General features: G+C 32.1%; 73 protein-coding genes, 1 tRNA gene and 1 other annotated feature (1 of these 75 cut by a window edge). Of the genes, 3 read left to right on the top strand and 71 right to left on the bottom strand.

Going from position 1 to position 57,343, the window contains the following annotated elements:
- The 57 genes from HCG70_RS00370 to HCG70_RS00090 all read right to left on the bottom strand — a co-directional run.
- Positions 1-306 carry the start of an energy-coupling factor transporter ATPase gene (locus HCG70_RS00370; RefSeq protein WP_042401473.1) on the bottom strand. The gene continues 537 nt to the left of window position 1, outside the view, so the window shows 306 of its 843 coding nt (coding positions 1-306); the start codon lies at positions 304-306; its stop codon lies off the left edge, out of view.
- A gap of 217 nt (positions 307-523) precedes the next feature.
- Complete coding sequence (gene rplQ / locus HCG70_RS00365) at positions 524-865, bottom strand: 50S ribosomal protein L17 (RefSeq protein WP_042401475.1); 342 nt, start codon at positions 863-865, stop codon at positions 524-526.
- Positions 866-877: 12 nt separating this feature from the next.
- Positions 878-1,825 carry a DNA-directed RNA polymerase subunit alpha gene (locus HCG70_RS00360; RefSeq protein WP_042401477.1) on the bottom strand — a complete coding sequence of 316 codons (948 nt, stop codon included), beginning with the start codon at positions 1,823-1,825 and terminating at the stop codon, positions 878-880.
- Between the two features lie 102 nt (positions 1,826-1,927).
- The gene (gene rpsD / locus HCG70_RS00355; RefSeq protein ID WP_042401480.1) at positions 1,928-2,548 is read right to left on the bottom strand and encodes a 30S ribosomal protein S4; all 621 of its coding nucleotides are present in this window, start codon (positions 2,546-2,548) and stop codon (positions 1,928-1,930) included.
- A 31-nt stretch (positions 2,549-2,579) separates the two neighbouring features.
- Positions 2,580-2,975, bottom strand: a complete 396-nt coding sequence (gene rpsK, locus HCG70_RS00350; protein WP_005212098.1) for a 30S ribosomal protein S11 — start codon at positions 2,973-2,975, stop codon at positions 2,580-2,582.
- A gap of 15 nt (positions 2,976-2,990) precedes the next feature.
- Complete coding sequence (gene rpsM / locus HCG70_RS00345) at positions 2,991-3,359, bottom strand: 30S ribosomal protein S13 (RefSeq protein WP_042401482.1); 369 nt, start codon at positions 3,357-3,359, stop codon at positions 2,991-2,993.
- 216 nt (positions 3,360-3,575) lie between these two features.
- Entirely contained in the window at positions 3,576-3,689 is a 114-nt protein-coding gene (gene rpmJ / locus HCG70_RS00340) for a 50S ribosomal protein L36 (protein WP_003448032.1), read from the bottom strand.
- A gap of 41 nt (positions 3,690-3,730) precedes the next feature.
- Positions 3,731-3,949: a translation initiation factor IF-1 gene (gene infA, locus HCG70_RS00335; RefSeq protein ID WP_005212092.1), complete on the bottom strand. Its 219-nt coding sequence runs from the start codon at positions 3,947-3,949 to the stop codon at positions 3,731-3,733.
- A 7-nt stretch (positions 3,950-3,956) separates the two neighbouring features.
- Entirely contained in the window at positions 3,957-4,238 is a 282-nt protein-coding gene (locus HCG70_RS00330) for a KOW domain-containing RNA-binding protein (RefSeq protein ID WP_042401491.1), read from the bottom strand.
- An 83-nt stretch (positions 4,239-4,321) separates the two neighbouring features.
- On the bottom strand, positions 4,322-5,071 hold the full coding sequence (gene map / locus HCG70_RS00325) for a type I methionyl aminopeptidase (RefSeq protein ID WP_042401494.1): 750 nt from the start codon (positions 5,069-5,071) through the stop codon (positions 4,322-4,324).
- Positions 5,071-5,721, bottom strand: coding sequence for an adenylate kinase (locus HCG70_RS00320; protein WP_042401497.1), 651 nt, complete (start codon positions 5,719-5,721; stop codon positions 5,071-5,073). The genes map and HCG70_RS00320 overlap by 1 nt, the downstream gene beginning before the upstream one ends.
- A 22-nt stretch (positions 5,722-5,743) precedes the next feature.
- A complete protein-coding gene (gene secY / locus HCG70_RS00315) occupies positions 5,744-7,021 on the bottom strand; it encodes a preprotein translocase subunit SecY (RefSeq protein WP_195953332.1) in 1,278 nt (425 codons plus the stop codon).
- 1 nt (position 7,022) lies between these two features.
- The gene (gene rplO / locus HCG70_RS00310) at positions 7,023-7,463 is read right to left on the bottom strand and encodes a 50S ribosomal protein L15 (RefSeq protein ID WP_042401505.1); all 441 of its coding nucleotides are present in this window, start codon (positions 7,461-7,463) and stop codon (positions 7,023-7,025) included.
- 21 nt (positions 7,464-7,484) lie between these two features.
- Positions 7,485-7,664, bottom strand: a complete 180-nt coding sequence (rpmD, locus tag HCG70_RS00305; protein ID WP_005212077.1) for a 50S ribosomal protein L30 — start codon at positions 7,662-7,664, stop codon at positions 7,485-7,487.
- A gap of 12 nt (positions 7,665-7,676) precedes the next feature.
- Entirely contained in the window at positions 7,677-8,174 is a 498-nt protein-coding gene (gene rpsE / locus HCG70_RS00300; RefSeq protein WP_042401509.1) for a 30S ribosomal protein S5, read from the bottom strand.
- Positions 8,175-8,194: 20 nt separating this feature from the next.
- Positions 8,195-8,557, bottom strand: a complete 363-nt coding sequence (gene rplR / locus HCG70_RS00295; protein WP_042401512.1) for a 50S ribosomal protein L18 — start codon at positions 8,555-8,557, stop codon at positions 8,195-8,197.
- Between the two features lie 19 nt (positions 8,558-8,576).
- Positions 8,577-9,119 carry a 50S ribosomal protein L6 gene (gene rplF, locus HCG70_RS00290; protein WP_042401515.1) on the bottom strand — a complete coding sequence of 181 codons (543 nt, stop codon included), beginning with the start codon at positions 9,117-9,119 and terminating at the stop codon, positions 8,577-8,579.
- A gap of 64 nt (positions 9,120-9,183) precedes the next feature.
- Positions 9,184-9,582, bottom strand: coding sequence for a 30S ribosomal protein S8 (gene rpsH / locus HCG70_RS00285; RefSeq protein ID WP_005212071.1), 399 nt, complete (start codon positions 9,580-9,582; stop codon positions 9,184-9,186).
- A 28-nt stretch (positions 9,583-9,610) separates the two neighbouring features.
- Entirely contained in the window at positions 9,611-9,796 is a 186-nt protein-coding gene (locus tag HCG70_RS00280; protein WP_005212070.1) for a type Z 30S ribosomal protein S14, read from the bottom strand.
- Between the two features lie 15 nt (positions 9,797-9,811).
- Positions 9,812-10,354, bottom strand: coding sequence for a 50S ribosomal protein L5 (rplE, locus tag HCG70_RS00275; RefSeq protein ID WP_042401520.1), 543 nt, complete (start codon positions 10,352-10,354; stop codon positions 9,812-9,814).
- Positions 10,355-10,376: 22 nt separating this feature from the next.
- Positions 10,377-10,691: a 50S ribosomal protein L24 gene (gene rplX / locus HCG70_RS00270; protein ID WP_042401522.1), complete on the bottom strand. Its 315-nt coding sequence runs from the start codon at positions 10,689-10,691 to the stop codon at positions 10,377-10,379.
- A gap of 17 nt (positions 10,692-10,708) precedes the next feature.
- Positions 10,709-11,077 carry a 50S ribosomal protein L14 gene (gene rplN / locus HCG70_RS00265; RefSeq protein ID WP_005212064.1) on the bottom strand — a complete coding sequence of 123 codons (369 nt, stop codon included), beginning with the start codon at positions 11,075-11,077 and terminating at the stop codon, positions 10,709-10,711.
- A gap of 32 nt (positions 11,078-11,109) precedes the next feature.
- On the bottom strand, positions 11,110-11,364 hold the full coding sequence (gene rpsQ, locus HCG70_RS00260; RefSeq protein WP_005212062.1) for a 30S ribosomal protein S17: 255 nt from the start codon (positions 11,362-11,364) through the stop codon (positions 11,110-11,112).
- A gap of 22 nt (positions 11,365-11,386) precedes the next feature.
- On the bottom strand, positions 11,387-11,599 hold the full coding sequence (gene rpmC, locus HCG70_RS00255; RefSeq protein WP_005212060.1) for a 50S ribosomal protein L29: 213 nt from the start codon (positions 11,597-11,599) through the stop codon (positions 11,387-11,389).
- On the bottom strand, positions 11,599-12,033 hold the full coding sequence (rplP, locus tag HCG70_RS00250; RefSeq protein WP_040419026.1) for a 50S ribosomal protein L16: 435 nt from the start codon (positions 12,031-12,033) through the stop codon (positions 11,599-11,601). The genes rpmC and rplP overlap by 1 nt, the downstream gene beginning before the upstream one ends.
- 18 nt (positions 12,034-12,051) lie before the next feature.
- Positions 12,052-12,720: a 30S ribosomal protein S3 gene (gene rpsC, locus HCG70_RS00245; RefSeq protein WP_042401527.1), complete on the bottom strand. Its 669-nt coding sequence runs from the start codon at positions 12,718-12,720 to the stop codon at positions 12,052-12,054.
- Between the two features lie 20 nt (positions 12,721-12,740).
- Entirely contained in the window at positions 12,741-13,076 is a 336-nt protein-coding gene (rplV, locus tag HCG70_RS00240) for a 50S ribosomal protein L22 (protein WP_005212053.1), read from the bottom strand.
- 21 nt (positions 13,077-13,097) lie between these two features.
- Positions 13,098-13,382, bottom strand: coding sequence for a 30S ribosomal protein S19 (gene rpsS / locus HCG70_RS00235; protein WP_005212052.1), 285 nt, complete (start codon positions 13,380-13,382; stop codon positions 13,098-13,100).
- A 64-nt stretch (positions 13,383-13,446) separates the two neighbouring features.
- Positions 13,447-14,280, bottom strand: a complete 834-nt coding sequence (gene rplB, locus HCG70_RS00230) for a 50S ribosomal protein L2 (protein WP_042401531.1) — start codon at positions 14,278-14,280, stop codon at positions 13,447-13,449.
- Positions 14,281-14,338: 58 nt separating this feature from the next.
- Positions 14,339-14,635: a 50S ribosomal protein L23 gene (gene rplW, locus HCG70_RS00225; protein ID WP_042401534.1), complete on the bottom strand. Its 297-nt coding sequence runs from the start codon at positions 14,633-14,635 to the stop codon at positions 14,339-14,341.
- Positions 14,635-15,255 carry a 50S ribosomal protein L4 gene (gene rplD, locus HCG70_RS00220; protein WP_042401537.1) on the bottom strand — a complete coding sequence of 207 codons (621 nt, stop codon included), beginning with the start codon at positions 15,253-15,255 and terminating at the stop codon, positions 14,635-14,637. Before rplD ends, rplW begins: the two co-directional genes overlap by 1 nt.
- A gap of 24 nt (positions 15,256-15,279) precedes the next feature.
- Positions 15,280-15,909, bottom strand: coding sequence for a 50S ribosomal protein L3 (gene rplC / locus HCG70_RS00215; protein WP_042401540.1), 630 nt, complete (start codon positions 15,907-15,909; stop codon positions 15,280-15,282).
- A gap of 79 nt (positions 15,910-15,988) precedes the next feature.
- On the bottom strand, positions 15,989-16,297 hold the full coding sequence (gene rpsJ, locus HCG70_RS00210; protein ID WP_021876938.1) for a 30S ribosomal protein S10: 309 nt from the start codon (positions 16,295-16,297) through the stop codon (positions 15,989-15,991).
- A gap of 718 nt (positions 16,298-17,015) precedes the next feature.
- Positions 17,016-18,209 (bottom strand): elongation factor Tu, encoded by a 1,194-nt coding sequence (gene tuf / locus HCG70_RS00205; protein ID WP_055277280.1) that lies wholly within the window; start codon positions 18,207-18,209, stop codon positions 17,016-17,018.
- A gap of 166 nt (positions 18,210-18,375) precedes the next feature.
- The gene (gene fusA / locus HCG70_RS00200; RefSeq protein WP_042402308.1) at positions 18,376-20,442 is read right to left on the bottom strand and encodes an elongation factor G; all 2,067 of its coding nucleotides are present in this window, start codon (positions 20,440-20,442) and stop codon (positions 18,376-18,378) included.
- A gap of 77 nt (positions 20,443-20,519) precedes the next feature.
- Complete coding sequence (rpsG, locus tag HCG70_RS00195) at positions 20,520-20,990, bottom strand: 30S ribosomal protein S7 (protein WP_005212828.1); 471 nt, start codon at positions 20,988-20,990, stop codon at positions 20,520-20,522.
- A gap of 154 nt (positions 20,991-21,144) precedes the next feature.
- Positions 21,145-21,522: a 30S ribosomal protein S12 gene (gene rpsL, locus HCG70_RS00190; RefSeq protein WP_042402301.1), complete on the bottom strand. Its 378-nt coding sequence runs from the start codon at positions 21,520-21,522 to the stop codon at positions 21,145-21,147.
- Positions 21,523-21,577: 55 nt separating this feature from the next.
- Positions 21,578-21,817, bottom strand: a complete 240-nt coding sequence (locus tag HCG70_RS00185) for a ribosomal L7Ae/L30e/S12e/Gadd45 family protein (RefSeq protein ID WP_042402297.1) — start codon at positions 21,815-21,817, stop codon at positions 21,578-21,580.
- 150 nt (positions 21,818-21,967) lie between these two features.
- Positions 21,968-25,504 carry a DNA-directed RNA polymerase subunit beta' gene (rpoC, locus tag HCG70_RS00180; RefSeq protein WP_042402296.1) on the bottom strand — a complete coding sequence of 1,179 codons (3,537 nt, stop codon included), beginning with the start codon at positions 25,502-25,504 and terminating at the stop codon, positions 21,968-21,970.
- Positions 25,505-25,525: 21 nt separating this feature from the next.
- Positions 25,526-29,233: a DNA-directed RNA polymerase subunit beta gene (rpoB, locus tag HCG70_RS00175; protein WP_055277880.1), complete on the bottom strand. Its 3,708-nt coding sequence runs from the start codon at positions 29,231-29,233 to the stop codon at positions 25,526-25,528.
- 330 nt (positions 29,234-29,563) lie between these two features.
- Positions 29,564-29,929 carry a 50S ribosomal protein L7/L12 gene (rplL, locus tag HCG70_RS00170; RefSeq protein ID WP_042402292.1) on the bottom strand — a complete coding sequence of 122 codons (366 nt, stop codon included), beginning with the start codon at positions 29,927-29,929 and terminating at the stop codon, positions 29,564-29,566.
- A gap of 33 nt (positions 29,930-29,962) precedes the next feature.
- Positions 29,963-30,466 carry a 50S ribosomal protein L10 gene (gene rplJ / locus HCG70_RS00165; protein ID WP_042402315.1) on the bottom strand — a complete coding sequence of 168 codons (504 nt, stop codon included), beginning with the start codon at positions 30,464-30,466 and terminating at the stop codon, positions 29,963-29,965.
- Between the two features lie 36 nt (positions 30,467-30,502).
- Positions 30,503-30,634: a sequence feature (ribosomal protein L10 leader region), on the bottom strand.
- Between the two features lie 45 nt (positions 30,635-30,679).
- Positions 30,680-31,369 (bottom strand): 50S ribosomal protein L1, encoded by a 690-nt coding sequence (rplA, locus tag HCG70_RS00160; protein WP_042402291.1) that lies wholly within the window; start codon positions 31,367-31,369, stop codon positions 30,680-30,682.
- 59 nt (positions 31,370-31,428) lie between these two features.
- Complete coding sequence (rplK, locus tag HCG70_RS00155) at positions 31,429-31,854, bottom strand: 50S ribosomal protein L11 (RefSeq protein ID WP_042402288.1); 426 nt, start codon at positions 31,852-31,854, stop codon at positions 31,429-31,431.
- 81 nt (positions 31,855-31,935) lie between these two features.
- Positions 31,936-32,457: a transcription termination/antitermination protein NusG gene (gene nusG / locus HCG70_RS00150; RefSeq protein WP_042402312.1), complete on the bottom strand. Its 522-nt coding sequence runs from the start codon at positions 32,455-32,457 to the stop codon at positions 31,936-31,938.
- Between the two features lie 38 nt (positions 32,458-32,495).
- Positions 32,496-32,726, bottom strand: coding sequence for a preprotein translocase subunit SecE (gene secE, locus HCG70_RS00145; RefSeq protein WP_042402286.1), 231 nt, complete (start codon positions 32,724-32,726; stop codon positions 32,496-32,498).
- Between the two features lie 50 nt (positions 32,727-32,776).
- Entirely contained in the window at positions 32,777-32,926 is a 150-nt protein-coding gene (rpmG, locus tag HCG70_RS00140) for a 50S ribosomal protein L33 (protein ID WP_042402281.1), read from the bottom strand.
- A gap of 174 nt (positions 32,927-33,100) precedes the next feature.
- Positions 33,101-34,294: an elongation factor Tu gene (gene tuf / locus HCG70_RS00135; RefSeq protein WP_055277280.1), complete on the bottom strand. Its 1,194-nt coding sequence runs from the start codon at positions 34,292-34,294 to the stop codon at positions 33,101-33,103.
- A gap of 65 nt (positions 34,295-34,359) precedes the next feature.
- Positions 34,360-34,435, bottom strand: a tRNA-Thr gene (locus HCG70_RS00130).
- Between the two features lie 81 nt (positions 34,436-34,516).
- Positions 34,517-35,161 carry an RNA polymerase sporulation sigma factor SigH gene (gene sigH, locus HCG70_RS00125; RefSeq protein WP_082423941.1) on the bottom strand — a complete coding sequence of 215 codons (645 nt, stop codon included), beginning with the start codon at positions 35,159-35,161 and terminating at the stop codon, positions 34,517-34,519.
- A 34-nt stretch (positions 35,162-35,195) separates the two neighbouring features.
- Entirely contained in the window at positions 35,196-35,705 is a 510-nt protein-coding gene (locus HCG70_RS00120; RefSeq protein WP_042401911.1) for an NYN domain-containing protein, read from the bottom strand.
- Positions 35,706-35,728: 23 nt separating this feature from the next.
- Positions 35,729-36,631 (bottom strand): 23S rRNA (guanosine(2251)-2'-O)-methyltransferase RlmB, encoded by a 903-nt coding sequence (gene rlmB, locus HCG70_RS00115; protein WP_042401909.1) that lies wholly within the window; start codon positions 36,629-36,631, stop codon positions 35,729-35,731.
- A 17-nt stretch (positions 36,632-36,648) separates the two neighbouring features.
- Positions 36,649-37,062, bottom strand: coding sequence for a Mini-ribonuclease 3 (locus tag HCG70_RS00110; protein ID WP_221697331.1), 414 nt, complete (start codon positions 37,060-37,062; stop codon positions 36,649-36,651).
- A gap of 173 nt (positions 37,063-37,235) precedes the next feature.
- Complete coding sequence (cysS, locus tag HCG70_RS00105; RefSeq protein ID WP_042401906.1) at positions 37,236-38,636, bottom strand: cysteine--tRNA ligase; 1,401 nt, start codon at positions 38,634-38,636, stop codon at positions 37,236-37,238.
- Between the two features lie 33 nt (positions 38,637-38,669).
- The gene (locus HCG70_RS00100) at positions 38,670-40,379 is read right to left on the bottom strand and encodes a proline--tRNA ligase (RefSeq protein WP_042401904.1); all 1,710 of its coding nucleotides are present in this window, start codon (positions 40,377-40,379) and stop codon (positions 38,670-38,672) included.
- 454 nt (positions 40,380-40,833) lie between these two features.
- Entirely contained in the window at positions 40,834-41,508 is a 675-nt protein-coding gene (gene ispD / locus HCG70_RS00095) for a 2-C-methyl-D-erythritol 4-phosphate cytidylyltransferase (protein ID WP_221697329.1), read from the bottom strand.
- 12 nt (positions 41,509-41,520) lie between these two features.
- The gene (locus HCG70_RS00090; RefSeq protein ID WP_055277287.1) at positions 41,521-42,636 is read right to left on the bottom strand and encodes a PIN/TRAM domain-containing protein; all 1,116 of its coding nucleotides are present in this window, start codon (positions 42,634-42,636) and stop codon (positions 41,521-41,523) included.
- A gap of 257 nt (positions 42,637-42,893) precedes the next feature.
- Here HCG70_RS00090 and HCG70_RS00085 point away from each other — a divergent pair, with 257 nt between their 5' ends.
- Positions 42,894-43,292, top strand: coding sequence for a hypothetical protein (locus HCG70_RS00085; protein WP_042401898.1), 399 nt, complete (start codon positions 42,894-42,896; stop codon positions 43,290-43,292).
- Between the two features lie 70 nt (positions 43,293-43,362).
- On the opposite strand, the gene disA is transcribed toward HCG70_RS00085, so the two are convergent.
- From disA to HCG70_RS00065, 4 genes are all read right to left on the bottom strand, one after another.
- The gene (gene disA / locus HCG70_RS00080) at positions 43,363-44,427 is read right to left on the bottom strand and encodes a DNA integrity scanning diadenylate cyclase DisA (protein ID WP_042401894.1); all 1,065 of its coding nucleotides are present in this window, start codon (positions 44,425-44,427) and stop codon (positions 43,363-43,365) included.
- 222 nt (positions 44,428-44,649) lie between these two features.
- Complete coding sequence (radA, locus tag HCG70_RS00075; RefSeq protein ID WP_042401892.1) at positions 44,650-46,041, bottom strand: DNA repair protein RadA; 1,392 nt, start codon at positions 46,039-46,041, stop codon at positions 44,650-44,652.
- A 115-nt stretch (positions 46,042-46,156) separates the two neighbouring features.
- The gene (gene nagB / locus HCG70_RS00070) at positions 46,157-46,888 is read right to left on the bottom strand and encodes a glucosamine-6-phosphate deaminase (RefSeq protein WP_055277291.1); all 732 of its coding nucleotides are present in this window, start codon (positions 46,886-46,888) and stop codon (positions 46,157-46,159) included.
- Entirely contained in the window at positions 46,885-47,607 is a 723-nt protein-coding gene (locus HCG70_RS00065) for a GntR family transcriptional regulator (RefSeq protein ID WP_042401888.1), read from the bottom strand. The genes nagB and HCG70_RS00065 overlap by 4 nt, the downstream gene beginning before the upstream one ends.
- A gap of 138 nt (positions 47,608-47,745) precedes the next feature.
- Here HCG70_RS00065 and HCG70_RS00060 point away from each other — a divergent pair, with 138 nt between their 5' ends.
- Entirely contained in the window at positions 47,746-47,907 is a 162-nt protein-coding gene (locus HCG70_RS00060; protein WP_172676176.1) for a hypothetical protein, read from the top strand.
- Between the two features lie 83 nt (positions 47,908-47,990).
- On the opposite strand, the gene HCG70_RS00055 is transcribed toward HCG70_RS00060, so the two are convergent.
- From HCG70_RS00055 to HCG70_RS00010, 10 genes are all read right to left on the bottom strand, one after another.
- Positions 47,991-50,429, bottom strand: a complete 2,439-nt coding sequence (locus HCG70_RS00055) for an ATP-dependent Clp protease ATP-binding subunit (RefSeq protein WP_042401884.1) — start codon at positions 50,427-50,429, stop codon at positions 47,991-47,993.
- A gap of 110 nt (positions 50,430-50,539) precedes the next feature.
- Positions 50,540-50,995, bottom strand: a complete 456-nt coding sequence (locus HCG70_RS00050) for a CtsR family transcriptional regulator (protein ID WP_042401882.1) — start codon at positions 50,993-50,995, stop codon at positions 50,540-50,542.
- 255 nt (positions 50,996-51,250) lie between these two features.
- Positions 51,251-51,421 carry a DUF362 domain-containing protein gene (locus HCG70_RS00045; RefSeq protein WP_042401880.1) on the bottom strand — a complete coding sequence of 57 codons (171 nt, stop codon included), beginning with the start codon at positions 51,419-51,421 and terminating at the stop codon, positions 51,251-51,253.
- A gap of 106 nt (positions 51,422-51,527) precedes the next feature.
- The gene (locus HCG70_RS00040) at positions 51,528-51,731 is read right to left on the bottom strand and encodes a heavy-metal-associated domain-containing protein (protein ID WP_042401875.1); all 204 of its coding nucleotides are present in this window, start codon (positions 51,729-51,731) and stop codon (positions 51,528-51,530) included.
- Positions 51,732-51,743: 12 nt separating this feature from the next.
- Complete coding sequence (locus HCG70_RS00035; protein WP_042401872.1) at positions 51,744-52,649, bottom strand: stage 0 sporulation family protein; 906 nt, start codon at positions 52,647-52,649, stop codon at positions 51,744-51,746.
- Between the two features lie 2 nt (positions 52,650-52,651).
- Positions 52,652-53,584: a DNA polymerase III subunit delta' gene (locus HCG70_RS00030; protein ID WP_042401866.1), complete on the bottom strand. Its 933-nt coding sequence runs from the start codon at positions 53,582-53,584 to the stop codon at positions 52,652-52,654.
- A gap of 24 nt (positions 53,585-53,608) precedes the next feature.
- Positions 53,609-53,944, bottom strand: coding sequence for a cyclic-di-AMP receptor (locus HCG70_RS00025; protein WP_042401863.1), 336 nt, complete (start codon positions 53,942-53,944; stop codon positions 53,609-53,611).
- 242 nt (positions 53,945-54,186) lie between these two features.
- Complete coding sequence (locus HCG70_RS00020) at positions 54,187-54,864, bottom strand: deoxynucleoside kinase (protein ID WP_042401861.1); 678 nt, start codon at positions 54,862-54,864, stop codon at positions 54,187-54,189.
- A gap of 38 nt (positions 54,865-54,902) precedes the next feature.
- Positions 54,903-55,121 (bottom strand): sigma factor G inhibitor Gin, encoded by a 219-nt coding sequence (locus HCG70_RS00015; protein ID WP_042401857.1) that lies wholly within the window; start codon positions 55,119-55,121, stop codon positions 54,903-54,905.
- Between the two features lie 279 nt (positions 55,122-55,400).
- Positions 55,401-55,886: a hypothetical protein gene (locus HCG70_RS00010; RefSeq protein WP_042401854.1), complete on the bottom strand. Its 486-nt coding sequence runs from the start codon at positions 55,884-55,886 to the stop codon at positions 55,401-55,403.
- A 295-nt stretch (positions 55,887-56,181) separates the two neighbouring features.
- Here HCG70_RS00010 and HCG70_RS00005 point away from each other — a divergent pair, with 295 nt between their 5' ends.
- On the top strand, positions 56,182-57,126 hold the full coding sequence (locus HCG70_RS00005; protein WP_042401852.1) for a magnesium transporter CorA family protein: 945 nt from the start codon (positions 56,182-56,184) through the stop codon (positions 57,124-57,126).
- The last annotated feature ends 217 nt before the right edge of the window (positions 57,127-57,343 follow it).

Genomic DNA, 57,343 nt, shown 5'->3' with positions numbered 1-57,343 from the left:
AATTGTTGCAACTAACTGATTATCTGGATTTTGGAATACCATTCCTGCACTTGATCTAATATCCCATACATTATTTTCATCAGTTGTATCTAATCCATTTACAATAACAGTTCCTTCAGTAGGTATTAATAAGGCATTCATATGTTTTGCAACAGTAGATTTTCCTGATCCATTATGCCCTAAAACAACTAAAAATTCACCTTTATTTACATCTAAATTTAATCCATCTATAGCTAACTTTTCTATTCCTTCTTCACCTGTAGAATATTTATAAACTACGTTTTTACATTCTATCATTTTCTGCATATGTATCCCTCCTTTAGAAACATCATATTTTATATAACTAAATTACATAAATTTCATATAAATTTCCATAATTTAATTATATAGAAGCTTTAATTAATTACAAGTATTTGATTTAATATAATCTCTCCATTATCTTATGACAAAATCAACATATTTAATTAATATTTTTTTATATGAAAAAATGGGGATTAAGTAAAACTTAATCCCCAGAGTGAAATTATACTAATTCAAGTATAACAACTTCAGCTCCGTCTCCTCTTCTAGGACCTTTTTTGATCATTCTAGTGTATCCGCCGTTTCTTTCAGCGTACTTTGGAGCGATTTCATCAAATAATGTTTTAACAACATCTTCTTCTAAAACGTAAGCTAAAACTTGTCTTCTAGCGTGAAGATCTCCTCTTTTTGCAAGAGTAATCATCTTTTCAGCTATAGATCTAGCTTCTTTAGCTCTAGTTTCAGTAGTTTCAATTCTACCATGCTTTAAGAAGCTAGTAACAAGACTTCTTAACATAGCTCTTCTTTGGTCTGTAGAAAGACCTAACTTACGATAACCTGCCATGGATTTACCTCCCTACTCGTCGCTTAGTTTTAAGGCTAAACCTAATTCCTTAAGCTTTCTTTCAACTTCTTCTAAAGATTTCTTTCCTAGATTTCTTACTTTCATCATGTCGTCCATTGATTTACCAGCAAGCTCTTGTACTGTATTGATACCAGCTCTCTTTAAGCAGTTATAAGATCTAACTGAAAGATCTAGTTCTTCAACAGTCATTTCTAGTACTTTTTCTTTCTTATCTTCTTCTTTTTCAATCATTATTTCAACATCATTAGTTGCAACACCTAATGACATGAATAACTTAAAGTGCTCTATTAAAATCTTAGCAGATAAGCTTATAGCTTCATCTATTTTAATAGTACCATTAGTCCAAATTTCTAGTGTTAATTTATCATAATCAGTGATTTGACCAACTCTAGTATTATCTACTGTAAAGTTTACTCTCTTAACAGGAGTATAAATAGAGTCAATAGCTATTGATGAAAGTGGTAGTGCATCACTCTTATTTTTATTTTGAGTAACATATCCTCTACCTCTGTTAACTGTTAATTCCATGTACAGTCTTCCATTTTCATCAAGTGTAGCAATGTGTAAATCTTTATTGATTACTTCAACACTTCCATCAGTCTTGATATCTGCACCTGTAACAACTCCTGGTCCCTTAGCATCTATATAGATAGTTTGTGGACCTTCGCCTTCCATTGTTAATGCTAAACATTTGATGTTAAGAATTAATTCAGTAACATCCTCTTTAACACCTTGTACAGTAGAGAATTCATGAAGTACTCCATCAATCTTAATTGATGTAGTAGCTACACCTGGAAGAGAAGATAAAAGAATTCTTCTCATTGCATTTCCAAGTGTAATACCATATCCTCTTTCTAATGGTTCAACTACATATTTACCATATGTACCATCTTCATTTGACTCTATACATTCAATTATTGGCTTTTCTATTTCTAACATGTATAAACCCTCCTTATATATAAAATGGCAACCTTTTTACGAGGGCAACTGATTCCATTAAATAATCTAAAATAATATCTTAATATAAAATATATTAAACTATTATTTGCTGTATAATTCGACAATTAGAGTTTCATTAACTGGTACGTCAATGTCTTCTCTAGCTGGTACAGCAACAACTTTACCTTCATAGTTTTCAACGTTAGCTTCTAACCATTTTGGTAATGTCTTTGGATTTTCAGCAAAAGTCTTGAACTTTTCAGTTCCTCTGCTCTTTTCACAAACAGATACTACATCGTTAACTGATACTCTGTATGATGGAATATCAACTTTCTTACCATTTACTAAGAAATGTCCGTGAGTAACTAATTGTCTAGCTTCGTTTCTAGAAGCACCGTATCCTAATCTGTAAACAACGTTATCTAATCTCATTTCTAGTAACATTAATAAGTTTTCACCAGTGATTCCCTTCATGTGGTCAGCCTTTTCATAGTAATGTCTGAATTGACCTTCTAAAACACCGTATATTCTTCTAGCTTTTTGCTTTTCTCTTAATTGTACTCCGTAGTTAGATAACTTCTTCTTAGCTGCTCCATGTTGTCCTGGTGCATAGCTTCTTCTTACGAAAGCACATTTATCTGTATAACATCTATCTCCCTTAAGGAATAGCTTTTGACCTTCTCTTCTACATAATCTACATGTAGCTCCAGTATATCTTGCCATTCGTTACACCTCCTGTTGAATTTAAATATAATTAGACTCTTCTTCTCTTCGGTGGTCTACATCCGTTGTGTGGAATTGGAGTAACATCTTTAATTAAAGTTACTTCTAATCCTGCAGCTTGTAATGATCTTATAGCTGCTTCTCTACCAGCACCTGGTCCTTTTACGTATACTTCTATACTCTTTAAACCGTGTTCCATAGCTGCTTTAGCTGCTGTTTCTGCTGCCATTTGAGATGCAAATGGTGTGCTCTTTCTTGAACCTCTGAAACCTAGAGCTCCAGCACTTGACCATGATAAAGCATTTCCAGCCGCATCAGTTAAAGTAACTATTGAGTTATTGAAAGTTGATTGGATGTGTGCAGCACCATGCTCAACATTCTTTCTTTCTTTTCTTCTTCTAGTAGTCTTTTTGACTTTTTGAGCCATCGAAATCCCTCCTCACTACTTCTTCTTATTTGCGATAGTCTTCTTAGGACCTTTTCTAGTTCTAGCGTTAGTCTTAGTTTTTTGTCCTCTAACTGGAAGACCTTTTCTATGTCTAATACCTCTGTAACAACCTATTTCAACTAATCTCTTAATATTTAAAGCAACATCTCTTCTTAAGTCACCTTCAACCATTAAGTTCTTGTTTACATAGTTTCTGATTTCATTTACTTCATCCTCAGTAAGATCCTTGATTCTAGTATCTGGATTGATTCCAGTAGTAGCTAATATCTTTTGAGAAGTAGATAAACCAACTCCGTATATATATGTTAGACCTATTTCAACTCTTTTTTCCTTTGGTAGGTCAACGCCTGCTATTCTTGCCATTTGAACTTACACCTCCTGTTTATTGAAATGCAATTTTTTATTTTTGCTTTTGATAAATTTATATTAAAATCTTAGGTCGATAGGTTAATTTAACCTATCGTCAGCCGTACCTAAAATCAATAAGCTGATTTAAACGCCTATATAATAATATTGAAATTTCAAATAAAAGTCAATATATTAATAATTGTAAATTATTCTGCCTAATATTAAATCATATTAGCCTTGTTTTTGCTTGTGCTTAGGATTTTCACAGATTACCATTACTCTTCCTTTTCTTCTAATAATCTTGCACTTTTCGCAAATAGGCTTAACTGATGGTCTTACTTTCATCGCTAACCCTCCTTGTGTAATTTATGGTAAATACTTTTACCTTATTTTGCTCTCCAAGTAATTCTTCCTCTTGTTAGGTCATATGGAGAAAGTTCTATAGTAACCTTATCTCCTGGAAGAATTCTTATGAAGTTCATTCTTAATTTTCCTGATATATGAGCTAAAATTTTATGACCACTTTCTAACTCAACTTGAAACATTGCATTTGGTAAAGCCTCTAAGACTACACCTTGCATTTCTATTACATCATCTTTTGACATAAGGTAATCAACCCTCCTTAACAATGCCTTTTAGTTTTAGAAATCTCTTAATTTTTAAATCAGTACCTTTTTTCTTTAATATAACTGATGCTTTAATCTCATCATCTACATTCTCTAAAACAATAAAATGTTTTATGCTTTTTTTCTTAGGCATCTGAATTGTCTTATTACTTCCATTACTAAGAAGGTAATAAGTATCATCAACTTTATCAACAATAACGTAATAATGATTCTTATCTCTTCCGCATTTTGAAAGAACAATTTTCCCAATTAAGTCATTGTTTTGCAAATCACTTTCACCTCGATGATTACCTTAGCCATAAATCTACAAGCCACCTTTTGGTATCATGCGAATTTATAACTAAGCAACACTTATTTAATCAGTGTTAATATCTCTGGTCCATCTGGTAAAATTACAACAGTGTTTTCATAGTGAGCCGAAAGGCTCTTATCTGCTGAGACTACTGTCCAATCATCACCTAAAGTAGCTACTCTATATGTTCCCATATTAACCATAGGTTCTATAGCTAGAGCCATACCAGCAACTAATTTTGGACCTCGGCCTGGTCTTCCGAAGTTAGGAACTTCTGGATCCTCATGGACACTCTTTCCTATTCCGTGACCTACAAATTCTCTTACAACAGAGAAACCTGAAGCCTCAACGTAGCGTTGTATTTCATGTGAAATATCAGTTAGTCTATTTCCTATTTTAGCAAATTCCAAACCCTTAAAAAAGGATTCTTCAGTAACTTTAATAAGTTTTTTTGCTTCATCTGAAATATTACCTACAGCAAAAGTTCTTGCTGCATCACCATGGAACCCATTAATATGTGCACCACAGTCAACACTAATAATATCTCCCTCTTTTAATACATACCCTCCTGGTATTCCATGAACTACTTGCTCATTAACAGATATACATAGTGAAGCAGGAAATCCATAGAGCCCTTTAAATGAAGGTGTCGCCCCATGCTTAGTTATAAATTCTTCTGCTATCCTATCTAATTCAGCAGTAGTTATTCCTGGTTTAACCTCTTTTTCAACTAATAGAAGAGTTTCAGCTACGATTCTACCAGCAATCCTCATTAGGTCGATTTCTTTATCATTTTTGATAATAATCATTAGTTTGCACTCCCTAATATCTCGCAGATACTTTCGAATACTTCATTAATAGCTTTAGTTCCATCTACAGTAGAAAGTAAGTTTTTCTCTTTGTAAAAATCAATCAGTGGTTGTGTTTGTCTTTCATAGACATCTAATCTCTCTTTTACTGTTTCTTCAACATCATCTTTTCTTTGGATGACATTGTCTCCACACACATCGCAAACACCATCAACAGCTGGTGGATTGAATTTTATATGATAACTAGCTCCACATGATAAACAAACTCTTCTTCCTGTCATTCTTTCAAGTATGAAACTGCTAGGTACTTCGATACATAAAGCTGTATCTAAGTTTTCATCTCTTGATTCTAAAAACTCTTGTAAAGCTTCAGCTTGAGCAACAGTTCTTGGGAAACCATCTAATAGATAACCATTTTTACAGTCTTCCCATGTTAGTCTGTCCTTAACCATATTAATAGTTACTTCATCAGGTACTAATTGACCATTATCCATATATTGCTTTGCTTCTATTCCTAAAGGGGTTTCTTCGGAAATATTCTTTCTAAAGATATCCCCAGTAGAAATATGTGGTATAGAGTATCTATTACTAATTGATTTTGCCTGTGTTCCTTTTCCAGCCCCAGGAGGACCTAATAATACTATCTTCACGGGCATCATCTCCATTATAAATCTATTTTAAGAATCCTTGGTAGTGTCTCATAACTAATTGTGAGTCTAATTGTCTAGAGAAATCTAAACCAACTCCAATTAAGATTAATAGTGACGTTCCACCAAATTGAATTCCACTTAAATCTGTATAATTACTAATTAATATTGGAGTAACAGCTAATAGTGCTGCAAATAATCCCCCGATTAAAGATACTTTTGTAAGTACTTTTTCAAAATACTTCTCTGTAGCTTCACCTGGTCTTACTCCTGGTACAAAGCCTGCAGACTTATGAAGATTTTCAGCCATTTCATCTGGTTTGAATGTTATTTGAGTATAGAACCAAGTAAAGAATACTGTTAATACTGCATAACAAACTGGATACATCCATGTACTTTTATTAAAAATACTATATGGACTAGTTAATATCCATTTTGACCATCCCTTAGTTGGGAAGAAATTAGCTATTGTTTCAGGGAACATCATTACAGACATCGCAAATATAATTGCAATAACTGCTGATCCAATTAAACTTAGTGGTATATGAGTAGATTGACCTTTCATAACCTTAGAACCTACAGCCTTACCAGCATACTGGATTGGCACTCTTCTCTCTGCTAATGAGAAGTAAATTGTAAATACTAATAGTGCTAAAGCACCAACTAAGAATAATGCTATTTCAATAATAGTAATTTCACCTGCTTCTTTTAATGTAAATAATGACATTAAAGTTGTAGGTAATTGAGATACTATATTGACAAATATTAATATTGAAACTCCGTTTCCAAATCCTTTTTGAGTTATTTGGTCACCAAGCCACATACAGAAAGTAGATCCTACTACTAATGAAATTAATACTATTGCTTTTTGAGCAGTATTTAATCCAGTTGCTGCACCTTGTGCTGCAATCATTGAGTAAATTCCAATTGCTAATACAAAACCTATAGCTATTGAAGCGTATCTTGTAATAGATTGAATTTTCTTTCTACCTTCTTCTCCTTCTTTAGATAATTGCTCTAATGAAGGAATTGCAATTGTTAATAATTGCATTATGATTGATGCATTAATATAAGGTGAAACACTTAACGCAAATATACTAAACTTGCTTAATGCTCCTCCTGATATTAAATTGTAAAAGCCAAGTAACCCACCAGAGTTTGTCATTGAGCTTAAATAACTAGTATCAATTCCAGGAACGGGAATATGTATTCCAATCCTGAAAATTGCTACTAAAAATATCGTCCATAAAAATCTTTTTCTAAGTTCCGGAACCTTCCAGGCATTACGTAGGGTTGATAGCATATTACATCACCTCAACTTTTCCTCCAGCTGCTTCTATCTTTTCAGCTGCTGCCTTAGACATCTTACATCCTTGAACAGTTAAGCTCTTTTCTAGTGTTCCGTTTCCTAATATCTTAACTCCATCTTTAACTTTAGATATTACTCTTGTTTCAAGTAATAATTCTGGAGTTACTACTGTGCCGTTTTCAAATATGTTTAATCTATCAACATTGATAGAAACTATTTGCTTAGCGAAGATATTAGTGAATCCTCTCTTAGGAAGTCTTCTGTATAATGGCATTTGACCACCTTCAAATCCTGGTCTAACTCCACCGCCTGATCTAGCGTTTTGTCCTTTTTCACCTTTACCAGCGTTTCTTCCTAAACCTGAACCAGTACCTCTACCAACTCTCTTAGGAGCTTTTTTACTACCAGCTGCTGGTTTTAATTCATGAAGTTTCATATCTCGTGCACCTCCTCTTTATTATACTTCTTCTACTTTTAATAAGTAGTCAACTTTGTTGATCATACCTCTGATTTGAGGAGTATCCTCATGCTCTACAGTTTTGTTAATCTTTCTTAGACCAAGAGCATTTGCAGTAGCGATATGGTCTTTCTTTCTGCCTATTAAGCTTTTAACTAAAGTAACCTTTATCTTTGCCATTGCGTATACCTCCTAACCTAATATTTCTTCTACAGTTTTGCCTCTTAATCTAGCTATATCTTCAGCTGTTCTTAAGTTTGCTAAACCATTAATTGTAGCATTTACCATGTTTCTTGGATTGTTTGAACCTAAAGACTTAGCTCTAACGTCCTTTAATCCTGCTAATTCTAATACAGCTCTTGCTGGTCCACCAGCGATAACTCCTGTACCTTCTTTAGCTGGCATGATTAAAACTTTACCAGTTCCAAACTTACCATATATTTCATGAGGAACTGTTGTTCCAACTATAGCAACGCTAACCATGTTTTTCTTAGCGTCTTCGATTCCTTTTTTAATTGCTTCTGGGATTTCGATTGACTTACCCATTCCTACGCCTACGTGTCCGTTCTCATCACCAACAACAACTAAAGCGCTGAATCTGAAGTTTCTACCACCCTTAACAACCTTAGTAACTCTGTTTATAAAAACAACCTTTTCCTTAAGGTCTAGTGTGCTAGGATCGATTCTCATTGATTTCCCTCCTTGTTTGATTAGAATTTTAAGCCTGCTTCTCTAGCGCTTTCTGCTAATGTTTGAACTCTTCCGTGATATACGTATCCACCTCTGTCGAATACAACTTCAGTTATACCTTTATCTAAAGCTCTCTTAGCAACTAGTTCACCAACTAATTTAGCAGCTTCTTTGTTTCCGCCTACTTTAACATCAACTTCTTTATCTAAAGTTGAAGCAGATACTAAAGTTACAGCATTTATATCATCTATAATTTGAGCATATATGTTTTTTTCACTTCTATAAACTGAAAGTCTTGGTCTTTCAGGAGTACCAGAAATTTTCTTACGTACTCTAAGGTGACGCTTTGCTCTACTTGCTTTCTTGTCTGCCTTCTTGAACATAAGGTTCACTCCTTCCTAATTATTTCTTACCAGTCTTACCTTCTTTACGTCTGATAACTTCGCCTTCGAATTTAATTCCTTTACCCTTATATGGTTCAGGTTTTCTCCACTTTCTTATATCAGCCGCAGCAGCACCAACTAATTGCTTATCGATTCCTGAAACAACTACTTTTGTAGCTGCTGGAGTTTCGAAAGTGATTCCTTCAGCTGGTTCTATTTCAACTGGGTGTGAATATCCTAAGTTCATTACAAGTTTCTTTCCTTGTAATTGTGCTCTATAACCAACACCGATTAATTCTAGAGTCTTTTGGTATCCCTTTTCAACTCCTATGATCATGTTGTTGATTAATGCTCTAGTTAATCCGTGAAGAGCTCTATGCTCTTTAACATCACTAGGTCTTGTAACAACAACTTGGTTGTCTTCAACTGCTATATTCATGTCTTTGTCCATAGCCTTAACTAATTGCCCTTTTGGCCCTTTTACAGTAACAACGTTATCTTCAGTAACTGTAACTGTAACTCCAGCAGGGATAGCTATTGGTAATCTACCTACTCTTGACATAATCGCACCTCCTGTATTACTTCTTAGATCTATATGTTAATCTACTTAATTTCAAAATTAGTTACTACCAAACGTAGCAAACAACTTCTCCACCTAAGCCTAATTTTCTAGCTTCTCTGTCTACAACTATACCTTTTGAAGTTGAAATTACAGCGATTCCTAATCCATTAAGAACTCTTGGAACTTCATCTTTCTTACAGTATACTCTTAAACCTGGTTTTGAAATTCTCTTTATTCCAGTTATAACTCTTTCTTTGTTAGAACCGTATTTAAGAGATAATCTCATCATTGGAACTACACCATCATTATATTCTTCTATATTTTTGATGTATCCCTCTTGTAATAATATATTTGCAACAGCCTTCTTTACGTTTGAAGAAGGAACTTCTACTACTTCGTGTCTTACAGCATTCGCATTTCTAATACGAGTTAGTAAATCTGCGATAGGATCTGTCATAACCATTTAATTTGCCTCCTTTCAGTCGTTAGGTTTACCAGCTTGCCTTCTTACAACCAGGAATTTCACCCTTGTAAGCAAGTTCTCTAAAGCATATACGGCAAATACCAAACTTTCTTAATACTGCATGTGGTCTTCCACATATTCTGCATCTTGTATAAGCTCTTGTTTTATATTTAGGAGCTTTGCTCCACTTTTCAATAATAGCTTTACGTGCCACAGTTTTCCCTCCTTATTATTGAGCGAATGGCATACCAAGGAATCTTAATAATTCTCTTGCTTCTTCGTCAGTCTTTGCAGTTGTAACGAAGATAATATCCATTCCTCTAACCTTATCGATCTTATCGTATTCTATTTCTGGGAATATTAATTGTTCTTTAATTCCTAAAGAATAATTTCCTCTTCCATCAAATGCCTTATCAGAAACCCCTCTAAAGTCTCTAACTCTTGGAAGAGCAATTGACATTAGTTTATCAGCAAACTCAAACATCTTTGCTCCTCTTAATGTAACTTTACATCCTAATGCCATGTTTTCTCTAATCTTAAAGTTAGCAACAGATTTCTTTGCTCTTGTTAAGATTGGCTTTTGTCCTGAGATAAGTTGTAAATCAGCAACCGCAGATTCTAAAACCTTTTGGTTATCTTTAGCTTCTCCAACTCCCATATTTATAACGATTTTTTCAAGCTTTGGAACTTCCATAACGTTTTTATATCCGAACTTTTCTGTCATAGCTTGAATTACTTCATTTGTGTACTTCTCTTGAAGTCTTGGTGTCATAATTAGTACCTCCTTTCAAATTCTAGAATGTTTCTCCACACTTCTTACAAACTCTAACCTTAGTACCATCTTCTAAGATCTTATTGCTAATTCTTGTAGCATTTTTGCATTTTGTGCAGTATAACATAACTTTTGAGCTGTAAATAGCTCCTTCTTTTTCAATTATTCCGCCTTGAGCATTAGCTCTAGATGGTTTTTGATGTTTCTTTACTATGTTAACTCCTTGAACAAGAACCTTTCCTGTCTTTGGATATACTTTTAAAACTTCACCAGTTTTCCCAGCATCTTTACCAGAAATAACCACTACTGTGTCGTTCTTTTTAACGTGTAACTTCAAATTAGCCACCTCCTCTATTATAGAACTTCTGGTGCTAATGATAATATTTTATTAAATTCTTTATCTCTTAGCTCCCTAGCAACAGGTCCGAAGATACGAGTTCCTCTTGGTTGCTTATCTTCTTTTATTATAACAGCAGCGTTCTCATCAAATTTGATGTATGAACCGTCAGCTCTTCTTAATCCTCTTACTGATCTAACAATAACAGCTTTTACAACGTCACCTTTTTTAACAACTCCGCCTGGTGTTGCACTTTTAACGCTAGCTACTATTATATCTCCAATGTTACCGAACTTTCTCTTTGATCCGCCTAAAACTCTAATACACATTATTTCTTTAGCACCTGAGTTGTCAGCTACCTTTAATAAGGTTTGTTGTTGTATCATTGAAATTTACCCTCCTTTCAGTCTTAAAAAGCTTATTTAGCTCTTTCAACTATTTCAACAAGTCTCCATCTCTTATCTTTAGATAATGGTCTAGTTTCCATTATTAATACTCTATCATTCATGTTAGCTTCATTATTTTCATCATGAGCTTTGAATTTAGTAGTTCTATTCATAGTTTTTCCGTATAGTGGATGTCTTACCTTAGTTTCAACAGCAACTACGATAGTTTTATCCATTTTATCAGAAACAACTCTACCGATTTTCTTCTTTCTTAATCCTCTTTCCATTAGGGGCTACCTCCTTCCAGATTTACTGTTCAAATGCCCTGATCTCTTCTTCTCTAATGATGGTTTTGATTTGGGCTATAGATTTCTTTACTTCTCTTATTCTCATAGGATTTTCTAATTGTCCTGTAGCTAATTGGAATCTTAAGTTGAATAACTCAGCTTTTAATTCTCCTAATTTAGCAACTAAATCTTGAGGATTATTTGCTCTTAAATCTTTTAATTCTCTAGCCTTCATTATTCTTCACCACCCATTTCCTCAAAATCTCTTCTTGTAACGAATTTACACTTTACAGGAAGTTTGTGTGATGCAAGTCTCATTGCTTCTCTTGCAACTTCTTCGTTAACTCCTGATAATTCGAATAATACTCTACCAGGTTTAACTACAGCTACCCAATATTCTGGTGAACCTTTACCAGAACCCATTCTTGTTTCAGCTGGTTTTTCAGTAACTGGCTTATCTGGGAATACTTTTATCCAAAGTTTTCCTCCTCTTCTAATGTATCTGTTAATTGCTATTCTGGCAGATTCTATTTGGTTACTTGTTATCCATCCACAAGTTTGCGCTTGGATACCAAAATCTCCGTATGCAAGGAAATTACCTCTAGTAGCTTTTCCTTTCATTCTACCACGTTGTACCTTACGATGCTTAACTCTTTTAGGCATTAACATGATTATATTCCTCCTTTCTTACGCGTTAACTTCTTCCTTCTTTTCAACTTTTTTAGTTGGAAGAACTTCTCCATTATAAACCCAAACTTTAACTCCGATTTTACCGTATGTTGTATCTGCTTCAGCAAATCCATAATCGATATCAGCTCTTAATGTTTGTAGTGGAATTGTTCCTTCATGATATTGTTCAGTTCTAGCGATTTCAGCTCCACCTAATCTTCCTGAACAAGCTGTTTTAACACCCTTAGCTCCTAATTTCATAGCTCTTTGGATGCTTTGTTTCATAGCTCTTCTGAAAGAAACTCTCTTTTCTAATTGAGCAGCAATGTTTTCAGCAACTAATTGAGCGTTTGCTTCAGCATTCTTAACTTCAACTATATTTATTAAAATGTTCTTTCCGTTTACTAATTTAGCAACCTTAGCTTTTAAAGCTTCGATTCCTGCACCACCTTTACCGATAACAACACCTGGTTTAGCAGTGTATATATTTAACTTAACTCTTTTAGCTGATCTTTCGATTTCTATTTTAGCTATACCAGCTGAGAAAAGTTCCTTCTTTACGAATTCTCTTATTTTGTTATCTTCGATTAAGTTGTCTGCAAATGTTCTCTTATCAGCGTACCATTTTGCATCCCAACCTTTGATAACTCCAACTCTAAGTCCGTGAGGATGTACTTTTTGACCCACTTGTTTTTCCCTCCTTCTTACTAAGCTCTTTCTTTAACTACTACTGTAATATGACTTGTTCTCTTATTGATTCTGAACGCTTTACCGTGGTCCATTGGTCTGAATCTCTTTAAAGTTGGACCAGCACCTACGAATGTTTCAGCAACATATAAGTTTTCAACATTTAAGTCATGATTGTTCTCTGCATTTGCAACAGCTGATTTTAAAACTTTGTTTATAACAACTGCAGCATCTTTTGGAGTGTATTGTAATATAGCGAAAGCCTCGTTAACATTTTTTCCTCTTATTAAATCAAGAACAACTCCTACTTTCATTGGAGACATTCTCACATATTTAGCTATAGCTCTAGCTTCCATTGGTGTTCCTCCTTTCCCAGATTACTTTCTTTTTCTTGATGCTTTTTCGTCGTAATCGTGTCCTCTGTATGTTCTAGTAAGAGCAAATTCTCCTAATTTGTGTCCTACCATATCTTCGCTCACATATACTGGAACGTGTTTTCTACCATCATGAACAGCGATTGTATGACCAATCATTTGTGGGAAAATTGTTGATGATCTTGACCAAGTCTTAACAACCTTATTTTCACCATTAGCATTCATTTCTTCTATCTTCTTTAAAAGTCCTTCGTGTACGAAAGGTCCCTTTTTTATTGATCTACTCACTATAATTTGCCTCCCTTCATAATCTCTAGGCCCAGTAAGCCTGAAGAGAATTAATTCTCTTCAATTACTTACTATTTCTTCTCTTTATTATGAATCTATCAGAATACTTCTTATTCTTTCTAGTCTTGTATCCAAGTGCTGGTTTACCCCATGGAGTAACTGGACTTGGTCTACCGATTGGTGATCTACCTTCACCACCACCGTGAGGGTGATCGCAAGGATTCATAACAGAACCTCTAACTGTAGGTCTCCATCCCATGTGTCTCTTTCTACCAGCTTTACCAATGTTGATGATATCGTTAGTAGTGTTAGATACTGTACCGATTGTAGCTCTACATTCGATTCTTACATATCTCATTTCGCCTGATGGTAATCTTAATGTTGCATAGTTACCTTCTTTAGCCATTAATTGAGCTGAAGTACCTGCTGATCTAACCATTTGGCCACCTTTACCAGCTTGTAATTCAATGTTGTGAACAACTGTACCAACTGGCATATCTTTTAATGCTTTAGCATTACCAACTTTGATATCAGCGTCTGCTCCAGATACTATTGTATCTCCAACTTTTAATCCTACTGGTGCAAGAATGTATCTCTTTTCACCATCAGCATATACTACTAATGCAATGTATGCTGTTCTGTTTGGATCGTATTCTATTGTAGCAACTTTTGCTGGAATACCATCCTTATTTCTCTTGAAATCTATTATTCTATATTTTCTCTTAGCTCCACCACCGTGGTGTCTAACAGTTATTTTACCTTGAGCATTTCTACCACCAGTTTTCTTTAAAGAAACAAGAAGTGATTTCTCTGGGCTGTTTGTAGTTATTTCTTCAAAACTAGCCATTGTCATTTCTCTTCTTGATGGTGTAGTAGGTCTAAACTTTTTAACTGCCATGCTAATTCCCTCCTTCTTTAAGCTTATCTGGTATTATTACCAATACTACGCTTTAATATTATTGCATTCCTTCGAAGAATTCAATACCTTTGCTATCTTGAGCTAATGTGATTATAGCTTTCTTTTGGTCAGCTCTCTTACCAACATGTACGCCCATTCTCTTAGTTTTTCCCATAGTTCTTATTGTTTGAACTTTTTCAACTTTAACGCCGAAAACTTCTTCGATCGCTTTCTTTATTTGAACTTTGTTAGCGCTCATATGAACTATGAAAGTGTACTTCTTTTCTGCCATTGCAGCCATTGACTTTTCAGTTATAACTGGTTTTCTGATTATATCGTGGCTTGTTAACTTCATTATGCGTACACCTCCTCAATCTTTGATACAGCATCCTTAGTCATGATTACTTTTGAGTATTTTAATAAATCATAAACGTTGATGTTGTTTACTGGAAGTACTGCTACTCCTTCAATGTTTCTAGCTGATTTGTAAACTGTTTCGTTTGCTTCAGCAGTAACGATTAATGTCTTTTTAGCATTGAAAGCATTTAACATTTTAACTATTTCCTTTGTTTTAGGAGCTTCTAATGTTAAGCTGTCTAATACTACCATTTCATCATTTTGAACTTTGCTAGTTAAAGCTGATAACATAGCAACTCTTCTCATTGATTTTGGTATTGACATTCTGTAATCTCTTGGCTTTGGTGCGAATACAACTCCACCTTTGATCCATTGTGGTGCTCTGATTGATCCTTGTCTAGCTCTACCAGTTCCCTTTTGTCTCCAAGGCTTGATTCCGCCTCCTCTAACCTCAGCTCTAGTCTTAGCTGATTGAGTTCCTTGTCTCTTGTTAGCTAATAATGCAACAACTACTTGGTGCATAGCATCTGCATTCACTTCAACAGCGAATATATTATCGTTTAATTGAATATCTTCAATCTTGTTTCCTTCTTTGTTAAATAATCCTACTGTAGGCATTCTGTCTCCTCCTTTCTAAAGAAATTAAGCTTTAACAGCGTTTCTTATTACAACTGTGCTCTTGTTAGCACCTGGGATACCACCCTTAACTAATATTAAGTTCTTTTCAGCTATTACTTTAACAACTTCTAAGTTTAATACAGTTGTGTTTACAGCTCCCATGTGTCCTGGCATGTTCTTGTTCTTGAATGTTCTTGATGGATCAGAAGAAGCTCCCATTGAACCTACTGCTCTGTGGAACTTAGAACCGTGTGACATTGGCCCTCTGTTAGCATTCCATCTCTTAATAACACCTTGGAATCCCTTACCTTTAGATACTCCAGAAACGTCAATTTTATCTCCAGCTGCAAATAAATCAGCTTTGATTTCTTGACCTACTTCATATCCGCTGCAATCTTCTAATCTGAACTCTTTTAAAGTTCTTCTTAAAGATACTCCAGCTTTAGCAAAGTGTCCTTTTCTTGGCTTATTAACTAATTTTTCTCTTATTTCACCGAAACCAACTTGTATTGCTTCATAACCATCCTTTTCGATAGTCTTCTTTTGAACAACAACACATGGTCCAGCTTCTACTACAGTTACAGGAACTACCTTTCCATTTTCATCGAAAATTTGAGTCATCCCTATTTTCTTACCGATTATAGCTTTTTTCATGTATTTACACCTCCTAAACGTATTAGCGGATTGCTTTGCAATCATAACCGTTCAAACTGTTTATTTAATAGTTAAGCTATTATAGCTTTATTTCGATATCTACACCAGCAGGTAAGTTTAATCTCATTAATGCATCAACAGTCTTAGGTGATGGATTAACGATATCGATTAATCTCTTGTGTGTTCTGATTTCGAATTGTTCTCTTGAATCTTTGTATTTGTGAACAGCTCTTAATATTGTAACAACATCTTTTTCAGTAGGTAGTGGTACTGGACCTGCAACCTTTGCTCCTGTTGATTTAGCTGTTTCAACGATTTTTTCAGCAGATTGATCTAATATAGTGTGATCAAAAGCCTTTAATCTGATTCTTATTTTTTGTTTTGACATTCTGGTTTCCCTCCTTTTCATGTACGCTTTACTTCTAACGCACAACAGTTGTAGTTCTGTAAACTGTTCCTGGTGTTTCACAACTAAGAACACAAGTTACTACCCCTGCCGTCGGATTCTAGATCCTGACTTGCTCCTCAAGAATAACCCGGAAGTCCGGCAACCTCTTGATTCATCGCGTTGCGCTACACAACTTCTTTATTATACTATCTTTATAAATCTTTATCAAGACTTTTTTTTCATCTTTTTTTAACCATTTATTCAAAAAAATTTTTAGCCTTTTAGAAGTAATTCTGTCGTTCAACTGTTATTATTTTATATCGAATTTAAACTTTTTTCAATAGTATAATTAATGAAATTTTTCTGTGTATTGCCTTATATTATATATGATTAACCTTTCTTTATTAATGTAAACATTTTTATATAAATTTTATCTCTTCTCTATTGTTTTTCTTCATATATATAATTATTTTTTTCTACTTAAATTATTAATAATTTATAATTACATATATTATAACCCACTTTATACGACTTATATGGTTATTGTTTAATACATATCATATAAAAATATTTTTATATAAATATTAATTTAGAAATGAAAAAAAGAAAGAGTAAAGGCGTCCCCTTACTCTTTCTATTTTGTGATCACATTTTTTAAGCGCTTTAATTTAAAATTATATATTTAAAAAGATTTTAAAACTAAATTAAAAGTTTAAAACTATTCGATTATAGAAGTAACAACTCCTGAACCTACAGTTCTTCCACCTTCTCTGATAGCGAATCTTAAACCTTCATCCATAGCTACTTGAGTGATTAACTCAACGTTCATATCGATGTGGTCTCCAGGCATAACCATTTCCATTCCTTCTGGTAATTTGATTGATCCTGTAACGTCTGTTGTTCTGAAGTAGAATTGTGGTCTGTATCCATCGAAGAATGGAGTATGTCTACCACCTTCATCTTTCTTAAGTACGTATACTTGACCTACGAACTTGCTGTGTGGGTTAACTGATCCAACTTTTGCTAAAACTTGACCTCTTTCGATGTCTGTTCTTTGAACACCTCTTAATAATGCTCCGATGTTATCTCCAGCTTGTGCTTCATCTAATAACTTTCTGAACATTTCGATTCCTGTAACAACAGTCTTTCTTCTTTCTTCAGTTAATCCGATTACTTCTACTTCGTCACCTACGTGAAGTATTCCTCTTTCAACTCTTCCTGTTGCAACTGTTCCTCTACCAGTGATTGTAAATACGTCTTCTACTGGCATTAAGAATGGCTTATCTGTTGCTCTTTCTGGTGTTGGGATGTAGCTATCTACTGCATCCATTAATTCCATGATGCAAGCTGTTGCTTCTGGATCTGTTGGGTTTTCTAATGCTCTTAAAGCTGATCCCTTGATTACTGGAATGTCATCTCCTGGGAAGTTGTATTCAGATAATAATTCTCTAACTTCCATTTCAACTAATTCTAATAATTCTTCATCATCAACCATATCTGCTTTGTTTAAGAATACTACGATATAGTCAACACCTACTCTTGATGCAAGTAAGATGTGCTCTCTTGTTTGAGGCATTGGACCATCTGCAGCTGAACAAACTAAGATTGCTCCGTCCATTTGTGCAGCACCAGTGATCATGTTCTTAACATAGTCAGCGTGTCCTGGACAGTCAACGTGAGCGTAGTGTCTGTTTTCTGTTTCGTACTCAACGTGTGCAGTGTTGATTGTGATTCCTCTTTCTTTTTCTTCTGGAGCTCTATCGATATCAGCATAGTTGAACGCTTCTGCGAATCCTCTGTTTGCTAATACTGTTGTGATAGCAGCTGTTAATGTAGTCTTACCGTGGTCTACGTGACCGATTGTTCCGATATTTACGTGTGGTTTACTTCTTTCGAACTTTTGCTTTGCCATTTTGAAAATCCTCCTTTATGGAAACCATATTATGTGAACTTTAAATTTACATTAAAATTCAATAATTGTTTTTTATTATAAATTTAAATTATTTTTTATATATATTAACTTCTGTAACACTACCCATAAATATATTATGGATAATGTTACAAAAAATTATTACAAATTATTTTGCTCTTTTACCAGCAACTTCTTCTTGAATGCTCTTTGGTACTTCTTCATAGTGATCGAATACCATTGAGTAGTTACCTCTACCTTGAGATCTAGATCTTAAAGCTGTAGCATATCCAAACATTTCAGCTAGTGGCACGTATGCTCTTATAACTTGAGCTCCGTTAACTGCTTCCATACCTTCCATTCTACCTCTTCTTGAGTTGATATCGCCGATAACATCTCCCATGTACTCTTCTGGTACAGTTACTTCAACCTTCATCATTGGTTCAAGTAATACTGGGCTTGCTTTTTGCATAGCGTTCTTGAATGCCATAGAACCAGCAATCTTGAATGCCATTTCTGATGAATCGACTTCGTGGTAAGAACCGTGTACTAACTTAACTTTGAAGTTAATAACTTCGTATCCAGCTATTATACCGTTCTTAGCAGCTTCTTGGATACCAGCGTCGATAGCAGGAATATATTCTCTTGGAATAGCTCCCCCAACGATAGCATTTTCAAAGCTGTATTCACCATCAGTTGGTTCCATTTCAATTACAGCATGACCGTATTGACCCTTACCACCTGATTGCTTAGCGTACTTAGCTTCAGCTTTAACAGCTGATCTGATAGTTTCTTTGTACGCAACTTGAGGAGCTCCAACGTTACATTCAACCTTGAATTCTCTTTGTAATCTATCAACGATGATATCTAAGTGTAATTCACCCATACCAGCGATGATTGTTTGACCAGTTTCTTGATCAGTCCAAGTTTTGAAAGTTGGATCTTCTTCAGCTAACTTAGATAAAGCTAATCCCATCTTTTCTTGACCAGCTTTTGTCTTTGGCTCGATAGCTACAGAAATAACTGGTTCTGGGAATTCCATTGATTCAAGTATGATTGGTGCGTTTTCATCACATAAAGTATCACCAGTAGTAGTGTTCTTTAATCCGATGATTGCTCCTAATTCACCTGCTTCTAATGACTCAACTTCTTCTCTAGTGTTAGAGTGCATTTTAACAAGTCTTCCGATTCTTTCTTTCTTACCCTTAGTTGAGTTAAGAACATATGAACCACTGTTCATTATACCTGAGTATATTCTTGTGAATGCAAGCTTTCCAACGAATGGGTCAGTAGCAATCTTGAATGCTAAAGCTGACATTGGAGCTTCATCTGAAGCTTCTCTTGAATCTTCTTCACCTTCTAAAGTTTGACCTTGGATTGCAGGAATGTCTAATGGTGATGGTAAGTAAGCAACAACACCGTTGATCATTTCTTGAACCCCTTTGTTTTTGTATGAAGAACCACAGATACATGGAACTATTTCATTAGCTATAGTAGCTTTTCTTAAAGCAGCGTGTAACTCTTCTTCAGTTAATTCTTCACCTTCAAGGTATTTTTCCATTAACGCTTCATCAGTTTCAGCGATTGCTTCAATCATAGCCATTCTGTATTCTTCAGCTTGATCAGCTAATTCTGCAGGAATTTCTTCAATTCTTACATCTTTACCTAAATCATCATAAGTGATGATAGCGTGATTAGATATTAAGTCTATCATACCTTTGAAATCAGCTTCAGCACCTACTGGTATTTGTATTGGAACTGCATTAGCTTTTAATCTATCTCTAACAGTGTTAACACATCTGAAGAAATCAGCTCCTGTAGCATCCATCTTATTAACATAAATCATTCTTGGAACACCGTACTTATCTGCCTGTCTCCAAACAGTTTCAGTTTGTGGTTCAACCCCACTCTTAGCGTCTAGAACTGTAACAGCTCCATCAAGAACTCTTAATGATCTTTCAACTTCAACTGTAAAATCTACGTGTCCTGGAGTATCGATGATGTTTAATTCATGACCTTCCCAGAAACAAGTTGTTGCTGCAGAAGTAATTGTTATACCTCTTTCTTGTTCTTGAACCATCCAGTCCATTGTAGCAGCACCTTCATGAACTTCTCCTATTTTGTGGCTCTTTCCTGTATAGAATAATATACGCTCAGTTGTTGTTGTTTTACCAGCATCAATGTGAGCCATTATTCCGAAGTTACGGAATTTCTCTAATGGATATTTTCTAGCCATTTTATGTCCTCCTCTCAATGAGTAATTTTATATTCGACAAAACTGTTTTGGCATAAGCCAAAACAGTTTTTGTAATATTAGTATCTGTAGTGAGCGAATGCTTTGTTTGCTTCTGCCATTTTGTGAGTATCTTCTCTCTTCTTAACAGCAGCTCCAGTATTGTTAGCTGCATCTAATAATTCTCCAGCTAATCTTTGAGCCATAACTTTTTCGCCTCTTTTTCTAGCAGCAGCTAAAATCCATCTGATACCTAAAGTTTGTCTTCTCTCAGGTCTAACTTCGATTGGAACTTGGTAGTTAGCACCACCTATTCTTCTAGCTTTAACTTCTAATAAAGGCATAACATTGTTCATAGCTTCTTCGAATACTTCTAAAGCATCTTTGCCTGTTTTTTGCGCCATAATTTCAAACGCTTCGTAGCAAATCTTTTGTGCTACTCCTTTTTTACCATCTTCCATTACGTTGTTTATTAACTTAGTAACAACTTTTGAGTTGTACATTGGATCTGGTAATACATCTCTTTTTGCGATAAATCCTTTTCTTGGCACTTTTCTTCCCTCCTTAACAATTTTAAATTTAATTCATAGGTACTCGGTAAGTAAACTTACCGTAAAGTGCTTCGCTTCTTACATCTATATAAACTTATGTAAAATTTCTAGTCTATGTAAATGCCGAAGATAAGCACTGTCTTAGTTTAGAAAACTATTTTGCTTTTGGCTTCTTAGCACCGTATTTTGATCTTCCTTGTAATCTGTTAGCTACTCCAGCACAGTCAAGTGCTCCTCTTACGATATGGTATCTAACACCAGGAAGGTCCTTAACTCTACCACCTCTTATAAGAACAACGCTGTGCTCTTGTAAGTTGTGACCTACACCACCGATGTAAGCAGTTACTTCGAATCCATTTGTAAGTCTTACTCTCGCAATTTTTCTTAACGCTGAGTTAGGCTTCTTTGGAGTAGTAGTTTTAACAACTGTACAAACTCCTCTTCTTTGTGGACACTCGTTTAGTGCTGGTGCTGTTGATTTATTAACAACAGTCTTTCTACCTTTTCTTACTAATTGGCTTATAGTTGGCATTTCTTCACCTCCTGAAATTTATTTATCTATATAAAATAAGATAAACACTAATTTATTATTCTAGGGTCAATATCGCTGATGAATTAACATCAATCCCGCCTATCTTCCCAAGTTCTTTCATTGTAGATACTTCTACAATCTCAATGTTTTTCTCTTTTGCAAGTTGAATTATTGGAGATATCAACTTAGCATTTGCATCTTTAGCTACATATAAAACTTTTCCCTCGTTGTTTTTAATCAATTTAGTACACTGTTTTATTCCAATAACCTTTTTTACTACAATTCTGTCTAACATGAATCCCCCTCCTTAATTAAAGATCATAGAGGCATGCTATACAGGATGCCTCCATAAATCATGTAGACAATCATACTGTAGTGTAGCTTTAAATCACACAATTGGTATTTTATCATTTAAGCATACACATGTCAATAAAATTGCATTGTATTATTCTATTGTATCAATATTATCTTCTTCTAATTCTTCTGTTGGTACATCTAGCTTAACAGATCTATATCTCATCATACCAGTACCAGCTGGAATTAACTTACCTATAATAACATTTTCTTTCAATCCTATTAATGGATCTATTTTTCCTTTTATTGCTGCTTCTGTAAGTACTCTAGTTGTTTCTTGGAATGAAGCTGCTGATAAGAAACTATCAGTTGCAAGGGCAGCTTTTGTTATACCTAATAAAGCCATTTCTCCCTTAGCTTCTTCTCCACCAAACTCTCTTACTCTAGCATTTTCTTCTTCAAAATCAAACATATCTATCATAGTACCTGGTAATAAATCTGTATCTCCTGAATCAGAAACTTTTACTTTTCTTGTCATTTGTCTAACAACTACTTCTAAGTGCTTATCGTTGATATCAACCCCTTGTAGTCTATAAACCTTTTGAACTTCTGAAAGTAAATATCTTCTAGCTCCTTCAACACCTTTAATATTCATAATATCATGTGGGTTAACTGAACCTTCTGTAATTTCATCTCCGGCTTCAATAACATCATTATCAGATACTCTTAATCTTGAACCAAATGGAATGTCATAGCTACGTTCTTCACCGTCAGCAGCCATTACAAACACAGTTTTCTTCTTCTTAGTTTCTTCTACTCTTACAGTACCTGCAATTTCAGAAACTATTGCAAGACCCTTAGGTTTTCTAGCTTCAAATAATTCTTCAACTCTAGGAAGACCTTGAGTGATATCCGCACCAGTAGCAACCCCACCAGTATGGAATGTTCTCATTGTAAGCTGAGTACCAGGTTCACCGATTGATTGAGCTGCAATTATACCAACAGCTTCTCCTATATTGATCTTTTGAGCTGTAGCCATGTTCATACCATAACACTTAGCACAAACACCTACTTTACAGTTACAAGTAAATACAGATCTTATTTTAACCTTCTTAACTCCTGCTGCTGTAATTCTATCAGCCATATGAGATTCAATATATTGATCTTTTCCTAATAATAATTCACCGCTTTCTGGATCATAAACATCCTCTGCAGTATATCTTCCATATAATCTTTCTGCTAATCCTTCGATTACTTCGTTACCTTCTTTGATTTCAGATACGATTAATCCTCTATCAGTACCACAATCTTCTTCTCTTACGATAACGTCTTGTGATACGTCAACAAGTCTTCTTGTTAAGTAACCTGAATCGGCAGTCTTAAGTGCTGTATCGGCATTACCCTTTCTAGCACCGTGTGTTGATATGAAGTATTCTAATACGTCAAGACCTTCTCTGAATGAAGCCTTGATTGGTAATTCGATAATCTTACCTGATGGAGCGGCCATAAGTCCTCTCATACCAGCTAATTGTTTTATCTGAGCCTTAGATCCTCTGGCTCCTGAATCAGCCATCATGAATATTGGGTTGAATTTATCCAAGCTATCCATTAACGCATTGGCAACATCTTCTGTTGTCTTACTCCATTTTTCAATAACTTTTTCATATCTTTCATCTTCAGATATGAAACCTCTCTTATACATCTTTTCTACTTTTTCAACTGTTTCTTCAGCTTCCTTAAGTAGTTCATACTTAGCTTCAGGTACTATCATATCTGATGCAGCAACTGTTACAGCTCCGATAGATGAGTAATGATATCCTAATGCTTTTATTTTATCTAACATTATAGATGTATTAGTAGGTCCGTGTTTAATGTAACACTTATCTATTAATTTTCCTAAAGTTTTCTTAGTGATTAAGAAATCAACTTCAAGATCAAATTCTGTTTCTGGATTTGTTCTATCTACATATCCTAAATCTTGAGGAATAGATTCATTGAATATAATCTTACCTACAGTAGTCTTAATTATTCCTGATTTTTCTACTCCATCTACTACTTTATGCATTCTTACATTAATTGCAGCATGAACAGCAATTTCGCCTACATTATAAGCCATTATTGCTTCATCTACATTTGCAAAATACATTCCTTCGCCCTTAGCGTTTTCTTTATCCATAGTTAAGTAATATGAACCTAGAACCATATCTTGTGTAGGAACACAAACTGGTTTACCATCTGAAGGTTTCATTATGTTTCCTGCTGCAAGCATTAAGAATCTAGCTTCTGCTTGAGCTTCAACTGATAATGGAACGTGAACCGCCATTTGGTCTCCATCGAAGTCAGCATTATACGCTGTACATACTAATGGGTGAAGTTTTATTGCTCTACCTTCAACTAATACAGGTTGGAAGGCTTGAATTCCTAGTCTATGTAGAGTAGGCGCTCTGTTAAGTAAAACTGGATGATCTGTGATAACTTCTTCAAGTATATCCCATACTTGTTCGTTAACTCTTTCAACCATTCTCTTAGCACTCTTTATGTTATGAGCTACTCCATCTTCAACTAATTTTTTCATTACGAAAGGCTTAAATAATTCTAATGCCATTTCTTTTGGTAAACCACATTGGTACATCTTTAATTCTGGTCCAACAACGATAACTGATCTACCAGAATAGTCAACTCTCTTACCAAGTAAGTTTTGTCTAAATCTACCTTGCTTACCTTTTAACATATCAGATAATGATTTTAAAGGTCTATTACCTGGTCCAGTAACTGGTCTTCCTCTTCTACCATTATCAATTAGAGCATCAACTGCTTCTTGAAGCATTCTTTTTTCATTTCTAACAATTATATCTGGAGCTCCTAAATCTAAAAGCTTCTTTAATCTGTTATTTCTATTGATTACTCTTCTATATAAATCATTTAAGTCAGATGTAGCGAATCTTCCTCCATCTAATTGAACCATAGGTCTTAAATCAGGTGGAATTACAGGAATTACATTTATAACCATCCATCTTGGATCATTTCCTGATTTTCTAAAAGATTCTACAACTTCTAATCTTCTTATAATTCTAACTTTCTTTTGACCACTACTAGTCTTTAATTCTTCTTTTAATTCTCTAGAAGTTGTTTCTAAGTCTATTTCTCCAAGGATTTCTTGAACTGCTTCAGCACCCATTCCAGCTACGAAGCTTTCTTCACCAAACTTATCCACAGCTTCTCTATATTCTTTTTCACTTAAAAGTTGTTTCTTTAAAAGTGAAGTTTCTTTAGGGTCAATAACCACATATGAAGCAAAGTATAAAACTTTTTCTAAAGCTCTTGGTGACATATCTAAAAGTAATCCCATTCTTGAAGGAATTCCTTTAAAGTACCAAATGTGAGATACTGGGGCAGCTAACTCAATGTGCCCCATTCTTTCTCTTCTTACTTTAGCTTTTGTAACTTCAACTCCACATCTGTCACAAACAATTCCCTTATATCTAACTCTCTTATATTTACCACAATGACATTCCCAGTCTTTCATAGGTCCAAATATTCTTTCACAGAATAGACCATCTCTTTCTGGTTTTAAAGTTCTATAATTAATTGTTTCTGGCTTCTTAACTTCACCTCTAGACCATTCTCTAATTTGGCTTGGAGAAGCTAAGCCGATTTGTATTGCATCAAAATTGTTCAATTCAAACAAGGGTATATCCTCCCTTCAATTTTAGTGTTCGTCATTAACGAAATCATCTAATTCTAATTCTTCTTCATGAAAACCTTCTAAAGTAAATGATTCATAATCAATATCTTCATCGATTTCTTCATCATTAGTTGTATAACTATCGTCTCCTGCCACTTGTTCTGTAACAAGTTCTTCAGTTCCTTCGATATTTACTTCTAATTCCTCTGAATCATCATCAGAGAATTCTTTTAATTTAACTTCTTCGTTATCTTCGTTTAATACTTTAACATCTAAGCATAAAGCTTGAAGTTCTTTAATAAGAACCTTGAATGATTCTGGAACTCCTGGTTCAGGGATATTTTCACCCTTAACTATAGCTTCATAAGTCTTAACTCTTCCTACAACGTCATCTGACTTAACTGTTAAGATTTCTTGTAATGTATGAGCTGCACCGTATGCTTCTAGTGCCCAAACTTCCATTTCCCCAAATCTTTGACCACCAAATTGAGCTTTACCTCCAAGTGGTTGTTGAGTAACTAGTGAGTATGGACCTGTAGATCTAGCATGGATCTTATCATCAACTAAGTGAGCAAGCTTTAAGATATACATTATACCAACTGTAACTTCATTATCAAATGGTTCTCCAGTTCTTCCATCATATAATACAGTCTTTCCGTTTGCGTTGTATCCTGCTTTTTCTAAGCAATCTTCTATATTCTTTTCTGTTGCACCATCAAATACAGGTGTTGCAATGTGCCATCCTAATGCACTTGCAGCCCAACCTAAGTGAACTTCTAATACCTGACCGATATTCATACGTGATGGAACCCCTAGTGGATTTAAACAAATTTGTAGTGGTCTACCATCTGGTAAGAATGGCATATCTTCTTCTGGTAAAACTCTAGAAATAACCCCTTTGTTACCATGACGACCGGCCATCTTATCTCCAACAGATATTTTTCTCTTTTGAGCTATATAACATCTTACAAGTTCGTTAACACCTGGATTTAAGTCATCACCGTTTTCTCTTGTAAATACTTTTACGTCAACGATAATACCAGCTTCTCCATGTGGTACTCTTAATGAAGTATCTCTAACTTCTCTTGCTTTTTCTCCAAATATAGCTCTTAATAATCTTTCCTCAGCTGTTAATTCAGTTTCTCCCTTAGGTGTAACTTTACCTACAAGTACATCTCCTGATCTAACTTCAGCACCGATTCTGATTATTCCTCTTTCATCTATATCTTTAAGAGCATCTTCACTAACATTAGGAATATCTCTTGTTATTTCTTCTGGTCCTAGCTTAGTATCTCTAGCTTCACATTCATATTCTTCAATATGGATAGAAGTAAATACATCTTCTCTTACTAATTCTTCAGAGATAAGCATAGCATCCTCGTAGTTGTAACCTTCCCAAGTAATGAATCCCATTCTGATATTCTTTCCTAATGCGATTTCTCCTAGGTCAGTTGCTGGACCATCAGCTAATACTTGGTTCTTAAATACAATTTCACCCTTATCTACTAAAGGTCTTTGATTTATACAAGTACCTGGGTTACTTCTCTTGAATTTAAGTAATTTGTATGTGTCTATTCCTCCATCAAGATCTCTCTTAACTCTGATTTCAGATGAACTAACATATACAACTGTACCTGAGTTTTTAGCTTTAGGTAATACTCCTGAATCTGCTGCTGCTCTATATTCAATTCCTGTACCTACTATTGGAGCTTGAGGCTTTAATAGTGGAACTGCTTGACGTTGCATGTTCGCTCCCATAAGTGCTCTTGATGCGTCGTCATTTTCAAGGAAAGGTATCATTGCAGTAGCAACTGAAACTATTTGTCTTGGTGAAACGTCAATTAAATCTACGTCTTTAGCATTAACTTGTAAAATATCATGCTTATGTCTAACAGTAACTCTACTGTCAACGAATCTTCCATCTTCACCTATAGGTTCTTTAGCTTGTGCAATTAAGTATAAATCTTCTTCATCAGCAGTAAAGTATCTGATTTCATCTGTAACTATTCCAGTTTCTTTATCAACAATTCTATATGGAGTTTCAATGAATCCATATTCATTAACTTTAGCATATGTTGCTAATGAGTTGATTAACCCTATATTTGGTCCTTCTGGAGTTTCTATAGGACACATTCTACCATAATGTGAATGGTGAACGTCTCTTACTTCGAAACCAGCTCTTTCTCTTGAAAGACCTCCTGGTCCTAAAGCAGATAATCTTCTCTTATGTGTTAATTCTGATAATGGATTAGTTTGATCCATGAATTGTGATAATTGAGAGCTACCAAAGAATTCTTTTATCGCAGCAGCTACTGGTCTAATGTTTATTAACATTTGAGGAGTAATTGCTTCTTGATCTTGAATAGTCATTCTTTCTTTAACTACTCTTTCCATTCTTGATAAACCAATTCTGAATTGGTTTTGTAATAACTCACCAACAGATCTTAATCTTCTATTACCTAAATGGTCTATATCATCAGTATATCCAACTCCATAAGCTAATCCTAATTCATAACTTATTGTTGCAAATATATCATCTCTTATAATATGTTTAGGTATTAATCTAGTTATGTTCTTTTTGATTTCTTCTTTGATAGATTGTTCATCATCATAATTGTCAAGAATTTCCATTAAAGTAGGGTAATGGACAGCTTCTCTTATGTTTAAATCACTTACATCAAATGATACAACTTTTTCTAAATCAACAAAGTGGTTACCTATTACTCTTAACACTTTATCTTCTACTAAAATGTCAACAGAGTTAATTCCTGCACTTTGAATGTTAGAAGCCATTGTTCTGCTTATTTTTTCTCCTTGTTCAACCATTATTTCTCCAGTTGAAGGATTTATTATATCAGCAGCTGCAATTTGATTAATTAATCTAAGATTAATAGCTAATTTCTTATTAAATTTGTATCTACCTACTCTTGATAAATCATATCTTTTAGCATCAAAGAATAAAGAGTCAATTAATGAAACCGCACTATCAACTGTAGGTGGTTCACCTGGTCTTAATCTCTTATAGATTTCAAGTAAAGCTTCCTCTTTAGTCTTAGTGTTGTCTTTTTCAATAGTCGCTTTGAATCTTTCTTCTTCACCAAAATAATCTAAAAGCTCTTGGTCACTTCCATAACCCATAGCTCTAGCTAATATTGTAATTGGTAGTTTTCTTGTCTTGTCAATTCTAACATAAATAACATCATTAGAATCTGTTTCGTATTCTAACCACGCACCTCTGTTAGGAATAACAGTTGATGAAAATAATTTTTTACCACTTTTATCAACAGTATTACTATAGTATACACCTGGAGATCTAACTAATTGGCTTACGATAACTCTCTCAGCCCCATTAATTATAAAAGTACCTTGTTCAGTCATTAGTGGGAAGTCTCCCATAAACACTTCTTGTTCTTTTATTTCTCCTGTTTCATTGTTTGTCAGTCTTACTGACACCTTCAATGGTGCTGCATAAGTACAATCTCTTTCCTTACACTCCTCCACTGAATACTTAATATTATCCATATCAAGTTTGTAATCTACAAACTCTAGTACAAGATTTCCTGTGAAATTTGAAATAGGATTAACATCGTCAAAAACTTCTAATAATCCTTCTCTCAAAAACCACTCATAAGAATCTAATTGTACCTCGATTAAGTTTGGCATTTCGGTTACATCTTTAACCTTAGCAAAGCTCATTCTAGTTCTTTTTCCGACTTGGACAGGATGTACCATGAATTTTCACCCCTTGTTTAAAGTAAAATAACCAAAAGCATAATTTCCCTAAGGACATATACTTTCGGAGAGCATCACGTTATAGTATAACCATTTTTATACTTGATTATACTCATTTTCGCAAGAATATATAATTATCCATAATGAATAGTACATTTTATGATAGTAACATACCCTATTTTTTTTGTCAACACTTTTGTATATTATTTACACTCCATTAATATAATAGTATTCTCAAAAAAATATTTCTCATTCTAAATTTTCAATTTTTTCATGATTTGGGCATTAAAAAAGGTGCTATAAAGCACCTTTTTATATTAAGTTAAGAAATTACTTAACTTCTACTTCAGCTCCAACTTCAGCTAATTTAGCTTTCATGTCTTCAGCTTCTTCTTTAGAAACAGCTTCTTTTAATGTCTTAGGAGCTCCGTCAACTATTTCTTTAGCTTCCTTTAATCCTAATCCAGTTATTTCTCTAACAACTTTGATAACTTTGATCTTGTTTGCACCAGCATTTGATAATACTACGTCAAACTCAGTCTTTTCTTCAGCTGCAGCACCTGCAACAGCTCCACCAGCAACAGCAACTGGAGCAGCAGCGCTAACACCAAACTCCTCTTCGCAAGCAGTTACTAATTCGTTTAATTCTAAAACAGTCATTTCTTTTATAGCTTGAATGATTTCTTCTCTTGTCATTTTAATTGCACCTCCAAAATTTTTATCAGTTTATTATTCAGCTGACTCTGATTCTTTTTTTTCTTTAATTGCATTTAATAAGTATGCAAGGTTTGATAATGGAGCTTTGAAGCTTCCAAGAAGTTTTGCAATAAGAACTTCTTTTGATGGGATTGTTGCAAGTTTTTCAACTCCAGCCTTGTCATAAACAATACCGTCAACAACACCTGCTTTTAATTCTAACTTCTTATGATCTTTAGCAAAATCATTTAATACTCTTGCAGGAGCAGTAGCATCTTCGTAACCGAAAGCTATTGAAACTGGTCCTTCTAAGTATTGAACTAAATCACCTAAACCTAATTCGTTAGCAGCTAATGTTACTAATGTGTTTTTGTAAACTTTATATTCAACACCAGCTTCTCTTAAGCTCTTTCTTAACATTGTATCTTCTTCAACTGTTAAACCTTGGTAACTAGCTAATGCTACACCTTGAGCTTTTTCTAACTTTTCTTTAATCTCAGCTACTTTAGCTTCTTTGATTTGTCTGTTCTTCTTTATCACTGTGTGTCCACCTCCTCACAGTTATTAACTGTAATATATATTAAGAAAGGTCTTCCCATAGACACAGGAAGACCAAATAAATAATCACTTATCTAGTTATCCTAGGCAGGCGATTACTTTAAACCTTACGGCACCTACTGTCTACGGAAACAGTATTCTCTTTTTTCACAACGAAATTTATTATACTATGTTAATTTCACTATGTCAATATTAATCTAAAACTTTTGTTGGATTAATCTTAGCTCCAGGTCCCATTGTGCTTGAAACTGATACAGATTTAACGTATTGTCCCTTAGCAGCAGCTGGTTTAGCCTTAACTAATGCATCCATTAAAGCGTGGAAGTTTTCTTGTAACTTTTCAACACCAAATGATTTCTTTCCGATTGGGCAGTGAACGATAGCAGTTTTATCAACTCTATATTCAACCTTACCTGCTTTGATATCAGCTATAGCTTTAGCTACATCAAATGTTACTGTTCCTGATTTTGGGTTTGGCATTAATCCCTTAGGTCCTAATACTCTACCTAATCTACCAACTACACCCATCATATCTGGAGTAGCAACTACTACATCGTAGTCAAACCAGTTTTCACCTTGGATCTTTTGAACTAATTCTTCAGCTCCAACGAAATCTGCTCCAGCTTCTTGTGCTTCTGTAGCTTTTGCACCTTTAGCAAATACTAATACTTTAACGCTTTTACCAGTTCCGTTTGGAAGAACAACAGCTCCTCTAACTTGTTGGTCAGCGTGTCTTGGGTCTACCCCTAATCTAACGTGTAATTCGATAGTTTCATCGAATTTAGCTTTTGCAGTTTTTACAGCTAAATCTAAAGCTTCAGCTGGTGTATATAAAACGTTCTTATCAACTAATTTTGAACTTTCAATATATTTCTTTCCCATTGTTATGCCTCCTTCGTGGTTTTAGCGGTTTTTACCTCCCACTTAATAAAAAATCAGAATTACTCTGCGATTGTAACACCCATACTTCTAGCAGTACCTTCGATCATGCTCATTGCAGTTTCGATTGTAGCAGCATTTAAGTCTGGCATTTTTAATTCAGCGATCTTTCTAACTTGATCCTTTGTTAATGTTCCAACTTTTGTTCTGTTAGGAACTCCTGAACCGCTTTCTAATCCTAATTCTTTCTTAATTAGAACTGCAGCTGGAGGAGTCTTTAAGATAAAACTAAAAGATCTATCTTGGTATACTGTTATAACAACTGGTATTATTAATCCAGCTTGATTAGCAGTCTTTGCGTTAAACTCCTTACAGAATCCCATAATGTTTACACCGTGTTGTCCTAATGCTGGACCTACTGGTGGTGCTGGTGTTGCCTTACCTGCAGGAAGTTGTAATTTAATCATTCCTGTTACTTTCTTAGCCATTTACTATTCCTCCTATACTGTGGTAATACGGACTTTTTGTCCTCCCACTTAATTAAAAACATTAGTTTTATATTTTTAATACTAAACTAATTTCTCAACTTGGTTAAAATCTAGTTCAGCTAACGTTTCTCTGCCGAACATATCTATTAAAGCTTTTATCTTGTGTTTTTCAACACTTATCTCTTGAATTATCGCTACGAATTCTCTTAGCGGTCCTGAGATAACTCTTACACTTTCTCCTACTTCTAAGTCTATATCTATAGGCATTTCTACAACACCCATTGATTCAACTTCTTCATCAGTAAGAGGTACTGGTTTAGAACCTGGGCCAACAAATCCTGTTACACCTCTAGTATTTCTAACCACATACCATGACTCATCAGTCATAAGCATTTTTATTAACACATATCCTGGGAACTTTTTCTTTAAAGAAACCTTTTGTTTACCATCTTTTTCTTCGATAACTTCTTCCATAGGAACTTGTATATCAAGAAGTAGATTTTCAAGATTTCTATTTTCTACGGTCTTTTCAATATTTGCTTTAACCTTATTTTCGTAACCTGAATATGTGTGTACTACATACCATCTAGCTCTTTCACTCATATTTACTATAGATGAGAAACTCACCTAAACCTCCTTTATTATAGTTTAAAAATCAATTTAAAGAGGTTTGTAAAAATATAATCTAACCCGCCAACTAATATTATATATATTAGTACGACTACGCCTACTGCAATTAACGCTTTTTTTGTGTCATCTTTAGAAGGCCAAGTTATTCTTTTAACCTCTGCCTTAAGTTCTCTAAAAAACTTAGAAAGCCCTCTTTTTTCAGAAGTTTTAGTATTAATATTTACATTTTCTTTAATAGCCATTACTTCACATCCTTAACTATTGCGAGTACGTGTCATTACTCTAAAGCGAACTATTTAGTTTCTTTGTGTTGTGTGTGTTTTTTACAGAATCTGCAATATTTATTCATTTCCATTCTGTCTGGGTTGTTTTTCTTATTTTTCATTGTGTTGTAATTTCTTTGCTTACACTCTGTGCATGCTAATGTTACTTTTACTCTCACAGTCTGCACCTCCAGTTTATCCAAATAATTATATAAGTATATATGATATTGTGTTACCTAATTCGTTAATTACTTAAACACTCTATCATAAAAGCGATATTATGTCAATAATATTAGCTTGGTAAAGGACTAGGTAAACTAACCCAGCCCTTTATATATGAAGTAATTAATCTACTATTCTATTATAGAAGTAACAACTCCTGAACCTACAGTTCTTCCACCTTCTCTGATAGCGAATCTTAAACCTTCATCCATAGCTACTTGAGTGATTAACTCAACGTTCATATCGATGTGGTCTCCAGGCATAACCATTTCCATTCCTTCTGGTAATTTGATTGATCCTGTAACGTCTGTTGTTCTGAAGTAGAATTGTGGTCTGTATCCATCGAAGAATGGAGTATGTCTACCACCTTCATCTTTCTTAAGTACGTATACTTGACCTACGAACTTGCTGTGTGGGTTAACTGATCCAACTTTTGCTAAAACTTGACCTCTTTCGATGTCTGTTCTTTGAACACCTCTTAATAATGCTCCGATGTTATCTCCAGCTTGTGCTTCATCTAATAACTTTCTGAACATTTCGATTCCTGTAACAACAGTCTTTCTTCTTTCTTCAGTTAATCCGATTACTTCTACTTCGTCACCTACGTGAAGTATTCCTCTTTCAACTCTTCCTGTTGCAACTGTTCCTCTACCAGTGATTGTAAATACGTCTTCTACTGGCATTAAGAATGGCTTATCTGTTGCTCTTTCTGGTGTTGGGATGTAGCTATCTACTGCATCCATTAATTCCATGATGCAAGCTGTTGCTTCTGGATCTGTTGGGTTTTCTAATGCTCTTAAAGCTGATCCCTTGATTACTGGAATGTCATCTCCTGGGAAGTTGTATTCAGATAATAATTCTCTAACTTCCATTTCAACTAATTCTAATAATTCTTCATCATCAACCATATCTGCTTTGTTTAAGAATACTACGATATAGTCAACACCTACTCTTGATGCAAGTAAGATGTGCTCTCTTGTTTGAGGCATTGGACCATCTGCAGCTGAACAAACTAAGATTGCTCCGTCCATTTGTGCAGCACCAGTGATCATGTTCTTAACATAGTCAGCGTGTCCTGGACAGTCAACGTGAGCGTAGTGTCTGTTTTCTGTTTCGTACTCAACGTGTGCAGTGTTGATTGTGATTCCTCTTTCTTTTTCTTCTGGAGCTCTATCGATATCAGCATAGTTGAACGCTTCTGCGAATCCTCTGTTTGCTAATACTGTTGTGATAGCAGCTGTTAATGTAGTCTTACCGTGGTCTACGTGACCGATTGTTCCGATATTTACGTGTGGTTTACTTCTTTCGAACTTTTGCTTTGCCATTTGAAATTCCTCCTTATTTTTAAATAAACTTTGCCTAGCGTTTGCATACTAATTTATATTCTCCATGGAGCTCATGATCGGGATTGAACCGACGACCTCCGCCTTACCAAGGCGACACTCTGCCAACTGAGCTACATGAGCATTAAAGTGCTATTCACTTTAATATACCAATTATAAAGTTTACTATCATTTGTTTTTTTTGTCAATATTAATTTACTATTATTATTTAGTGTCGGAAAGGCACTTTTCAAGCTTTCTTTTCACTCTCTGAAGTGCATTATCTATAGACTTTGCATGCCTATCTAAATCACATGCAATTTCTTGATAAGACTTACCATCAAGATAAGATTGTAACACTTCCATTTCCAAATCTGAAAGTACTTTTGAAATTGCTTCCTCAATGTACTTTTTTTCTTCTTTTCCAATAATAAGTTCTTCTGGATCACTTATCTTAATACTTGATAGTATATCCAAAAGTGTTCTTTCTGAATCATCTTCTGATACAGGTTTATTAAGAGATACATATGTATTTAATGGAATATGTTTTTGCCTTGTTGCTGTTTTTATTGCAGTAATTATCTGCCTAGTTATACACAATTCAGCAAACCCTCTAAATGTAGTTGATTTTTCATAGTTAAAATCTCTTATTGCTTTATATAAACCAATCATTCCCTCTTGATAAATATCTTCTTTGTCAGCTCCAATCAGGAAATATGATTTAGATTTTACCTTAACAAAGCTTTCATACTTAGAAATAACATATTCTTGAGCTCTACTATTTCCATTTTTTGCTTCAACCACAATTTCTTCTTCTGTCATTCCTTCAAATTCACTTGCTATCTCTTTCGAATAATCTTTGTTATCCACAAATCCCCCTCCATTCCCAAAAGCGCCTTTATATTTACCCACGCCTCATAGCCTCTAATTTTTTTAAAACATCATCATCAATATTATCTTGAACAGTACTCTTATGTGAAGTATATACTTTCTTAGTTGCTCGTCTTATATCTTCTGATGTATCAAATACCATATTATAGAATTCTATACTTGAAATTCTAGTTGCACCTCTTTGGAAAATTGTTTGCTGCTCCAAAGAATCAGATGTAACTACTGATACTTCAAATCTTCTTCCGATATTATGTATTTCTCTTTCAATATAAGCATCTGCAGTTTCTCCACTTTTAGTAAATACTACTGTTAAATTTTTATTGTATTCATATTTATTTTCTAAATTACCAGCTACTCTATAACCATCAAATACTAACATAATTTTGCACTGATGAATAGCACCATAATTATGTAAAATATCTATAAGTTTTTGTCTAGCACTATCCAAACTTATTTCTTTTTCACTCTTTAGATTACTCCAACTATTTATTACATTATATCCATCTATAAATATAAATTTCACTTTTTACCCCTATGTGTACTAAATTATTTAGTTAATCTGCCTTTTAAAACCTCATACATCATTATACCACCTGCAACTGAAGCATTTAAAGAGTTAATTTTTCCTATCATAGGGATTTTTACTAATAAATCACACTTTTTAAGAGTTAAATTAGAAATTCCTTTCCCTTCACTTCCAATTATTAATGCACATGGTCCAGAAAAATCAGTATTATAACTATAATCTGTTCCATCTATATCTGCACCATAAATCCAAATTCCTTGTTCTTTTAAAATATCTATAGTTGCATTTATATTCGTAACTTTTGCAATTCTCATATGCTCTATTGCTCCAGCTGAACATTTATAAACTGTAGATGTTACTCCAACATTTCTTCTCTTAGGTATAATAATACCGTGAACTCCACAAAGTTCTGCAGTTCTTATTATCGATCCTAAGTTATGTGGATCTTCTATTTCGTCTAATATTACTATAAAAGGTTTTTCATCTTTTCTTTTCGCATATTCTAATATATCATTTACTTCACAATATTTGAAAGGAGTAACCTTTGCAACAATTCCTTGGTGATTTAACCCTTCACACATTGTATCTAATTTTCTTCTATCAGCTTCTTTAACAACAACCCCTTTGTCTTTTGCTAATCCTAAAGCAACTTTTATTGATCCTTCTAAATCACCTTTACTTACATATAAGCACTCTATTGTTCTATCACTTTTTAGTGCTTCAATTACAGCATTTCTTCCAATTACTAAATCTTCTCTTACTGCTTCACTATTTGCTTCTCTTGTTCCAGCAGCATAATTTCTATCTCTTTTTTCTTCTCTTCTATCCTGGAATCTATTGTTTTTTTCTTGGTATCTGTTACTCTTCTCTTGGAACTTATTAAATTCTCTTTCTCTTCTTCTTGGATTTTCTCTCTTAGTCATGACTATTCTCCTTTTTCTTATAGTTTTATTGAAATTGCACTATTGAATATAAATTCTAATCTTTCAGTATTACCTGTTAAATATAAATATCCTACTAATGCTTCAAAACCAGTTGCCATTCTATAATCTCTTACATCTGCATTTTTAGGAACTGTAGCTGATTTAGCATTTCTTCCTCTTTTATAGATATAGCTTTCATCTTCCGTTAATTTATCTTCAATTTCATGCATAATAACTGCTTGACTTTTAGCTTTAACATACCCTATTGCTTTGACATGTATTTTATGAGCAGTTAATTCGATATTTTCAGATAATATATAGTTTCTTATAAAAAGTTCATAAACCCCATCACCTACTAATGCAAGTTGAAGTGGATTTAGAAGTCGTGCTTCTTTTTCCGTAAATTCTCTTACTCTTAAATCCTTAAGCATCTTTTAATTTCTCCTCAATTATATAATAACTATATTTATTAAAATAGTAATGAAAAACTAAGAGTTAAAAGGAAGGAATAAACTTCTATAAAGTTTATTAAAATTTATTAGGAACCCACTAATCCTTCTCTCTTAACTCTACTTTAATTTTTCTTATATTTTTAATAAATTAATTAATCAATCTTTTTCCATCTAACACCTTGTGGAGTATCTAGAAGTTCTATACCTTTAGCTTTTAATTCATCTCTTATTTTATCTGCTAAAGCAAAATTTCTATCTTTTCTAGCTTGTTGTCTCTCAGCTATTAAAGCTTCAATCTCTTCCTCTAAATTTCCCTTAGTTGTCTTTTGTAGTATTCCTAAAGGTGAACCTAATTCTCTAATTAATTCTAATGCTTTTTCACATAATTCTTTTGATGAATTTATTCCAACATTGCTATTAATATCTCTTATTAAATCAAATAATACAGATATCGCATCGGCTGTATTGAAATCATCATCCATTTTTTCAATATATCTTTGTCTATAACTATCTAATGAATTTAAATACTTAACCTCATCTTCTGTCATTTCATTAATTTTTACTTCTGAAATTAAATTTTCTAAATTTCCAATTGCATTATATAATCTTTCAACTGAAGCCTTAGCTGATTCTAACAAATCATTACTAAAATTTAATTGGATTCTATAATGTCCTGAAAGCATTAAGAATCTAATTACATCAGGATCATATTGCTTTAAAGCATCTCTTGCTGTTAAGAAATTATTTAAAGACTTAGACATCTTTTGATTATTAACATTTAAGAATGCTGCATGCATCCAATAGTTTGCAAATTTCTTACCTGTTAAAGCTTCACTTTGAGCTATCTCATTTTCATGATGTGGAAATGCTAAATCCATTCCTCCAGCATGTATATCAATAGTTTCTCCAAGTAATTTCTTAGCCATGCATGAACACTCAATATGCCATCCTGGTCTTCCAACACCCCAAGGGCATTCCCAACCTGGCTCACCTGGTTTTTGTGCTTTCCAAATAGCAAAATCTACAGGATCTTCTTTTCTTTCATCCACATTAATTCTTGCTCCTGATCTTAAATCATCAAGATTTTGCCCTATAAGCTGTCCGTAATTTTCGAATTTTTTAGTTCTAAAGTAAACATCTCCATCAACTTCATAAGCATATCCTTTTTCTATTAATCCAGACACAAATTCAATTATCTCTGAAATATACTCAGTTGCTCTTGGATTTGTTGTTGCTCTTTTTATATTAAGTCCATCAGCATCTTTATAATATTCTGCTATATACTTATCTCCAATTTCTTTTACTGTAGTATGCTCTTCATTAGCTTTATTTATCATTTTATCATCTATATCAGTAAAATTTTGAACAAAGTTAACTTCATATCCCCTGTATTCCATATATCTTCTTATAGTATCAAAAACAATAAACGTTCTTCCATTACCTATGTGAAAATAGTTATATACCGTTGGTCCACAAACATACATGCTTATCTTCCCTGGTACTATAGGAACAAATTCTTCTTTTTTTCTAGTTAAAGAATTATATATTTTCATTATGAAATTCCTCCTTTTTTTATTTTTTCTATCCTATAATTTTATATTATTACTTTCAAATTGAGATTTTACTTTTTCTATAACATCATCAATTTTTATTACTTCCATCTCACCATCTCTTAATTTAAATTCAACTTCACCGTCAGTTATTTTCTTACCAACAGTAACTCTCATTGGAATTCCAATAAGTTCTGAATCTTTAAATTTAACTCCTGGTCTTTCGTTTCTATCATCTAATATAGCATCTACACCAACTTTTCTTAAATCTTCATATAGTTTATTAGCTATTTCCATTTGAGCTTCATCTTTAATATTTACTGGAATAACTGATACATGGTATGGTGCAACTGAAAGAGGCCATATTATTCCATTTTCATCATGATGTTGTTCAATTATTGATGCCATTGTTCTTGTAACACCAATACCATAACATCCCATAACAAATGGAGTGTTTTTACCATTTTCATCTATAAATGTAGCATTCATAGCTTCTGAATATTTAGTTCCTAATTTAAATATGTGACCTACTTCTGTTCCTCTTGCTATAGTAACTTCAGCTCCACACTCTGGACATTTTTCTCCACTTTCAATGTTTCTATAATCTCCTACAGTACCTTCGAAATCTCTTCCATAGTTAACATTCTTTAAGTGGTATCCTGTTTCATTTGCCCCTAATATCATGTTATACATATAAGTAACTTCTTCATCTACTAATAATAAGTCTACCTTTATTCCTACTGGTCCACCAAATCCAACTTCACAACCTGTAGCTTTTGTATATTCTTCATGAGAAGCCATAGCTATATCTCCTGAAGCCTTTGCAGCATTAGCTACTTTTACTTCATTAACTTCTCTATCTCCTCTAACAACTACACCTACTATTTTTCCATCTACATTAAACATTAATAGCTTAACAGTCTTTTTTGGTGACACATTTAGGAATGTTGAAACTTCTTCAATTCCTCTGCTATCTGGAGTAGCTACTTTTTCCATTGGTAATAATTCTTCAACCTCTGCTCTCTCTGGAGTAGCTTCAGCTTTTTCTATATTAGCTGCATAATCACAAGCCGTACAGAACACTACATCATCCTCACCAACTTCTGATTTAACCATAAATTCTGCTGAATTTGATCCTCCAATTGCTCCTGAATCTGCAGCAACGCACTTAGCATCAATTCCACATCTATTAAAAATCTTTACATATGCATCATGCATTTTATCATAAGATATATCTAATCCTGCTTGATCCTTATCGAAGCTATAAGCATCCTTCATTATGAATTCTCTAGATCTCATAACCCCAAATCTTGGTCTTCTTTCATCTCTATACTTAGTTTGAATTTGATAAAGATTTACTGGTAATTGCTTATATGATTTTATTTCATTTCTAGCTATATCTGTAAATACTTCTTCATGTGTTGGCCCAAGGCAGAAATCTCTATTATTTCTATCCTTTAATCTAAACATTTCATCTCCGTAAACATCCCATCTACCAGATTCTTGCCATAATTCTGCTGGTAACACTGCAGATGCTAAAAACTCTTGAGCACCAGCTGCATTCATTTCTTCTCTAACAATTTCTTCTATGTTCTTTAAAACCTTTAATCCAATTGGCATATAGTTATATACACCTGCTGCCATTTTTCTAATCATTCCAGCTCTAAGCATAAGCTTATGGCTATCTATTTCAGCTTCTGCTGGCACTTCTCTTAATGTTGATACTAACATATTTGACATCTTCATAATTATCTTCCTCCTGATTTTCTCTACATAATATCTTGTTGTTTTAATTGTTAATTACTATAGCATTAGAAATTAATAAATTGTGCTAGAACTTATTAATAAATTTTACCCTATTTTTATTTTTAAATAAGTCTCTTCTAGCTTTATTATTAATTTATTCTTGCATCCTTTTGTTTCTAAATAAAAAAAGTCCGTCCCTAATATAGAATTAGGGCGAACTTGTATCCGCGGTACCACCTAAATTTGTGCTTTAATAATGATAACGGTGTTAAACCGATAGTTTTTACCTACAACTCAAAAGCTGGTTCAAAATCTGTTGAAAATCTTACAGCCAAAGGATCTTCTCTCTGATTAGCGATTTCTACTATTCTTCATCACTGCTTTAGTAATATTCTTTTTTGATTAATTTATTATATAATCTTGAAAATACTCTGTCAATATAATGAAATTTAAATTAAATAAGCTTTTCACCTAAAATTAAATCTTCTGGAGTGGTAACTTTAATATTAGTGTATTCACCATCATAAAGATATACACTATAACCAAATTTTTCAGCTACCATAGTATCATCAGTTACAACTATATTATTAATTTTTATCTTTTCATGACATTCTAATATTTCATTGAACTTAAAAACTTGAGGAGTCTGTATAGCTACTAAACTTCCCCTCTCTGGAGTACTAACCGAAAAATTACTTTCATTTTTAATCTTAATTGTATCTTTAGGCATAACCCCTGGTGCACACGCACCGTAAACCTGAGCAAATTTAATTCCATCATCTATTATTCTATCAGAAATAAAAGGTCTTGCTCCATCATGGATTAATACAATATCTGTATTAGTATCTTCTAGACTTTTAAGTCCATTATATACAGAATCTTGTCTTTCTGTACCACCTATAACTATATTATCTACTTTTAAATTATATTTTTCTAAAATATTTTCCTTAAAATAAACTACTTCATCTTTAGATAATACAACTACTATATTGTCTATTTTTTTATTTTCACTGAATTTTTTTATAGTGTAATAAATAATAGGTTTTCCTTTTATCTCAATAAATTGCTTGCTAACAGGTGCCCCCATACGTTTTCCCTTACCACCAGCTAAAATAATAGCACTTATCATTTGAGTTCTCCTTTAATTATCCTTTGGTTTTGCAAAAATCATTCTTCCGGCAGATGTTTGAAGAACAGACGTTACAATAACTAAAATTTCTTCTCCAATGTATTTCTTTCCACCTTCAACTACAATCATAGTTCCATCATCAAGGTATCCAATACCCTGAGTTGACTCTTTACCATCTTTAATAACTATAATTTTCATTTCTTCCCCTGGAAGTACTACCGGCTTAATTGCATTAGCCAATTCATTTATATTTAAAACAGGAACTCCTTGGAATTCTGCAACTTTATTTAAATTGAAATCGTTAGTAATTACTTTTCCACCTAACTTTTGAGCTAATTTCAATAACTTGCTATCAACTTCAGCAATATCCTTAAAGTCACCTTCCCAAATTTGAGTTTCAATTTCTAATTCTTTTTGAATTTTATTTAATATATCTAATCCTCTTCTTCCTCTATTCCTTTTTAATGAATCTGAAGAATCTGATATGTGTCTAAGCTCATCTAAAACAAAGCTTGGTATAACTAAAGTCCCTTCTATAAATCCAGTTTGGCATAAATCAAATATTCTTCCATCTATAATTACTGATGTATCTAAAACCTTAGCACTTCCTTTAGCATAGCCTCTGCTCTTTTTCTCTTTTTCTCTTTCTCTTTGATTATTTCTTTTAAATATAAGTAACGTTGAAGAAATATCTTCTTTCTTTTTCACAAATATTTCAGCACCTAATATTGCTGCAATCAGTTCTAATAGTACAAAAATTATTGGTCCAATTGCAGGATGTATTCCTACAAATATTCCTGATAAAGGAGCACCTATAAATGCTGCAATAATCAATCCAATTAACAACCCTGCACTTCCGTAAATTACTTCTTGTGCACTTAATCTTTGAATATTTTTTTCAATTTTATCTATAGTGTTAGATATTAATTTATATAATCCTGGGGAAATAAAATAAAAAATAATTCCGAAAAGTAAAACACTTAAAATATAGAATATTGTAGTAGCTACTACACCTTTTATAATATTAATTCTAAGCCCTGTATTAATCGCTAATATAGCTTCTGCAATGATATATCCAACCACTAATCCCAAAAGAGTAAAAATAATTTTTAATCCCTTCTTAAACAAAAACTCACCTCCTATTTAAATTACTTTTAATTTAAGTAATAGTTATAAATAACCATTTTTATTATACCATATTATTTATATTACTATTACTAAAATTTAACTTTAAAGAATAAATTAAATTTTAATACCCCCTATCAAAATATGACCAGGTTGTTTATTATAATATTAAGCCAATACAGATAAGGCTTGTATTGACAAAATTGTCTGAAAATACTTATAATTTAATTATGGATTATATTTCTAAGGAGTTGAGGCAAATGAAAGACATTATATTCGATAGCTTTCAAAATGACGTCAGTGAATCCCTACTAAGGCATAAAAGCATTCTTGATATATTAACTAAATATACTGAATCCAGTTGTAGAATTAACAGAGCTGTAGCTAAAGCCGTAACTAACTGTGGTTGCATTGAGATAAATGCGAAAAAACAATGTTTGCCAAATGATGACAACTCATTGGAAGATTTATCAAACTGTTTAAAAACTCATCTTGATGGCTGTTTATGTGATAACTGCCGTGAAGTTATAGAAAGAGAAATTGGGAATAATTTATTTTATCTTACTTCTCTTTGTAATGCGCTTGATATAAACCTTTATGATGTTTTATTAAAAGAAAGTGACAAAATGAATACACTTGGTAAATTTACCTTTAGATAAATATATAAGCAGGTTTTTACCTGCTTATATATTTTTACCGTTAAATCATATTAATATTCTTAATTTATTACTAAAGTTCTTTCTTTAAATGAATTTGTTCCTTTATTCTCTTTAACCCACTTCTAATAGCTGTAGCTCTCGCTTCTCCAATTCCTTCTACTTGATCTAATTCTTCCTTGCTTGCAGCTATTACATATTTTAACTCTTTAAAATGTTTAATTAAATTTTCGATTATATTAGTAGGTATTCTTGGGATTTTGAATAATATTCTATATCCCTTAGGTGAAATTAATGTATCTACTAATGATACTCCTCCAAATCCAAGCACCTTTGCTATAATTTCTAAATCTACTAATTCTTCAGAATTTAACTTTTGAATTTCTTTATAAATGTTGTTATGATCAGCATTTTCTCCACAATAATCTCTTATTAAAAGAATTCCATCTCTTTCAATATATCTTATTAACTCGTTTAATTGCATGGAAATTAATCTACCTTCATTTCCAAGCTCTAATATATATCTTTTTATTTCTTCTACTATTCTCATTACCATTTCTGTTCTTTGTATTGCAGTTACAACATCAAAAACAGTTGTTAAGTCTTGAAATTCTAATATGTTTAAATTATTTATTACTCTCTCTAATACATTTACATACTTTTCTAAGGTTTGGATTGCTTGATTTGCTCTTGCTAAAATTACACTGCTGTCTTGTAATACATATTTTATATCACCTTTATATACAGTAATAATATTTCTTCTTTGAGATATTGCTACAACAATTGTGTCAGTTTGCTTAGCTATTCTCTGTGCAGTTCTATGTCTTGTTCCTGTTTCATATGTTTGAACTGTTGGATCTGGTAACAATTGTGCATTTGCACAAACAATTTTTCTTAAATCTTGACTTAATACTATTGCTCCGTCCATTTTAGCTAATTCATATATATATGCTGGAGTATATTCTGAGTTAATATTAAATCCTCCATCAACAATACTCATTACTTCATCAGAATCTCCTAAAACTATCAGGCCACCTGTTTTAGCTCTTAAGATATTTTCTAAACCTTCTCTTAAATATGTTCCCGGACTAACTATCTTTAATATATTTTTTATTTCATTATCATCCTTAATTCTCATGCAATCACCTAACTTTATTTTCAATTCATATCTCTATTTATATAATTAAGCTAATATTTATCAACTTATCATTATTATTCATTTTCCTAACATATATAATATTACTATTATATAATTATTAACTCAATAATTTTGTAAATATTTATAAATAATATTCTTTATAGTTTTTTCTACAAAAAAAGTAAGTATAAATTATTATACTTACTTTTTTCCATAATTATATTATCTATATACATCTGCTATAACATCATTTAATGTTTTCATAGCCATTATTTTTATATTAGGTATATTTACTTCTTTACTAAATGAATCTTTTGCTACATATACTTTCTTAAATCCCATTCTTGCAAGTTCCTTTACCCTAATTTCTATTGAAGGTACCTTTTTTAATTCACCAGTAAGACCTACATCAGCTATAAAAGCAATATTTGCTTCAATTCCCCTTTGTTTTACAGATGAAACTATACTCATAATAACAGCCAAATTTATACCTTGTTCTTTTATTCTCATTCCGCCAGTAGTCTTTATAATAACATTCTTATCATAAAGTCCTATTCCGCCTCTTTGCTCCAAAATAGATATTAAAGTATTAAGCTTATCCTTACCTAATGTTTCTCCAATTCTTGTAGGATACGGAGTAAATGTTTTAGATACTAAACTTTCTACCTCTGTAATTATAGGTCTAGATCCTTCTTTTATAACAGTTAAAGTACTTCCTGAAACAACTTCTCCCTCTTCCCTTTTAGTCATAAAAAACTCCGATGGATTATCTATTGATACCATTCCTTTTTCAGACATTTGGAAAAAACCTGTTTCCCCAGTACTTCCAAATCTATTTTTAGAACTTACTAATCCTCTTAGTTCTTCATCTGTATCACATTCTATAATTAATACAGTATCTACTAAGTGTTCCAATGCTCTTAATCCTGCTAATTCATCAGCCTTAGTCATTTGCCCAACAATTATTACTGCACGTTGTCTTTTATTATCTTTAGCAATTCTTAATAACTCATTCGCACACTCCATAGTTTGTGTTGGCGACCCTGCTCTTGCTGGTAAAAAGCTATCCATAGTAAATGTTTGAATACTATCTATTATAATCAAATCTGGATCTATTTCATTAACTGCAGCCACTACATTATCCATACTCGTCTCTTGGACTACCCAAATATTATCATTAATATTTTTTAAAATTCTATCTGCCCTATTCTTAATTTGACTATCACTTTCTTCACCTGATGCATATATAACTTTAAATCCACTTCTAGCTATATTGTCAGCAACTTGTAATAATAAAGTTGATTTTCCTGCACCAGGACGTGCTGTTATTATAGTAATAGAATCTTTAACTATTCCGCCACCCATTACCCTGTCAAACTCACTTATTCCTGTTACAATTCTATCACTTTTACTTGAAGTTACTTCTGATAACTTTTTAATAGGTTTTCTTGCCAATTCTCTAACCTTAATCGCTTCTTTTACAGCCTTATTTTGCTGTACTACCTGTTCTTCGGTAAAAGTGTTCCAATTTCCACAATCAGGACATTTCCCCATCCACTTTGGTGATTCATATCCACATTCTTCACATACGAATACAGATTTTATCTTAGCCATATTATTCACCACTCTTATCTATATAAATTTTATTCTCTAATTTTCTTTATTATAATATAACATAACTTCAAATATAAAAAAATGAGGCTACATAAAAACCTCATTTTTAAAATTATTATTCATTTATAAGTGTCGCTGCTGCTTTATCTACAACTACTGTAACATCTCTATGCATTTGTAACATAGAAGCAGGGTTATCTGTTGTTATTTTTCCTGAGAATAATCCTTTAATAGCTTCTGCTTTACTTTCTCCTGAAGCAATTAAAACTATTTTCTTTGACTTCATTATTCCGCCTACACCCATGCTTATTGCTCTTCTTGGTACATCGGCTTCATTAGCAAAAAATCTTGCATTAGCTTTAATAGTATCTTCAGTTAATGTTATTATATGAGTTCCTGAAGATAGTTCTTCATCTGGTTCATTAAATGCTATATGTCCATTATTTCCTACACCTAAAAGTTGAATATCTATTCCACCTAGTTCCTCAATCTTTTTATCATATTCTTTACATTCTAATTCTAAATCTTTAGCTAGTCCATTAGGAACAAAAGTATTTTTTATATCTACATTAATGTACTTAAATAAATTTTCATTCATAAAATGTCTATAACTTTGTTCATGTTCAGGATTTAATCCAACATATTCATCTAGATTTACTGTTGTAATTTTAGAAAAATCTAATTCTTTATTTTCATACATCTTAATTAATTCTTTATACATTCCAACTGGAGATCCTCCAGTTGCTAAACCTAAAACTGCATTTGGTTTTTCATTTATTACTTTAGCAAACTCTTTTGCTGCTACCTTACTTAATTCTTCATAATTATCAACAACTATTAAATTCATAACAATTCTCCCTCTTTTCTTGAAATATTAACTTGTAATGTAAATTTATCTGATTTGTAGTATGCCTCTTCTAAAAATAAAAGCTTATCCGAACTAGTAAATGTCTTATTAATAGTCTTTAATATAGGAGTATCCTTTTCACATTCTAATAATCCTCTTATCTCATCATTAACATTAACTGCAATTATTGATGAATTTGAATGAGTAATTGTATATCCAAATCCTTCTAAAATCTTATATAATGAGCCAGATAGCATTTCTTTATTAATACTTCCACAATAATCTACCGGAATATATACTGTTTCCAAAGCAATGCTCTCTCCATCTACTATTCTTTTTCTTGTTATTTTGTACAACTTATCTAATATAAAAATATCTTGCATATCATCAGGCGTATCTATAACTTCAAATTCTATAACTTTTGTGTCCAATTTTCTTCCGCTTTGATTAATCATTTCAGTAAAGCTCATCATATCCTTTTGATTTACCTTTTGCTCACATACAAATGTTCCTTTACCTTTTTTTCTAAGCAAAATTCCTTCTTGAACTAGCTCTCCAATAGCTTGTCTTATAGTCATTCTACTTACTTCATAGATTTCACAAAGCTCTCTTTCACTTGAAATACATTCACCCGGCTTCCAAACACCTTTTGCAATTTTTTTTATTAAATCGTTTTTTAATTGATAATACACCGGTATCGGACTATTTTTATCTATCATAAATATCACTCCCAAATTTATTATATTATACATACATATAGTTGTCTATACCAGTTAAGGATTTTTTTTAATATAAAATATACATATTTATTTATTATATGGAAATACTATCTATATAAATTCCAAGGAGATGGTATTTTGATAGATAAATCTTATTTTAATAATGTTCCTTCAAAAAACATTTTAAATGATTATAAACCTAAAAATTTATCTAGCGATTATGTCGATAACTCTACTTCAAACTGCATAGAAAACATGGTTATTAATTCTAACCTAGATAATGATAATAATATTAAATAGCTTAATATTATAAAAAAGAGTAAGGCGATTTATTTATCACCTTACTCTTTTACATTATTTATTCCCCTTAAATTTCTTAACATTTACCTATGGGAAAATACCAATATCTCATCTCTGCATTCAACCTTTAATTTATCTCCAACTTTAATTTCACCTTTAAGTAATTCATCACTTAACTTATCAACTATTTCTCTATTAATTATACCTCTTAAAGGTCTTGCACCAAATTCAAGATTTTTATTTTTATTAATAAGGAATTTATTTAAATCCTCATCGTAAATTAAATCTATATTCTTTTCTTTTAATCTACTTATTGTATCTTTTAGCATTATATTTACTATTTGTAATGTATCTTCTTCCTTTAGCTGATTAAATACTATTATATCATCTACCCTATTTAGGAATTCAGGCTTAAAGGCATTCTTTAATTCTCCTAATACAACGTCCTTCATTTTCTCATATTCTGCTTCTTTTAAATTAGAATTAGTATCAAATCCAACTTTTCTTTGACTCTTTAATTTTTGAGCTCCTACATTAGATGTCATAATCACTATAGTATTTTTAAAGTCTACTGTCTTGCCCTTTCCATCAGTTAATCTTCCATCTTCCATAATTTGAAGTAATATATTAAATACATCTGGATGAGCCTTTTCAATTTCATCTAATAATACTACTGAATAAGGTTTTCTCCTTACAGCCTCTGATAGCTGACCACCCTCTTCATATCCTACATATCCTGGAGGTGCTCCAATTAATCTTGAAACTGAATGCTTCTCCATATATTCAGACATATCAATTCTGATTAAATTGCTTATTTTCCCAAACATGACTTCTGCTAAAACATTGCAAAGTTCAGTTTTACCTACACCTGTTGGTCCACAGAAAATAAAAGTTCCAATTGGTCTATTAGGATTCTTAAGTCCAACTCTTGCTCTTTTAACTGCCCTAGTTAAAGCTTTTATCGCTTCATCTTGACCTACAACTCTTTGCCTTAGAGTATCTTCTAGATGTAATAACTTAACAGATTCTTTTTCGGTTAATTTTTCTACTGGAACCTTAGTCCATATTGAAACAACTTTTGCAATATCATCTTCATCAACTATTTGAACTTCTGTACAACTATGTGCTCTCCATTCATTTTTAATCTTTTCAAATTCTTCTTTTAGTTGCTTTTCATTATCTCTTAAATTAGCAGCTTTTTCAAAATCTTGATTTTTAATTGACTCTTCTTTTTCACTAATTATTTTTTCAATATCTAATTCTTTTTTCTTAATCTCAGGTGGAAGAGTTAATCTTGAAATCCTTACTTTTGCCGCTGCTTCATCTATTAAATCTATAGCTTTATCAGGCATATATCTATCACTTATATATCTATCTGATAAATCTACAGCCATATATAATGCACCATCTGTAATCTTAACTTTGTGATGTGATTCATATTTATCTCTTAATCCAAATAAAATATTTACAGTTTCATCTTTAGATGGAGGCTCAACATTAACTGTTTGAAATCTTCTTTCTAATGCAGCATCCTTTTCTATATGCTTTCTGTATTCATCAATTGTTGTTGCCCCTATGCATTTTATTTCCCCTCTTGCTAAAGCAGGTTTCAAAATATTAGAAGCATCTATAGCACCTTCTGCTCCTCCAGCTCCTACTATAGTATGAATTTCATCGATAAAGATTATAATATCATCTTCATTTTTAAGTTCATTCATTACCTTCTTTAATCTTTCCTCAAATTCACCTCTATATTTTGCTCCTGCAATCATAGATGTTATATCTAAAACTAATAATCTCTTATCCCTTAAACTTTCTGGTGCATCTCCAGAAATAATTTTTTGTGCTAATCCTTCAATTATAGCAGTTTTTCCTACACCTGGTTCACCAATTAGACAAGGATTATTTTTTATTCTTCTACACAGTATTTCCAATACCCTTTGAGTTTCTTCTTCTCTGCCAATTACAGGGTCTAATTTTCCCTCCTTGGCACTTTGAGTTAAATCAGTGCTATATTGATCTAATACTGGAGTTTTATTTTGCTTCTTTTCCCTTTGTACTGACTTTTTACTTTCTCTAAGCTCATTTCCAGAAATATATTTATCTAACTCTTGCTTAATAGACGATAAATCAACCTTACTACTTGTTAAAATAGTAAAAGCAACACCTTCTCCTTCATTTATTAATGCAAGTAATATATGCTCAGGATTTATAAAACTATGCCCATACTTTCTTGCTATATCTAAACTATCATCAAAAAGTCTCTTTGCTCTTGGTGTTAATAACATTTCGCCTGTTGAAACTTCGTCATCACCAAAACCTAGATAATCTTCAGTCATCTTTTTTACCTTATCTATAGTAATTCCTTTATTAGTTAAAAGCTGTCCTGCATATCCATTTTCTTTTAATATCCCTAATAAAACATGTTCTGTTCCAATATAACCGTGCTTAAAACTTTGAGACTCTTGTTGTGCTTCTACTAATACAACTTGCGCTCTTTCTGTAAACCTCCCAAAAATCACAGTGTCACCTCCAAATATAATCAAATATAGATTAAATATAACTTGTTATTATATTCTGCAAATATGACCCAACCCTTTATCACTACTTGTTTTATCATCTACTATAATTATTATGATAAAATAACCATTATAATACCCTTAAGTATTTCTGCCCTTAGCTTATTTTTATCTTCTGCATTTGATAATGTTCTATCGTTAATTGATATTTTTACAATTTCAAGCTCTCTTTTAGTTATTAAATTAGTTTCATATAAATGCTCTAATAATAATAAAGCTGCACTATAGGTTAAACTTTCTCCAATAGCTTTATTTATTGCCTCTACTTGTTTTTCTTTATTATTATATTCTATTCTTTTGATTATTATATAACCGCCGCCACCTCTTCTACTTTCAATCATATATCCCTTTTCAGAAGTAAATCTAGTTGTTAATACATAATTAATTTGAGATGGAGCACAATTAAATTTATCTGCTAATTCATTTCTTTGAATAATTACCTCCTTATCCTTTTTATCTTCTATCATGTCATTTATAAACTGTGCTATTATATCTGAAATTCTTGCCACAATTTCACCTTCCTAAACATACTTTGACCTTATTTGACTTTAATTATATATAAAAATTTTTTTTATGTCTATTCTATAATTTAATTATTTGGGGCTATATTATTAGAGATTTATTAAAATAGGTACAACTTATTATTATTTTTAATTTTTTTAACTATTTTATTTATAATATTATCTAAATCATATTTTTGATATAAATTATTTTTCTCCATAAAAAAAAGAGTCATCATAATATGACGACTCTTTTCATTGGAATTAAGCTTCAGCTGGAGCTCCTACTGGACAAACATTTGCACAGTTTCCACAATCGATACAAGTATCTGCATCAATAACGAATTGAGTATCTCCTTGGCTTATAGCGTTAACTGGACATTCTGCAGCGCAAGCTCCACAGTTAACACAAGAATCATTGATTGCGTATGCCATTAAAAAACACCTCCCCATTACTTATTAATAACATAACTATTTTATCATACATACTTTTCTTTTTAAAGGCAAAGTTAAATTTATACTATTTTCTATAATTTATATACTAAATAACCATATAACCAGCCATTTCAATAGCATTAATTATTTCATCTATAGAAACGCTCAATTTATCATACACTAAATGTACCTCTTTTTTATTTAAATTAATTTCACATGCTAGAACCCCTTCGTAATCACTTACTATACTTCTGATTTTTAAGATATCTGCATGACTAGTTAAATTAGAAATTCTAACTAGCTCTTTCATTAATTATCCTCCTTAGTTACCCTTAATCAAATTCTTAATTAACTTTCTATCTTCTTCAGATTCTACTTCTAATTTTATATCATCATCATCAACTGAATCCTCATAATGACCTTTAATAAGTTCAATAGTATCAATTTTAAACTCTTCTAATATTTCTTCTTCGCCCTTTTTAAGCTTAACCTTAACACTTTCTTTAACAATATTATTTGAAAATACTTCTCCTGTGCCTTCACTTGTCTTTACTATCGAACCAACTTTAGGCATTCTTTTTCTAATATCTTCATAAGTACTTTGTTCATAATTTAAACAACACATAAGTCTTCCACAAATCCCTGATATTTTAGTTGGATTAAGTGATAAGTTTTGCTCTTTTGCCATCTTTATTGAAACAGATGCAAAGTCTCCTAAAAAGCTAGAACAACACATTGGTCTACCACAAGGCCCAAGACCACCTAACATCTTAGCTTCATCTCTAACTCCTATTTGTCTAAGCTCTATACGAGTTTTAAATATTGTTGCTAAATCCTTAACTAATTCTCTAAAGTCAACTCTTCCATCTGCTGTGAAATAAAATATAACTTTATTATTATCGAAAGTATATTCTACATCTATAAGTTTCATGGTTAATCCATGTTCTTGAATTTTCTTTAAACATATATTAAATGCATCTTTTTCTTTATCTTTATTTTTAAAATGTCTATCTATATCTTCTTCAGTTGCTATTCTTAATACACTCTTAAGTGGTGCAACTATATCATTTTCATTTATTTCTTTTATTCCTATTACACATTCTCCAAATTCAATACCTCTAGCGGTTTCAACTACTACATATGTATCCTTTTGTATATTCATATCTGCTGGATCAAAGTAATATATTTTTCCAGCCTTTTTAAATCTAACTCCTACAACCTTTATCATAATTAACCCTCCATGAAGCCCATTAACATTACTCGTAGTGTCATTACCCAACTAACATTACTTTTAATATTTTTACGTGCTTCTTCTATTGTCTTTATCATATTATTTAACTTTCTAAATGACATTTCTTTAGTAAGTTCTCTTATATCATCAAGTTTATCACCATTTATGATAAATTCCTCATTTTCAACTTCCTTATCTATTAAAATATCTCTAATAAAAGAGCCAAATATATTTAATACTTCTTCTTTATTATCTTTTAAAGTACTTAGAGCTTCTTCTTGTTGTAGTACAATTTCTACATCATTTTTATTTAAGCTCTTAATTAATTCAATAACTTTATTTCTTAATTCCCTTAAGTTTTCATCATTAAAATATCTATCTATTCTTCCTGGTATTCCTTCACTAAAAGCTATTGCAGATCTTATATCACTTTCATTATAATCAAAGCCCTTAATTTTTATATATTCATATAATTCATTCTTGGTTAATGGTGTTAATTTATATATTTCACACCTAGATTTTATTGTATCTAAAATTAACTCTAAACTTTCACACAATATTATTATGTGAACTCCTATTGGTGGTTCTTCTATGGTTTTTAAAAGTGCATTTTGAGCTTGAATAGTAAGCTTATTTCCTTCATGAATAATTATCACTTTTCTATCACCTTCAAAAGGCTTTTTAGAAACTTCTTCAATTATATCTCTAACCTCATCTACTCCAAAAGATGCCTTACTACTCTTATAATTGATTATATCTACATATTCTCTCTCTAAATCTCCATTTAAAATAAGCTTAGCTAAAATATTAGCTAATTTACTTTTTCCAATTCCATCTTCTCCTGCAATGAGGTGTGCATGAGAAAGTGTATTTTTTAAACATCTATCCTTAAAATTATTAATTAAATCACTATATCCTATAAAGTTTCTCATACATTCACCTCCTAATCAACTTAATTAAACTTTATAAAATTGATCAACATCTAAAACAAATACTGTAGCTCCACCCACTTCTACTTCAATTGGATAAGGCATATACATTCCTGATCCACTGCCAATTGTACTTGGTGTTGGTGTAGATACCATTTCTTTTCTTTTTTTACAAACATCCTCAATGACTTTAACAACATCCTTTACTACTTTTTCTTCAACACCAATCATTAAAGTAGTATTCCCTGATTTTAAAAAACCTCCTGTAGTTGCTAATTTAGTTACCCTATAATTTTTATCTGTAAGCTCTTCAATTAAATCTATAGCATCATCATCTTGTACTATAGCTAAAACTAGTTTCATACCATATACCTCCACTCTTATACTAATAAATTCTTCTTATATATTTTATCATAAATATATAAGAATTTACTAAATTTTCTCTTAAAATAATGTATTATATGAATTTTTATTTTCATTTTCTACTATTATCTATATCAAATCATTAATACTAATACAAAGTTTGTAATAAAGATAAAAGGATTGTTAAAAACAAAGAACTTTCCTTATAAATAATCCCTTCTTTTAAACAACCCATCTTAAATTTATATATATTTTTTTACTTTTTCATAAATTTCATCATTAATTTCTTCTATGCTTCTAAGCTTAGAATTCTTACAACACTTGATAACATCCCAATTGTATTTTTCTGCAATATATAAAGAATTATTATATGAATTTATCAAATATTCCTTATTACTTTCATGAATATCTTTTGCTTCTTCTCCTGTAAACTTATTAGCTCTATTTCTCATAAGCTCTTGACTTACTTCTGGATCAACATCTAAGAATATAACATGATCTGGTTTTGGAATTTGATAAATATTAAACTCTAAATCATATAACCATTCAATAAATTTCTCTTTTTCTTCACCATTTAGTTTAGCGGCTTGATGTACCATATTTGAGGTAGTATATCTATCACTTATAATAATTCCACCATTCTCATAAAAATCACCCCATTTAGTCTTATAAGACGCATATCTATCAGCTGCATAAAAAGTTGATGAGATATATGGACTAACATCATTTGGATCTTTTCCAAAATCTCCATTTAAGTACATCTTAACTAGAGCTGATGAATCACTCGCATAATCAGGGAAAGTTATTTTTAAACACTCTTTTCCTTCACTTATTAATCTTTCATATAATCTTTGTGACTGAGTAGCCTTTCCACTTGCATCTGAACCTGATTCAATAATTATTAATTTACCTTTACCCATCCTTCTCATCCTTTCGATCATCTTAAGTTCTATTTAACTTATTTATTTTTTATTATCTTATTTGTAATAGACTTCTTTATCTTATTTTTTATTACTTCATATTCATCGCTATTAATATCTATCATATTCATTTTTTCAAGACATCTATCACAAATAAAATTATTCATTATTTGAATTCCATTTCCAACACATTCATTCTCACATATTATACAATATTTTTCTGTATCTCTCCATATATCCTTACTACTAATATCCATAAAATTAACCCTCCCTTTTTTATTAAGTCTTGCCCATTATTTAATCTATATACCTTCTATTGTCTTATTTATGTAAATATTTTGTTTAAACTAAATAGGAGTAATAATCCTAGTATTTAAAATCATATTGTAGTTCATTCTATAAATGTTTCTAAAATAAAAATCATATATAAAATAAGAAAAATATATTTTCTTCAAATAATATTAGAAATAAAAAAATGAGATAGTCATGCTAAATTTTAATGACTATCTCAACCTACTATTTAAATTTTATAATTTTTAATGTTGACTAGAAGATTTTATACGTGAAACTAAAGTATCACTTGGCTCAAAAACAAATTTATATATTTTCCCTTCTTTTTTATATATACATAATAATTTTTTTGCCTTATCAAATTTTCTAATATAGTGTCTACTACATTTACATCTACTATACTCTTTAGGAACATTACTTTTTTCACCAATATAAATTATATCTTTTATTTTTAGGCTCTCCACATTTTCTTCGTTTTTACTGTTTATCTTATTAATTATAAGTTTATCAGAAATTATACAGTACTTATATGCAATTTTACACTTTCTAGTTTCTATAAATAAAACTATTAGTGTTGTCATTATTAAAAGAGCCTCTAATATAAATTTAATGGTAACATTTCTTCCTAAAGTCATTTTAGAAAATTGGTATATATATAGTGCAACTGTAATAGTTAATAATGAAATTATAATTGCAACTGTCTTTTTCCCCTGCTTAATCTCCTTATGCATATGTGGACTTCCCCCAAATATTTCTATCTTATTTTCTCTGACAATATTTTGATTATACTAATTTTATATATAGAATTACAAACTCTATATTTTCTTTAATATCACTATCTTGTCCACTATATATTAAAGAAATTGAAATATCTTATCTAAGCTAACTATTAATCATTAATGTTTAACTTCTTATATCTTTATATCCCCTGTAAATGTATACTATTCAAATATTAATGACAGATTTAAATTTCCTTTTATGTTATAATCTTATTATAAATTTCATAATTAATAGAGAGGTATATTAATGATTCAAATATATAAAAGCATAAGTGAAACAGATTCAACGTTAAAACAATTAGATTCTATAGAAAATGGCTGTTGGATTAATATTGTTGCCCCATCTGACGAAGAGTTAATATTAATTTCAAAAAAGACTGGAGTTCCCTTAAGCTTTTTAAGAGCCCCACTTGATGATGAAGAAACTTCTAGAATAGATGTAGAAGATGAGTTTACATTAGTAGTAGTAGATATTCCTTTTACAGAAATGGAAGATAACTCTTTAACTTACGATACTTATCCTCTAGCTATAATTCACTCTGAAAAAGAGATTATTACAGTATGTTTAAAGAATAGTAGAATAATAACTGATTTTATAAATGGTCGTGTAAAATCATTCTTTTCTTTTAAGAAATCTAGATTCATACTTCAAATTTTAAATAGAATTTCAACTTACTATTTAATTTATCTTAGACAAATTGATAAAAAAAGTGTAATGATTGAAAAAAGATTACATAAATCTATGAAAAATAGAGAATTAATCCAATTACATTCATTAGAAAAATCACTAGTTTATTTCTCTACTTCACTTAAGGCTAATGAAGTAACTTTAGAGAAAATGTTAAAAATGGATATCATGCAAAAATATGAAGATGATCAAGATTTATTAGAAGATGTAATTATTGAAAATAAGCAAGCAATAGAAATGACCGATATTTATAGTAATATCTTATCTAGTACCATGGATTTCTTTGCTTCTGTTATATCTAATAACCTTAACATAGTTATGAAGGTTTTAGCTTCTGTTACTATATTAATGGCTATTCCAACTATAATTGGTGGTATATTTGGAATGAATGTAGAATTGCCACTTCAGAACAACCCACAAGGTTTTGTTATAATTATTTTCCTTACAATTCTTTTAACACTTTTTACTGCCTTTATCTTATACAAAAAAGATATGTTTAGCTAAAATATTAAAAATATCCACAACCAATTTAAAATTAGTTGTGGATATTTTATTTTATATTGTGAATAACTTTTATTTTAATTATTTTTTATCATTTATATAAAAAGACAAAATAAAAAACCCACAAGTAATTCTTGTAGGTTTTTTGGAGGCGCCACCCAGATTTGAACTGGGGAATAAAGGTTTTGCAGACCTCTGCCTTACCACTTGGCTATGGCGC

The sequence above is a fragment of the Clostridium sp. K04 genome, from assembly GCF_019734375.1.
Classification (GTDB): Bacteria; Bacillota; Clostridia; order Clostridiales; family Clostridiaceae; genus Clostridium; species Clostridium saudiense.
The sequence above is the reverse complement of the archived record's forward strand: the minus strand, read 5'-3'. Positions and strand labels throughout refer to the sequence as shown.

Excerpts from the sequence above, each read along its gene's own strand:
- nagB (WP_055277291.1), bottom strand. The coding sequence starts at position 46,888 with ATGAATTTAATAGTTGTTGATAATTATGAAGAATTAAGTAAGGTAGCA.
- rplB (WP_042401531.1), bottom strand. The coding sequence starts at position 14,280 with ATGGCAGTTAAAAAGTTTAGACCTACTACACCATCAAGAAGAGAAATG.
- HCG70_RS00085 (WP_042401898.1), top strand. The coding sequence starts at position 42,894 with ATGAAAGACATTATATTCGATAGCTTTCAAAATGACGTCAGTGAATCC.
- HCG70_RS00185 (WP_042402297.1), bottom strand. The coding sequence starts at position 21,817 with ATGTTAGACAGAATTGTAGTAAAAAAGGTTATTGGAATAAAACAGTGT.
- ispD (WP_221697329.1), bottom strand. The coding sequence starts at position 41,508 with ATGATAAGTGCTATTATTTTAGCTGGTGGTAAGGGAAAACGTATGGGG.
- rpmD (WP_005212077.1), bottom strand. The coding sequence starts at position 7,664 with ATGGCAAAGATAAAGGTTACTTTAGTTAAAAGCTTAATAGGCAGAAAG.
- HCG70_RS00010 (WP_042401854.1), bottom strand. The coding sequence starts at position 55,886 with ATGCATAAGGAGATTAAGCAGGGGAAAAAGACAGTTGCAATTATAATT.
- rpsD (WP_042401480.1), bottom strand. The coding sequence starts at position 2,548 with ATGGCAAGATATACTGGAGCTACATGTAGATTATGTAGAAGAGAAGGT.
- HCG70_RS00360 (WP_042401477.1), bottom strand. The coding sequence starts at position 1,825 with ATGTTAGAAATAGAAAAGCCAATAATTGAATGTATAGAGTCAAATGAA.
- HCG70_RS00030 (WP_042401866.1), bottom strand. The coding sequence starts at position 53,584 with ATGAGAAACTTTATAGGATATAGTGATTTAATTAATAATTTTAAGGAT.
- rplQ (WP_042401475.1), bottom strand. The coding sequence starts at position 865 with ATGGCAGGTTATCGTAAGTTAGGTCTTTCTACAGACCAAAGAAGAGCT.
- rplP (WP_040419026.1), bottom strand. The coding sequence starts at position 12,033 with ATGTTAATGCCTAAAAGAGTTAAGCATCGTAAGGTACAACGTGGTAGA.
- secY (WP_195953332.1), bottom strand. The coding sequence starts at position 7,021 with ATGCTATCAACCCTACGTAATGCCTGGAAGGTTCCGGAACTTAGAAAA.
- rpmC (WP_005212060.1), bottom strand. The coding sequence starts at position 11,599 with ATGAAGGCTAGAGAATTAAAAGATTTAAGAGCAAATAATCCTCAAGAT.
- tuf (WP_055277280.1), bottom strand. The coding sequence starts at position 34,294 with ATGGCAAAGCAAAAGTTCGAAAGAAGTAAACCACACGTAAATATCGGA.
- HCG70_RS00065 (WP_042401888.1), bottom strand. The coding sequence starts at position 47,607 with ATGATAGATAAAAATAGTCCGATACCGGTGTATTATCAATTAAAAAAC.
- HCG70_RS00005 (WP_042401852.1), top strand. The coding sequence starts at position 56,182 with ATGATTCAAATATATAAAAGCATAAGTGAAACAGATTCAACGTTAAAA.
- rpsE (WP_042401509.1), bottom strand. The coding sequence starts at position 8,174 with ATGAGAATCGATCCTAGCACACTAGACCTTAAGGAAAAGGTTGTTTTT.
- rplE (WP_042401520.1), bottom strand. The coding sequence starts at position 10,354 with ATGACACCAAGACTTCAAGAGAAGTACACAAATGAAGTAATTCAAGCT.
- rpsK (WP_005212098.1), bottom strand. The coding sequence starts at position 2,975 with ATGGCTCAAAAAGTCAAAAAGACTACTAGAAGAAGAAAAGAAAGAAAG.
- disA (WP_042401894.1), bottom strand. The coding sequence starts at position 44,427 with ATGAGAATTAAGGATGATAATGAAATAAAAAATATATTAAAGATAGTT.
- tuf (WP_055277280.1), bottom strand. The coding sequence starts at position 18,209 with ATGGCAAAGCAAAAGTTCGAAAGAAGTAAACCACACGTAAATATCGGA.
- rpsL (WP_042402301.1), bottom strand. The coding sequence starts at position 21,522 with ATGCCAACTATAAGCCAATTAGTAAGAAAAGGTAGAAAGACTGTTGTT.
- radA (WP_042401892.1), bottom strand. The coding sequence starts at position 46,041 with ATGGCTAAGATAAAATCTGTATTCGTATGTGAAGAATGTGGATATGAA.
- HCG70_RS00015 (WP_042401857.1), bottom strand. The coding sequence starts at position 55,121 with ATGGATATTAGTAGTAAGGATATATGGAGAGATACAGAAAAATATTGT.
- infA (WP_005212092.1), bottom strand. The coding sequence starts at position 3,949 with ATGTCAAAAGATGATGTAATAGAAATGCAAGGTGTAGTCTTAGAGGCT.
- rplK (WP_042402288.1), bottom strand. The coding sequence starts at position 31,854 with ATGGCTAAGAAAGTAACAGGAATGATTAAATTACAACTTCCTGCAGGT.
- rpoB (WP_055277880.1), bottom strand. The coding sequence starts at position 29,233 with ATGGTACATCCTGTCCAAGTCGGAAAAAGAACTAGAATGAGCTTTGCT.
- rplF (WP_042401515.1), bottom strand. The coding sequence starts at position 9,119 with ATGTCAAGAGTAGGTAGATTACCAATAGCTATCCCTGCTGGAGTTACA.
- rplW (WP_042401534.1), bottom strand. The coding sequence starts at position 14,635 with ATGAAGTTAACAAGCCACGATATAATCAGAAAACCAGTTATAACTGAA.
- rpsM (WP_042401482.1), bottom strand. The coding sequence starts at position 3,359 with ATGGCAAGAATAGCAGGCGTTGACCTACCAAAGGAAAAAAGAGTTGAA.
- rplN (WP_005212064.1), bottom strand. The coding sequence starts at position 11,077 with ATGATACAACAACAAACCTTATTAAAGGTAGCTGACAACTCAGGTGCT.
- rplA (WP_042402291.1), bottom strand. The coding sequence starts at position 31,369 with ATGGGAAAGAAATATATTGAAAGTTCAAAATTAGTTGATAAGAACGTT.
- rpmJ (WP_003448032.1), bottom strand. The coding sequence starts at position 3,689 with ATGAAAGTAAGACCATCAGTTAAGCCTATTTGCGAAAAGTGCAAGATT.
- HCG70_RS00110 (WP_221697331.1), bottom strand. The coding sequence starts at position 37,062 with ATGCTTAAGGATTTAAGAGTAAGAGAATTTACGGAAAAAGAAGCACGA.
- HCG70_RS00045 (WP_042401880.1), bottom strand. The coding sequence starts at position 51,421 with ATGGCATACGCAATCAATGATTCTTGTGTTAACTGTGGAGCTTGCGCT.
- rplV (WP_005212053.1), bottom strand. The coding sequence starts at position 13,076 with ATGGAAGCTAGAGCTATAGCTAAATATGTGAGAATGTCTCCAATGAAA.
- rplL (WP_042402292.1), bottom strand. The coding sequence starts at position 29,929 with ATGACAAGAGAAGAAATCATTCAAGCTATAAAAGAAATGACTGTTTTA.
- rpsQ (WP_005212062.1), bottom strand. The coding sequence starts at position 11,364 with ATGGAAAGAGGATTAAGAAAGAAGAAAATCGGTAGAGTTGTTTCTGAT.
- HCG70_RS00025 (WP_042401863.1), bottom strand. The coding sequence starts at position 53,944 with ATGAAACTAGTTTTAGCTATAGTACAAGATGATGATGCTATAGATTTA.
- secE (WP_042402286.1), bottom strand. The coding sequence starts at position 32,726 with ATGGCTATTAAAGAAAATGTAAATATTAATACTAAAACTTCTGAAAAA.
- HCG70_RS00100 (WP_042401904.1), bottom strand. The coding sequence starts at position 40,379 with ATGAAGATGTCAAATATGTTAGTATCAACATTAAGAGAAGTGCCAGCA.
- rplO (WP_042401505.1), bottom strand. The coding sequence starts at position 7,463 with ATGAAACTTCATGAATTAAAACCAGCAGCTGGTAGTAAAAAAGCTCCT.
- rpsJ (WP_021876938.1), bottom strand. The coding sequence starts at position 16,297 with ATGTCAAAACAAAAAATAAGAATCAGATTAAAGGCTTTTGATCACACT.
- HCG70_RS00040 (WP_042401875.1), bottom strand. The coding sequence starts at position 51,731 with ATGAAAGAGCTAGTTAGAATTTCTAATTTAACTAGTCATGCAGATATC.
- nusG (WP_042402312.1), bottom strand. The coding sequence starts at position 32,457 with ATGAGTGAAAGAGCTAGATGGTATGTAGTACACACATATTCAGGTTAC.
- map (WP_042401494.1), bottom strand. The coding sequence starts at position 5,071 with ATGATTATTATCAAAAATGATAAAGAAATCGACCTAATGAGGATTGCT.
- rlmB (WP_042401909.1), bottom strand. The coding sequence starts at position 36,631 with ATGACTAAGAGAGAAAATCCAAGAAGAAGAGAAAGAGAATTTAATAAG.
- rpsH (WP_005212071.1), bottom strand. The coding sequence starts at position 9,582 with ATGGTTATGACAGATCCTATCGCAGATTTACTAACTCGTATTAGAAAT.
- rplR (WP_042401512.1), bottom strand. The coding sequence starts at position 8,557 with ATGTTCAAGAAGGCAGACAAGAAAGCAAGTAGAGCAAAGCGTCACCTT.
- cysS (WP_042401906.1), bottom strand. The coding sequence starts at position 38,636 with ATGAAAATATATAATTCTTTAACTAGAAAAAAAGAAGAATTTGTTCCT.
- HCG70_RS00020 (WP_042401861.1), bottom strand. The coding sequence starts at position 54,864 with ATGGGTAAAGGTAAATTAATAATTATTGAATCAGGTTCAGATGCAAGT.
- HCG70_RS00035 (WP_042401872.1), bottom strand. The coding sequence starts at position 52,649 with ATGATAAAGGTTGTAGGAGTTAGATTTAAAAAGGCTGGAAAAATATAT.
- rplD (WP_042401537.1), bottom strand. The coding sequence starts at position 15,255 with ATGCCTACAGTAGGATTATTTAACAAAGAAGGAAACAAGATTGAAGAT.
- rplC (WP_042401540.1), bottom strand. The coding sequence starts at position 15,909 with ATGAAAAAAGCTATAATCGGTAAGAAAATAGGGATGACTCAAATTTTC.
- fusA (WP_042402308.1), bottom strand. The coding sequence starts at position 20,442 with ATGGCTAGAAAATATCCATTAGAGAAATTCCGTAACTTCGGAATAATG.